This window comes from Paenibacillus sp. EKM211P, assembly GCF_011066175.1.
Taxonomy (GTDB): Bacteria; Bacillota; Bacilli; order Paenibacillales; family Paenibacillaceae; genus Paenibacillus; species Paenibacillus polymyxa.
Genome location: NZ_JAAMNS010000004.1, coordinates 346,030 through 403,700, shown reverse-complemented (window position 1 = coordinate 403,700; position 57,671 = coordinate 346,030). Strand labels below are relative to the sequence as shown.

The following is a 57,671-nucleotide window of genomic DNA, read 5'->3' as shown; positions in this document are numbered from 1 at the left end:
TGGCAGTGTCATAATATCTGAAGGATAGAAATTGCAGCTTTTCGTAACAGGCATTGCGAAGTCGATACGCCAAGTAGTTACCTAGCCGTCCACCAAAAAAACCATGTAAAAATTGCATAAACCCTTTGATGATCACGACTCCCAGTACAGTCAGAGCCAGAACTGGAACTTTCTCAAACTCACCGGGAATGATAGCGTTATCAATGAGCCGTTGGAGCAGGTTCGGATACACCAGTCCCAAGGCCGTCGCTATCGCAAGGCATAGAATGGAAAGAAATAGATAATGTCTCCTCTCTCGAAAAAAAACTTGCAGTTGCCTGAGCACTTCCATGTCAAGTCCCTCCATTAGTTGCACGACGTTGTTATATGGCTTAGTGAAGTTTACCATCCGTGTTCCAAGGCGGCAAAGAGGATAACGGGCCGTTTTCAGGCAGGTTCCCAATTGGTAGGTGATTAGACAAATTAAATCGCTTTCTTATCATTGAATATGGCTATTTCCTCAGTTTTCCTTTCTTTTTTGAAGTATGCTTAAAACACCGGATTGTCCCACAACCCGGTGTCCTGACCTTAAAGCAATCGTGAACATATTTATATGGACTCTAAATTCGCAAGCTGATCAGCAAGCTCTTCCCAAACTTGTGGCTTCTCACCGCCCTTAAGTGCGTGCTCCATGCCACGAATTGTCTCCAGCATTTGCTCTCGTAGCTGTGCTTTCTGCCACGTTTGTTCCTCTTGCATCATAGCAACGTAAAAAGAAGACAATCGTTCTCGCTGCTGATCCACAGCTTCCCCGATTAGCTGGCGTAATATGGGCTCCAGTCTAATTTGTAAATTCGCACGCCCCGTCCCTTCAAAAAATAGCTTTGGATTTTTAAAGCTATTCCAATAATCCTTCCACTGAATGGACTCCTGCAAGGAAATATCCATCAGTTCGGGAACAGCCCATTCTCTGAATTCAGGAACTGTACAATCTAATCCATTCAACTGATGGTTCATGTGATCTACGCACTGTTGGATAGCCTTACGCACTAAAGCTTGCCCGGTTTTTTCCAGTCTGAGTGTGGTTGCTAGCAATTCCTGAGACAGCTCCAGTTCGATCAATCGCAGCAGTTCACGACCACAAGATGCAAAAGCCGAACGAAGATCACCTACTCCTTCACGCAGAACAGATGGATGAAACGCTTCTGCCATAAATTCACCCGTTCGGTAGGCTAACCTTTGACGTACATGATACAGCAGTTCATCGGTTTCGTCCGACAACACAGATCCACCATTGCTACCAGTCGAACCAAGGAGCACCTCCTCCAGCTCCCTACGGATTCGATTTAATTGCTCTATTCGGATCTCTCGCTCTTCAGCGCTGTACCGAGCATCAGCAGCATGTTGTTCTATTCGGTTCCGCAGCCGTCCCAGCTCCTGCATAGCAGCTGCAATGGACAAACCTGCCAGCTCTTCGGCTGCAAATGCCGAAAAATCATCTTCAAACGCATCAAACCGTGAAACTGAACGCAGCGAAAGCTCTCCCCGCTCGGCTGCTTCCAACGCCAGCATGCTGGAAAGCGGATAAATACGCGGCTTGCGGATTCCGTTCGCTTGAAGTTGTTCCTGTACATGCTGAGTCACAGAATGTAATTCTTCTTCAGAAGAAGCCAAATCAGATGCGTTGACAATAAAAAATGTCTGATCCAGCGCCAATGTCTCTTTGACTCGGCCCAATTGATTTAAGAACTGTCGGTCCCCTTGTGTAAACGCATGATTATAATATGTCACAAATACAAGGGCGTCTGCATGCTTCATATAATTGAAGGTCACGCCCGTGTGCCGCGCATTCACAGAGTCGGCACCTGGCGTATCTACTAGCACGATGCCCTGACGAGTCAAAGCGCAATCATAGTAAAGGTCGATATGCTCTACGAAGCATGATTTACGCTCGGATGCGACAAAATCCCGATACTGTTCTAAATTCACCTGAAGCTGTTGCCCTAGCAAGCTTTCAGCTTCTTTCCATCCAGCCGCAGCAGCCTTCAAAAAGCTGTAATGAGGCCTTCCCGCAGGATGAATGCCTTCCGGTGATAACGCATTTACGGCTTCTTGCCAGCCCACGGACGCTGGCTCTCCCAATCCTAATAACCGAAAAGAGTATTTAAGATCTTCCCGTAATGCGTCCACTGATTTCATGTGGACGTCAGCCGTGGCATGGCGCTCATGACTTGTAGGCGCCATAATGCGGTTAATCGCTGCTGTCGTCGGATGCGGCGATACGGGCAACACCGCTTCGCCCAACAAAGCGTTGGCAAAGCTGGACTTCCCGGCGCTGAACGCTCCGAATAGCGCCAATGTAAAGCGCCCGTCCTCCAGTGCGGCGGCACGCGCATGCAAATCCCGAACAGCCGCCTGCATGGCAGGGTACGGGCTTATTAATGCAGCGGCGGCCTTCAATCGTGTCGCTGCTGCATCCAGTCGCGTACGGCGGCCCCCGGCGGCAGACCGCGCTGTCGTCGTGCTTGCTTGTGACTGCACCGATCCGTTGCGCGAGCCAGCAATGTCTGGACGCACGGCACCAGTTGATGCCGTATCTGTCGGGGCAGCAGCGGCGGTCTCAGCCGCAGGAGCAGGCGTGCCCACCCGGGGCAACCCGCCAGGCGCGGAAGCCTGCGGCAGCAAGCTACGCAGCAGGTTGGCGTGCGAAGCTGAGGCTTGCACGCGAGTGCTGTAGCGGCTCGCCGCGTCCGCCTGCGCCAGCAACGCTGTGCGCGCATCCGCGAGAGCCTCACGGTGGGAGTTGACCCGAACCGCAAGCTGGGCCAGCAGGCGGTCTACCAGCGCCAACGCCTTACGGCGGCAATCAGCGGTCACAGCAGCGCGTAGGTCCTTGCAATAGTTCAACGTGTACTCAGGAGACAAAGCATTTTCCTTTACTGTCTGCTCTACCAGTTGCCGATCCATTACAGGGCGGATGTCATCCAGCTCCTGCTCCATCGCGGCGGTCCACAAACCTTGACCTTCTCCCCATGACCTCAGTAACTCACGCACATGTGGCAACAGCTGTCCCTCCACCTGATCAGCCAGCATCTCTGCCAGCCGATCCAAACGGCGCTCCTTTTCTCGCTCTGTCTTGCCTCCGGCAAACCATAACCCTGTTTTAAAGCCCGGCTTACGGCTCTCTAAATATTCGCCAGCCGCTTCACGTAGCTCCGCAGGCGTGAGGTGAGCGTGTTCTAATAGATGATCCAGCTCTTGACGCAGCCGTTTATGCTCCTGTTCTGGAAGCATCCTCCAGTGTTCATCTTCTTGCTGCAAGGTTTTCTGCTCTATGTCCAGGCGCAAAATGGCTTCTTCTCCACCTGCTTCTTTGAGCAGTACGTTCAGTTCCTCTTCTTCAGCAGCCTGCACTGTCTCCACATGCTGATCTACCAAATGGTGCATAGAGGACACTAAACTATAAGCCAAAAGCTCTGTTTTGCGCTCCAGCAATTTCGGAATTAAGCACGTCAACTGTTCCCACTGGTTCCAGGGGTGATTTTGCTCCTTCAAGGAAGTAAACAGGATGTCCGTGTAATGTACCTGCCAAGCATGAAAGCTGCTTTCCACCTCATTACGATAACGTGAAAATGATAGCTCCCGCTCTCGGTGCTTATCGATTTGATTGATGATCAAATATAACGGCTTGCCCCAATCCGACAAACTTTTGGCAAAGGACAAATTGTTTTCAGATTGGACATGATTGTAGTCCATCACATAAAAAACAATATCAGCCCAATGTAAAGCTGAATGCGTCGCCATCGCGTGTCCGTGGTCTGTGGAATCTACGCCGGGGGTATCCAGCAGCACTCCTCCGCCAGATAATATCGGGATATCCTCCCATACTTCAACGGATTCATAGGCCCCACCATTTTTACAATACTCAGCAAGCTCAGATAGGGAAGCTTCCACGATTTCCGGCTCCGGGTTTTCTGCCGATCGGGCTGGATGAATAAGCGCTCTCGAACGTCCATGACGGATGGACACTACATTAGCACTCGTAGGTACCGGTCCAGATGGCAGCACGGTTTTACCGCACAGGCTGTTAATCAAGCTCGATTTACCTGCTGAAAAGTGTCCGCAAAAGGCAATGGTCAGCTCTTGTGCATGCGCTTTTTCCAGCAAATCCCCTACTGCCTTCGCTCCCGCTTCATCCCCCGCTTTACGAAAGGTATTCTGTATCTGTTCTATCGTATTCAACCACTTTTCTGCGTCTCCTGTAATCGTTTGCATCATAAGCTACGGTTTCACTCCTTGTCTTATCTGCACCAAATAGCTATATTGTAGCATTCCTAAGCCACTGTGAGAATCATCACATTAAAAAAACTAAAAAAGCGCTCCCTGCCTGTACCTGGCTTTCGGGAACGCTGTTCTTGTAAATGGAAACCATAAGTTTATTAATAATATCCAAAACAGATCATTACAGTAATGCTTCAATATATTCTTCCATATCCAGAGGGTCAGTCGTTGCTTCAAATCGTTTGATCACTTTCCCGTTCCGATCAATCAGGAATTTCGTGAAATTCCATTTGATCGAATCTCCTGGTAAGTACTCAGGATGACGCTCATGAATTAAAGGAATAAGTATTTTGGCAACCGAATGCGTTTCATCAAAGCCCTCAAAGGGCAACGACGAAGCAAGATATGTAAACAACGGGTGAGCCTGCTCATCACGTACATTCACCTTTTGAAACATAGGGAACGCGACACCATAATTCAGAGTACAAAATGTTTGCACACTTTCATTGGAATCCGGCTCTTGATCGGCAAATTGATTGCATGGAAAACCGAGAATCACCAAGCCTCTATCCTTAAATTGATCATATAGACGCTGCAAATCCTGATATTGAAATGTAAATCCGCACTGGCTGGCCGTATTTACAATCAACACTACTTTATCTTTATAATCACTAAGGACAATCTCCTTGCCGTTCATCGCAATGGCTGAATAATCATAAATGCTCATTTAAGAAACTCCTCTGAAAATGTAATTGAAGATTTCATATTTAAACATGTGAAATCGTCCATATCCAGCGTTTTATGACGTTCTTCAAGGTTTGTGTTAATATGCGCCTACAGGCTGGTTAGACCAGCCGAGCCGCCTACACCGGAACATGCAACGCATGTCGTCCGCAAATTGCACTTAATTAGCTGCAGTCTCAAGCACTGGCAGCAAAATTTCAAATACTTGACCATGCTGTAAAATCGTAATCCCACGGGATTTATCCTTCATTACAACCACTTCTGGCTTTTGTGACATACGCTCCAAGTAATGCTCGGGTACATCACCAGAATGACTAACTGTGATTCCCTCTAGCTCGCGCTCTTCGTTTTCAGCAAACTCTGTTGTTACAATTTGCTCAAAAATATCGGAGAACGCCTCAAAATTGTCTGTATATACCGAAATGCACTTCATTACTCTTCATCCTTTTCTACACATAAATGGTTAAACCCTCTATTACCTTTATAGGTCATTCGGGTCTTTAAGCTCTACGTTTCTTATCTTTTCTGATAAGAGACGTTTTCATACGTTTCTTGCCTTCCCTGCACACATCAAGCAATGGACATACCTGACATTGAGGGTTTTGAGCTTTGCAATGGTAGCGTCCGAAAAAAATGAGTCGGTGATGGGTCACAGACCATTCATCCCTAGGCACCCTTTTCATCAGCTTTTTTTCCACCTCAAGCACTGAATCATCCCACCCTGCAAAGCCGAGCCGTTTGGAAACGCGCTCTACATGCGTATCTACCGCAATAGCTGGTACATCAAAGGCAGTAGATACTACGACATTAGCCGTCTTGCGGCCAACACCAGGTAGCTTGACCAGCTGATCATGCTCCGAAGGTATCTCTCCCCCGTACTGGTCTATTAAAATCCGGCAGAGGTTATGAATATGCTTGGCCTTGTTTCGGTACAAGCCGATTCTACGAATATCCTGCTCCAGTTCCTCAAGAGGAACTGCCAAATAATCCTCAGGTGACTTGTATTTTTGAAACAGGTCTGCCGTTACTTTATTGACCATCTGATCGGAGCATTGAGCAGACAATAACACGGCAATCGTTAATTCAAAAGCATTGTCATGGTTCAGCTCACAATGGGCATCCGGAAACATCGTACCGATGGTGTCCAATATATGACGTGCGGTTGCTGCATTCACGGAAATCCTACCTCCTAGCAAAAAAAACGTCTTGATACGGGATAGCCCGCATCAAGACGGTCACTCTAAATAATCATCCGGAAAGAAACGAATACTATTTGTGCATGACTGCCTGCATAGGCGAGAAATACACTCCTATATTATCATTATCTGTCACAGATTGCACGTGAAAAGTGTGTAAATTCCCAAGAAATTTTCATACAGTCTGATCGATTAGCGGCTCATAGGATGCTCCAAATCTACATGTCCCATTAAGGACTCTAGAGATTGACCATCTACGAGCAAATCCAGCGTTTTGACTTCCTTGAATTGGAACATCGTTTGCTTCAAGGCATCGATAGCCAATTCCTCACCGCCAGCTCCCAATCGAGCCTCATCCGGCAGGGAAATATCAAAGGTCAATGCACCGTTATCCAATTTGATCTTATGCACGGTAATTTTCTCGGACCACAATGGAACCAGAGCAGAATCACCGCTCTTTTGTAGAGCTTCAAACGCTTTTTGGAATTTTTCCAGCTCGCTTGGATAGGTAATTTCCTTTTTCTGTTCTTTTAAGCCGTTCTCTTGTGTATCCGTGTAGTACACCGTGATCTGCTGTGTTTGACGATCTCCTGACTTTTCCGTGTCTGTCTTGGTCTTTGTAGGCTCCGTCGACGGAGATGCAGGTGTTTGACTCGCTCCATTATTTTCAGCAGACTGAGCTGATGGATCAGGGGTCGTCTGTTCGGGTGTACTATTTTGTGCAGCTGAAGTTTGTGTTTCCTGAGATGGAGTCGCAGGAGCCGATGTTTGCTTAGAGGCACACCCTGCACCTGCAATGGCAAACAGTGCCAGCAGACCTGCAATTACGATTTTTTTGTTCATATGTCTGTCCCCCTCCTTACTTGACGTTGGCAAGCGATTTGTTGAAGATTTATTTTACGTCGAGATACTCTGTGATTCCATCTGCAATCCCTTGAGCCACCCGGTTTTGAAAATCTTCATCAAACAGTGTTGCTTCCTCTTTTGCATTACTCAGATATCCTACTTCAAGCAAAACAGCTGGCATCGTCGTTTCCCGAATTACATGGAAATTCCCATAACGAATGCCTCGGTCTGTCAGACCCGTCGCAGGAGCAAAGTACTTATGCATAACGTTGGCGAACGCTTTGCTTGCACTACGCTGGTAATACGTCTCTGTGCCGTTGGAAGCTGAGCTACCGCTACTGTTAGCATGAATGGACACAAACACGTTGGCTTTAAGATTTTCAGCCACTTTTACGCGCTGTTTAAGCTCCAAAAATGTATCATCGCTACGTGTTAACACAACCTCAAGTTTGGGGTTTTGTTTTAATATGCTTTCTACTTTCAGGGCCATCGCCAGGTTGAAGGTCTTTTCATAATTTTTTCTCGAAATACCAACTGCCCCGGAATCTTTTGCTCCATGTCCAGCATCAATAACAACGACCTTTTTACCATTGCTGTTAACCGGGGATGTCTGTGTGTCATCAGGCTGTGACCCATCCGGTAACGTTGCATCTGGCGTTGTATTCACTGAATCCTTGGAGGCCAGATCGACGATAACACGATTCGATCCATCATTATATGCGGTATAATTCATGGCATGTTTCAAATCAATAACAACGCGCACCGTTGATGGTTCCTTTTGGAATAAAGCATATCGGATACCGGACACATCCGCTTCATTCTCAATGTCCAACGAACCATTTAAGTTGCTATCCAGCTTCTGCTGATCTCCGAAATTGTCTGCAAACGCAGTTGCTGGCAAATCCACCACTACCCGATCGGGGCCTGTCATCGTAAACGCTTTCGGCTTGACGGCACTCGCTGTTGTGATCGTTAAGCGGTTTTGGCTGAAACTGACTCCCTGCACCTGTGTCACACCTGAACTCGCATTATTGGTTGGCGCAGTTACACTTCCTGTACCTGTACTGTTATTTCCGGACTTGGGAGGTGTAAATTCCCCGTTTCCAGACCCACTACTGCGGGTATATAATTTTACGGACTTGGAGCTGCTGTCCCATTTTACGTCCAGTCCCATTTGCTCGCCGATAAAACGAAGCGGTACAAGGGCATAATTGGAACGCAGCAGAGGCGAAGCATCCAGACTAATGTCGCTTCCATTGACAGTCGCCGTCTTACTTCCGATTATCATTCGGATCGAGGTACTGTCCTTCTCAATCGTTATGGTTCGCGCCTGCTGCTTCCATGTCACGTCATATCCCAAATTTTCAGAAATTACGCGCAGCGGAACCATCGTACTTCCGCCAATTACTTGTGCCTTAGCACCACTAGGGACACTTAACTGTTGATCGTCGAGATAGATTTGTGTTCCACTCGAAGCCGCATGTCCATAACCCGGAACCGCCCACATGAAGACAAATAATAACAACAAAAAACCAAATTTCTTCATTCGTCACCCTTCCATTCATAATTTTTTTGCCACATGCTCCGGTGCGGCGACCTGATATACGCGCTTATGTAATATCAGACAACCTTATAGACGTTATCTCACACCAAAAGTTGCGAATATATTCCATCATAACAGAAATATACGTGCCAAAGAACTATTTTTGTCGAATTTTGACTAAAAATATGGACCATTCGCTTCCCGTCAAAAGTCACAGTCCGAAAAATGAAAAAAGCTACTTTTCACCCTTATGAATTTCCATCAAAAGGTAAAAATAGCTTATATCACAAGCCTTCTTTAGTTGAGTGTTTCAGTTATTCCTGTGCCTGTTCCAAGGTACTCCTTCAGGCCATCGACAATACCTTCGGCAATCTTCTGCTGTGTTTCTTCTGTGAACATGGCAGCTTCATTAGACGGATTACTAAGGTAGCCACATTCCAACAGTACAGCAGGCATTTGTGATTTTCTTGTCACCACATGGTTTGCCACCTTAATGCCGTTATCCTTAAACTCAGTTGCTGCTACAAGATGCTTATGCATGATCGTGGCCAGGCTTAAACTTTCCTGACGTGCATAATAGGTTTCAGACCCATTAGCTTTTCCGTTATTGGAGGTCGGCATACTGTTACCATGAATGGAAACAAACACGCTGGCCTGTTGATTATTAGCGAGCTGTGGGCGCTCATCCAGTGTAGGATACGTATCTCCATTGCGAGTCAATACAATTTGAATGTCAGGATCATTTTGGGCAAGTTGCTGGACCTTTAACGCTACCGCCAATGTAAATTCCTTCTCATGTCGTCCAGTCACACTGCCTGCTCCAGGGTCCTTACCACCATGTCCTGGATCAATTACGACGATTCGCCGTCCTTCGACATACGTTGGTGCTACTATCTCTGGATTCACACTACGTTCACGCAACTGAAGGGTGATATCGCCTACGCCATTAGTCGAAAGATCGTAATCACGTGTCTGATTCAAAGCAATGACAATACGTGCTCCTCCTTTTGTTCCATCTGCAGGAGCAAATCTGATTTCCTGTACATCCTCACTGTCACTAATTGTCAACGCCCGCGTGCCATCCTTGCGAACCGGGAACGACTGGAGAAGACCTGCCGACAGTGAACCCTCCGGTAAATCTACAACTATACGGTCAGGTCCCGTCATTTTGGATACTTTAGGAGTTAGATCTTTGTTCAGAGAAATCTTTAGCGTTTCACTCTCAAAAGAAATGTTTTGTACAAGCACCGCATTTGCAGTGGTCTGTTCTACATTTTGCTCCTTGGATGTTGATGGTACGACTTCCGTATGCTTGTCTGCTTCAACTGGATTTATTGTCGTCGCTGTTGTTGTAGACGTTTTATTTGTGCTTTTTGGACTCTGTGTTGACGTTTGCGACGGTTGTTGGGATTTAGACTGTTTATCTGCTTGTTGAGTTGCAGTCTTCTGACTGAGATTTACGGATTTATTTTCATTATTCCAATCCACCTTTAACCCCATTTGCTCCCCAACAAAACGCAATGGAACCATGGTCGAGCTGCCTCGCAGCACAGGTGGTGCATCCAAACTAACTGTTTTTCCGTTCACATCAGCCGATGTACGGCCTACATACATAGACATATCGGTACTGTTTTTTTGTATTGAAATTTTATAGGCTTGAGGTTCCCACTTAAACTGATATCCAAGCTGCTCCCCAACCACCCTGAGCGGTACCATGACTTTACCATTGACCATTTCAGGCTTGGCATCTGCAGGCGCTTCCACCCTTTTGCCATCCAAAAACAATTCTGCTCCAGCCGCATTCACATGAGGGGAGGACGGCCACAACCAAATCAAAATAGCCGCTAGTATCACCCAACCATATTTCTTCATCCTCATTCCCCTAACTTATATATGTATTTTTTGTGCTACTTACAGACATAGTCCTTCAACCATTTTACATTTACAATACCATGATGAGTCGAACCGTCAACCCCTTATTTACCAATTTATTTTCTAAACATGATAAAAGCCCGCAGGCAAAAGAGTTGCCAGTACGGGCTGTCTGTCTATCAAATAAATCAACTATATTTCTTCATAATGAAGCTGGATTGGAGATGAACATTATGCGCCTTGTTTCGCAGCACGTTTTTGCTCATAAGCCAGAATTTCAGACTCATGCTGGAGGGTCAAGCCAATATCATCCAAGCCTTGCAGCAGGAATTGACGGCGATGTTCATCCAGATCAAATTCAATACGCAGACCGTAATCGTCAGTGATCGTTTTTTCATTCAGATCTACGTTTAATTGGTAATTATCATGCTTCGCCGTGCGCTGGAACAATTCCTCTACTTGCTCTTCAGACAGCTTGATCGGCAAAATACCGTTTTTAAAACAGTTATTATAGAAGATATCCGCAAAAGACGGTGCGATTACACAACGAAACCCATAGTCCATGATTGCCCACGGCGCATGCTCACGGGAGGAGCCGCAACCAAAGTTGGCGCGAGAGATCAGAACAGATGCCCCTGCATAACGAGGCTTGTTCGGTTCAAATTCAGGATTAATATTGCCCGCTTCATCAAACCGCCACTCGTAGAACAAAAACTGCCCAAAGCCTGTGCGCTCGATTCGTTTCAAAAATTGCTTAGGAATAATAGCATCCGTATCCACGTTCACCCGATCCACAGGCGCTACAATTCCTTTTAAAGTTGTGAAAGCTTCCATCGTTAATTCCTCCTCCGTATCCTAGCGGACAACTTCTTCCTGCTTGAATTTCCAATCCCGTACATCGACAAAATGTCCATGAATCGCCGCAGCGGCTGCCATTGCTGGAGATACAAGGTGAGTACGTCCTCCGCGTCCCTGACGACCTTCAAAGTTGCGATTAGAAGTTGACGCACAACGCTGTCCCGGTTGAAGCACATCTGGATTCATCGCAAGACACATGCTGCAACCCGCTTCGCGCCATTCAAATCCTGCTTCTTGAAAAATGACGTCCAGTCCTTCTTCTTCAGCCTGAATCTTCACACGACCCGAACCTGGTACGACGATTGCCGTGACTTTGTCAGAAACCTTGTAGCCTTTGGCTACCTCGGCCGCAGCGCGCAAATCTTCAATCCGACCGTTGGTACAGGAGCCGATAAACACGTAGTCAATCGCAATATCCGTGATCGGTGTGCCTGGCTTCAAATCCATATATTCAAGCGCTTTTTCAGCTGCTTTACGTTCGTTTTCTGTCGGCAATTCTGCCGGAATCGGTACGGTTGAGGAAATATCTGTCCCCATACCCGGACTGGTGCCCCAGGTTACTTGTGGTATCAAAGCATCTACGTCAAACTCCAGTACGACATCAAACTCGGCGCCTTCATCGGTGACAAGTGCTTTCCATTCAGCAACTGCTTGCTCAAAAGCAGCTCCTTGCGGCACATGCTCGCGTCCACGCAAGTAGTTGAAGGTCGTTTCGTCCGGTGCAATCATACCTGCTCTAGCTCCGCCTTCAATGGACATGTTACACACTGTCATGCGCTCTTCCATGCTCAACTCGCGGATGGACTCACCTGTGTACTCAATAACATAGCCTGTAGCGAAATCTGTACCGTATTTGGCGATGACACCCAAAATCATGTCCTTTGCCGTCACACCAGGTTTGCGACGCCCTACGAAACGAACTTCCATCGTTTTTGCTTTTGCTTGCTGGAGACATTGCGTTGCTAATACGTGCTCTACCTCACTGGTTCCGATACCAAAAGCGAGCGCTCCGAACGCCCCGTGTGTGGAGGTATGGCTATCACCACAAACAATCGTTTTTCCCGGATGAGTCAGACCCAGTTCAGGCCCCATAACGTGAACGACACCTTGATCCACCGTATCCAGATCATATAGTGTGACACCGAAATCGCGGCAATTTTGAGTTAATGTATCAATCTGCTGCTTGGAAATCGGGTCCGTAATGTTGTAACGATCTTTTGTCGGTACATTATGATCCATTGTGGCAAACGTCAGCTCTGGACGACGCACCTTGCGCCCGCTAAGACGTAGTCCCTCAAACGCCTGCGGCGAAGTTACCTCATGTACGAGGTGAAGATCAATGTACAAAATACTCGGCTTGCCCGCTTCCTGATAGATGACATGGTTATCCCAAATTTTCTCGAACATGGTCTTTTTACTCATCAATATTCACCCCTGTGTTTTTCGAACCTAGTGGAGAGAAGCTGTACGGCTCTCTCTTGGATGTCAACAATATACCACGACGTGTCTGATTGGTCTAAGATATGATATCTATAGAAGTGATAGTCTTGACCTATAAGCGTGCTAGAGAAAATATTGAGGCAAGACTAAAACACCAAAGGCCGAAGGTTATTTTTCCTTTCGACCTTTGGTATGACTCTATTTTTATATCATTATAGTTTTCTGTTAAACCTTGAGATTCAGTGTTTCTCCATATCGTACAGCGTCAACCTCCGCTGACAGTTTACTTCAAATAGGTTCCCGTTTCTCCAATTCCACCCCTGCCATTCAATACATATACCCTTGCATTTCCTTTACCGGAGCAAGTCAAGGTGATTTTGCCATCCGTAACGGTTTTGGAATCACCGGTCACTGCATCCACATAGGTTCCGTTCGGAATCCCGGAAAATGTTGCATTTCCTGAAATGGTGACCAACGCAAAACTGTCAATGCCTTTGGCGCTGTCGGTATATCTTCTCTTAAACGCAAGATTGCCCGTTACATTCTCTGTAGAATACTGGCCTTTTTGCAAGGCAGGAACAGCTCTTCTAATTAAATTTAGCTGTCTGATATGTTTCGCCAGAGGATGGTTGAGTGATTCCGCAAGCGTGCCAGTAGCGTTTGTGTATTTGCCATAATCTTGTACCATAACACTGCCTTCTATGTGATCCCCGTAATAAGCCCGTCCCGTTTTGCTTAACGGTGCGTTTGGACCCGGATCAATGACTGCCCCTTTTTGAAATTCGATTTCGGAGCCATAGAAGATGGCGGGTATTCCGCGGAAGGTGAACATCAGGTCAAGATTCTCGGCCCAAGTATCTTGTGTGCCCGCAAATCTTTGATTTTCCGGAGCCTGATCAGGTGCATAGTCATGCGAGTCGACATAGGTTACATTCCACGTAGCATCATTATAGTATTGGTCGCCACTTCTCATATTAAAAGCTTCATGCGCGGTCTTGAATGCCCAATGCATCGGGAAATCAATCACATCCATGCCCGATTTCCTCGAATAGTCAGGTGTATGATAGGTATTGCCGATTAAGAAAGCATTGTTCGAGGTTGGCTGTCCTGCTGTAGTAGAGTTATCCGCCCACTCTTGTTCAACCGACATTTTATTAGAGGCATAGTCATTTTTCCCATCGCCCGGATACGATTTTGAAGCCTTCCAAGTATAGAATGGTGTTGAGATCGCTGGAATTCCGCTGTTCCAAACATCTCTGTACCGGGTGGCTACTTCTCCAAAAACATAGAAATCCGAGCCTCCTCTTGTCTTCCAGGCAGGAATATAGTATTTATTGAAAATATACCGGCTCACATGCTTCACTGTATCGACACGGAAAGCGTCCACACCCATGTCTATATAGTGATTGTAAGTATCAATTAAATATTTGTTAACTGCAGGGTTTTCTGTATTCAAATCCACGCAATCTCCCGCTATCTGACCAGTCTGAACAGTATAGGATTCCCAGGAAAGACTTTTCTCTGTATGGTAAATGTTATTGTTCGTTTCCGTATTCTTCATTAGAGCGAGCCTTGCCTGATACTGCTGATCGGGTGTCATGGAATCATAGTTTGGCGGCAGCTTATCCGTAGTTTTCACCAAGTTGTTACCGGTATCCGGTTTAGCCGGATCTTTCTTAAACATGGGGTACAGATTCTCTTCACCAAAATTGCCGGTATGATTGACGACGATGTCCTGAATAACCTTCAGCCCTTTGGCATGGGCTGCATTGATCAAATCCTGATAAGAAGCTCCCGCCGATTCATACCTTGGGTCTACTTTGGCAAAATTTATAGCATGGTAACCATGATAATCATAACCGCTGGCATTCTGCACAACAGGTGTAATCCAGATGGCACTAAATCCGAGGGCTTTGATATAATCGAGTTTCTGAATCAGCCCCTTAAAATCTCCTCTCCAAGCAGGGTCTGAATCTGGATTACGCGCCTTGGCATCATCCCATGCGTGCACATTGTTGCTTGGATCACCGTCATAGAACCGGGAAGTAATCACGAAGTAAATAGTGTCTTCCCGAAAATCACCTTTGTCTCCAATATTATAAACAAAGCTCTGTTTGGTTTGATTTCCAGCACCGTCTATAACAAGAAATTTTAATGTCGTGGTCTTGGAGATAAGGATGGATGGTCCGGTCAATCCGGCCAATGCGTTACCGAGGATGTAGACTTTTGAGCTTGTGGTCGGTTCCGTACCATCCTCCGTGTAGTATGCCTTGGTCGTTGCCGCCTTGTTATCTTTCAGGTTGAAGGATACAGTCACAGAGGAACCGGAATGCCCGGCAGGCAAATTCGCTGTGATTGTCGGAGCTTGCAGATCGGCATTCAGGTCAATTACATAATCGAAAGAGGATGCATTTCCGGTTTGACCGATTGAATTGACGGCGATGGCCTTGATAGTCAAAGAGGAAGCAACCTGAATTGGAGTGGTATACAAGGTCGAGGAGGTCGTAGGTGTCGAACCGTCTACCGTATAATAAATCTTGTCGCTACTGTTAGTGCTGGAAAGCGTTACCGTTTGAGCCGAATCGTATGTTTTCGGCACGGGAGAGATGGAAACCGCCGGAATTTTTGGAGTTTCCGGGTTGGCATCATACCATACGTTATCCGTGTAATACCAACCCTCTTTCACACTGCGAGACAAGTCGGCCGTCTGTTTGCCACTACTGTCATTAAAAATGAGACTTGAGCCTGTCGCCTCGGCAATAGTATAGCTATACCAGTCGTTTCCGTCCGACTTCATCAGAATTCCTGGCCACGCCCCACTAATCGAAACGGTTGACGGATTCAAATTCCAGTAATGGATTCGAATTGTTGAATTCCAGTTTGAAGGCTTCTTAAAGTGAACCGTTAATCCGTTTTGAGTTGCTGTAGGTGTTGCTAAAGGTGCATATGTTGCACTAACGGTAGAAGTAGCAGCCGATGCGGTTGGCAATGGAAGAGCATTCACTGTGGAATTCATATAGGTTGCTGTATAATCTGTATTACTGGCCGAAGCACCACTAGGTAAACCGAAGAAGTTCAAGCAAAGCGACAATATAATCAACCAAGAAATAAAACTCCCTGTTTTTTTTCTTAGCAAGTTAACACCCTCCTGATAAAATTTAGTGGGTAAATCGTGCAACCGGTTGCATAAAAACAAAAAAAAAAGAAAGACACTTATTTGGATAAAATGAATCTATTGATCGCCTCCTCCGTGTTATGTAGGGAAAATAATCATTGTACGCGCTTACAAAACTAGCACTTAGAAAAGCCCATTTAAATATGGCTCAATAATACCCAATGATTTTTCCTTTTTTGATTATATCATCCATACTTTTCCTCGGTCAATGTATTTGCTAGTGTGTAGATTTCCTCGCTCGCTAAATTCCCAGCACACCTATCTCCAATCTAAACTATGTAAAATTTTGGTTAGGTGTAATGAATTTCACATCTTTCCGGGTCAACCTGTTCTACCATAGAAGAGTGATACGCCGTGCTGGGCAGACCATTTTGGTTGGGACGTCTACTTCCTTTTCTAAATTAGCTACAGAGGCTGTCTGGCATGTGCGGCAAGTACGCCTTTATTTTGATTCGAAGCGGAGTGTCCAGATGTTGAATACCGAATTGGAATACCGTGAGCGCATCAGGAAGCTGGCCGTATGTATTGTCAAGCATTACCGAGGAAAAGGACCGGACAACGTTAAGGTTTCTCTCAACTCACCACTCCGAGTTACAGTAGAGATCCAGGGTACTTTGTCTAATCTGTCCGAAATTCTCGTTCATGAAGGCGCTGTGGAAAAGGTCAGTGATTACTGGAACGTCCTTCGTCCTTATCTGGAAAAGGAGTTTATGAGGGAAGCCGAAAAAACACTTGGCAGTCCCTTCACCTACACTTGGGAGGTCTGCCCCTCCGTCCATGGAGACGGACATATTATCATTACTCTTGAACTACAACACATACCCCGGTTGGATTAGCGGGAAGGAGATTATCTCCTCGCTCGCGGATAAGCCAGTACAGGATGCAGCGTGAAGCGGCATTTTTGTATTGGCTTTTTTTCATGTTACGAGTTTCATCTATTTCATATAAAAAGAGGTGCTGCACACATGGCAGACAAGGTATTAACAGTATGTCCTTACTGCGGAAGCGGTTGTCAGCTTCATTTGCTAGTGGACAAAGGACAGGTAATTGGCGCAGAGCCGGCTAATGGTCGTACAAATGAAGGAACATTGTGTTTGAAAGGACATTATGGGTGGGATTTTCTGAATGATCCACAGATTCTGACTGCACGCTTGCGCAAGCCCATGATTCGCAAAAATGGAGTCATGGAGGAAGTGGAGTGGAATGAAGCCATTCAGTATACTGCCGAACGACTGTCAGCAATTAAGGAAAAGTATGGTCCTGACTCTATCATGGGGACGGGCTCCGCACGCGGTCCGGGAAATGAAGCCAATTATGTTATGCAAAAATTCATGCGGGCAGTCATTGGCACCAACAATATTGATCATTGCGCTCGTGTATGCCACGGCCCTTCTGTAGCAGGTTTGACTTACTCGCTCGGGGACGGGGCTATGTCCAACTCTATTCCTGAAATTGAACACTCTGATCTCATATTCGTATTTGGATACAACGCGCCCGAAACGCATCCAATCGTCGCAAGACGCATCGTAGCAGCCAAGCAACGAGGTGCCAAAATTATTGTATGTGATCCACGCATGACTGAAACGGGCCGCATTTCAGATATGTGGCTACCTCTAAAAGGCGGCTCGAACATGGCTTTGGTGAACGCTTTTGGTCATGTGCTAGTGCATGAAGGGCTTTATGACAAAAGATATGTGGAAGCAAACACAGAAGGCTTTGCCGAATACGTAGATAGCATTAAAAAATATACGCCCGAATATGCAGAAGGCATCACAGGTGTCAAGGCGGCTGACATTCGGGCGGCTATGAGGGAATATGCCAAGGCTCCTACCGCTACAATTCTGTACGGAATGGGCGTATGTCAATTTTCACAGGCTGTTGATGTGGTAAAAGGGCTTGCTTCCCTTGCCCTACTGACCGGAAATCTGGGCAAGCCAAATGTAGGTATTGGACCTGTACGTGGACAAAACAATGTTCAGGGCTCCTGCGACATGGGTGCATTACCTAATGTGTATCCTGGTTACCAGGATGTCATTGACACCGCAGTTCGCAAAAAGTTTGAAAAAGCATGGGGTGTTGAGCTACCGCGTAAAAAAGGATATTCACTTACAGAAGTACCGCATCTCATTCTGAAAGAGAACAAGCTGAAGGCTTATTATATTTTCGGCGAAGACCCTGTACAAAGCGATCCGAACGCTGCCGAGCTGCGTGAAGCGCTAGAACAATTGGAATTTGTCGTGGTGCAGGATATTTTCATGAACAAAACGGCGCTGCACGCGGATGTCATCCTCCCTTCTACCTCTTGGGGCGAGCATGACGGGGTGTATTCTTCGGCAGATCGGGGCTTTCAGCGTATCCGTAAGGCCGTCGAGCCGCAAGGTGATGTAAAGCCTGACTGGGCCATCATTAGTGAGGTTGCTACCGCCATGGGCTACCCTATGTCCTATGCGAACACAGAGGAAATTTGGGATGAAATGCGAAGCCTCAGTCCTTTATTCGCTGGTGCCAGCTACCAAAAAATGGAGGAACAAGGCGGCGTGCAATGGCCCTGCCCTACAGAGGATCATCCAGGTACACCGTATTTGTACAAAGGCAATCAATTTTCCACACCTAGTGGTAAAGGACGATTATTCGCCTGCGAATGGCGTCCGCCGCAAGAACAGCCGGATGCAAAATTCCCGCTTGTCTTATCCACAGTCCGTGAGGTAGGCCATTATTCGGTGCGTACGATGACTGGGAATTGCCGTGCATTACGCCAGTTGTCTGATGAGCCTGGATTTATTCAGATTAGCCCAGAAGACGGAGCAGATCTGAATATTCTGGATGGCGAAATTGTTGCCATCTCCTCCCGTCGGGGACGCATCATGGCGCGGGCACAAATTAGCGACCGTGTGCAACAAGGTGCGACCTACATGACCTATCACTGGTGGGTCGGAGCATGTAACGAGTTAACCGCCGATTTTCTCGATCCGGTATCCAAAACCCCAGAATTGAAATACTGCGCCATCCGGTTGGAACGGATTGCCGACCAAGCGCAGGCTGAACGGGATGTACATGAATCGTACCAAAAGATTCGCAGACAGATGAACGTCCAGGAAGCCGTTCTAGCTGACAAGGTGACAAGATGAGCGGCGTACGAAACACGTTAAACCGTTCGACGAGCAGAATGGGTTCAGCCAATAGAACAAGTGCTGTTGCCTCCTCTTTCGTCGTTGCGGATGGCGGGCAATGTATTGGCTGCAAAGCCTGTGAACTGGCGTGTTTTGCCGTTCACGGTCAGGCGAGCGGCGTAGGCGCTTCGGTCGGAACCGTCAGCGTGCCTGTGGTGCCCAAGGTGTATGTAGTGCGAGCTGGGGATACGTACGTGCCGGTGCAATGCCGGCATTGTGAGAATGCCCCCTGTGCACATGCCTGTCCGGTGCAGGCCATTCGTCAGGAAGACGGCGTAGTTATGATTGATGAGGAACGATGCATCGGCTGCACCTCCTGTGTTTTGGCCTGCCCCTTCGGGGCAATCGAGGTGTCTCCGGTCTATCGAGCCGGGCACGTTATCACGCAGTCCGGCCTGACTCACCGTGCAAATCGAACCGCGCTTCCCCGCACTGCGGCAAGCAAATGCGATCTGTGCGCGGAAACAGAGAACGGACAGCCTGCTTGTGTAGAAGCCTGTCCAAATCATGTGCTACGGCTGGCCAATGGTATATCCGACTCGCCTCCAGAGCCTCGGCGGGAAGTCTTTTTCCCACGCCTGTAAGGTCAAAATCAGCCGCAGAAAGGTAGAAAAACATGTCAACAACAGACAAGATCTCTTCGCCTCCTTGTATGAGGACGTCTGATTCTACAGACCCCGTCATTCATATTGACCCAACGCTCTGCACTGGATGCAGACGCTGTGCGGGTGTTTGTCCGGTAGATGCCATAGAGGGACTGCCTGGAGAACCTCAAACCGTGAACGCAGACCGCTGTGTTATTTGCGGTCAATGTGTGCAAATATGCAGCGTGTACGCCTCAGATTGGGCAGATTCATCTCCACAGGCAGCCGCCATCAGACGACAGGAACGTATACGTGAACGCGATATGCCTGCCGACATCGGCGAACCGCTATTTGCTGCCTATTATAGCTATAACCTGAATAAGGTAGCTGACATGATGAAGAAGCCAGGACAGCTTCGAATCGTGCAGTGCGCCCCAGCCATTCGCGTGTCACTCGCGGAGGAATTTGGTATGCCGTTTGGTACCCTGACGCCCGGCAAAATGGCCGCTGCCCTTCGTCGCCTCGGTTTTGATCGAGTATATGATACGAATTTCGGAGCTGACGTAACCATCATGGAAGAAGGCACTGAGCTGATTCGCCGCGTAACCGAGGGTGGACCGTTACCGATGTTCACATCCTGCTGTCCAGCTTGGGTCCGTTTTGCCGAGATTGAATACCCCGATCTGCTAGACCATCTATCCAGTTGCAAATCGCCAATGCAAATGGTGGGAGCGCTGATCAAGACCTATGGTGCACAGCTGGATGAGGTGGAACCTGCGAATATTTACAGCGTCGCGATCATGCCATGTACCTGCAAACAATTTGAATGCGATCGTCCCGAAATGGAATCCGACGGTTATCGTGATGTGGATGAGGTGCTGACCACGCGTGAGCTGGCATACTGGATCAAGCAGCGCGGCATTGATTTTATGAACCTGCCTGATGAAGAATTTGATGCACCGCTAGGACAATATTCAGGCGCAGGCACTATTTTTGGGGTAACTGGAGGAGTTATGGAAGCTGCCATCCGCACAGGCTATGAGCTGCTGACGAATGAGAAGCTGCCCAAGCTCCAGCTGGATTTTGTCCGTGGCGAGGAAGGCATTCGAGTAGCAGAGGTACAGGTGGGCGAGCTGCAGCTCAAGGTGGCAGTCGTCGCTGGGCTCCAACATGCCTACCAACTCCTGGATCGTGTGCAGGCGGGTGAATGTGATTATCATTTTATTGAGGTCATGGGCTGTCCAGCCGGCTGTATCAGCGGAGGAGGGCAACCCAAGCTCATGTTGGAAAAACAAAAAATCGAGGCTTATCGTGCACGTAAATCGTCCATCTATGGACACGATGCTGCATCTCAGGTGCGCAAATCGCATGAGAACCCTTTTATCATCAAGCTGTACGATGAATTTCTGGGTGAGCCGCTAGGTCATGTATCGCACCATCTGCTGCACACGACCTTCCAAAAGCGTGGACCCGGCAAGCAGAGCCGTAGCAATGATATGCCCGTCAAAGGGCATAACGATTATTCCATTCATTAGTGCGCTCAACACATAAGTATGATCATTAGAAATTATATTTTGCTGTTAGTTAGAGAGGAGTCGAGTTGTATGAATCGCTTTGTTTTAGCTGATCCCGATCAGTGTATCGGCTGTCGCACCTGTGAAATCGCCTGTGTTATCGCACATTCGCCGGAGAACCCCTTTATCTCGCCAGATGACGAGTTTCATTTTCACCCTCGCCTTCAGGTGATCAAATCATTCGGAGTCACTGCACCTGTTCAGTGTCGTCACTGTGAGGATGCTCCATGTGCTAATGCCTGTCCGAACGGCTCCATTACGAACGCAGACGGCTGCATTCTTATTAATAGCGAAAGCTGCATTGGCTGTAAAACCTGTATGATCGCCTGCCCTTACGGTGCGATTACCATGGTGCCTCAATACAGAGACGGGCAGCCGGTCGTGCAAGACGGACTGTACACCAATGTGTCGGGTCGTTTGCAACCTAAAGAACGCATGATTGCCAGCAAATGTGATTTGTGCGAAGGTGTGGACGGCGGACCGGCCTGTATTGGAAAATGTCCAACTCAAGCCCTCAAGCTGGTCGAGCCAGATCTGGTTCATGCCCGGGTTGAGGAAAAACGAGCTGCAAGTGCACGTCAGCTGCTGCATATGACACGCATTCCGGCGACGGGTCTATAACATGACTCCGTCTTCTCCTCTGGTCAAAGTTATGCGGACCGAACGGGATGCACTAGGAGACATGAAAATTCCTATGGATGCCTTGTACGGTATTCATACCGCACGTGCGATGAACAATTTTGCAGTCAGCGGCAGGCCCGTGAACAGAAATCTGATTCACGCTCTTGTGTTGGTAAAAAAAACCGCCGCTCAAGTGAATGGTGAGCAGACCCGGTTGTCTGCCCACCGGGTCTCTGCCATTGTAAATGCCTGCGATGAATTACTCGCAGGACGGCATCAAGATATGTTTACCGTGGATGCCATGCAAGGCGGCGCAGGCACCAGTACCCATATGAACGTAAATGAGGTCATTGCTAATTTGGCCATTGTACAGCTAGGGGGGCAGCCAGGACAATACGAGCTTGTACATCCGCTGGATGATGTGAACTGCTGCCAATCTACGAATGATGTATATCCCACGGCGCTACGAATTGCAGCGATACGCCTGCTGCGCCCTTTGTGTGACACGATGTCTTCGTTGCAAAATGCTTTACAGCAAAAAGAAATAGAATATGCCGACCTGCTCAAGCTAGGTCGCACACAGCTAATGGATGCCCTGCCTATGATGGCCGGGCAAGGCTTTGGCGCCTACGCAAAAGCTATAGGGCGTGACCGTTGGCGCCTCTATAAAGCCGAAGAGCGGCTACGAGAAATCCCTATTGGAGGCACGGCGATTGGCACAGGTATGAATGCGCCTCGGGCTTACAGCTACCGGATGATCGAAAAGCTGGCGGACGAGACTGGATTAGGGCTATGCCGTAGCGACCACCCCATGGATCCGATTCAAAATATGGATGTCTTCGTCGAGGTGTCAGGTCTACTTAAATCCGCCGCGGTAAATCTGCTCAAAATATCTAGCGATTTTCGTCTGCTAGCCTCTGGTCCTTTCGGTGGTATCGGTGAATACCTGCTACCTCCGGTCCAAGCTGGTTCCTCTATTATGCCTGGCAAGGTCAATCCGGTGATGGCAGAAATGGCCGGATTGACAGCGATGCGTGTGATGGCCGAAGATGCGGCTATCACGATGGCTGCTGCCTCTGGACAGCTGGAGCTGAACGCGTTCCTGCCGTTGATTGCCGAATCGCTGCTGGAATCGCTGCATATTCTCACCAATGCCGTTCAACTGTTCGAGGAACGGTGTGTGCGCGGTCTGATCGTACAGGAGGAACGCTGCTCTGCTAATCTGCACAGCTCAGCTGTGATGGCCTCCGCGCTGGTCGCTGAGCTTGGCTATGATGAAGCTGCTTCCATTGCATCAGCAGCCATTGCACAGGGTCGCACACCAGAGGATATTGCAGAGGATCGCGGTCAGCTGACCCGTGCGCGGATTGACCAATTGTGCCATCCCTATACCGTAACCAAGCCCGGAATTCCGGGGCAGGAAGAAGGAACTCACCATGGGAATGAATGATACTCCAAGAAGTAACCGACCACATATCGTTCTGCTTGGTCGCCGAAATGCAGGCAAATCCAGCATTCTGAACGCCTTGACCGGCCAGCCCGCCGCTGTGGTATCACCTATAGGAGGAACGACTACGGACCCTGTTTTCAAGCCGATGGAGCTACTTCCTGCGGGTCCCATTGTTCTGGTGGATACCGCCGGACTGGACGATGAGGGTGAGATCGGGGAGTTGCGCCGCAACAAAACGCTAGAAATACTTAATAGTACAGACTTGGCTCTGCTGGTCATCGACGCCACTGTTGGAGTCGGACCATTCGAGTACGAGCTGCTCGAGAAGCTACGCACCAAAAAGATTCCTGTCATTGGTGTACTAAATAAAATAGATACCCTTGCTGAATCAGATCCAATGGCTGCAACGCTGGAGACCGAATTGAATCTCGCACTGATTCCTTTCAGTGCATCTGTGCTCCGAGGGGACGCAGAACTGAAAAAGGCCATCACAAATACACTCCCCCAAAACGAAGATCGCTTTCGTATCGTAGGTGACCTGTTGTCACCCGGCGATCTGGTCGTGCTGGTGGTTCCCATTGATAAAGCTGCGCCAAAGGGCCGATTGATTCTGCCGCAGCAGCAAACGATCCGTGATACGCTAGAGAGCGATGCCATCGCTGTCGTGACCAAAGAGCATGAGCTACGTTTGACGCTGGAGCGACTGGGACGCAAGCCCAGCCTGGTCATTACCGATTCACAGGTCTTTATGAAAGTCGCGGCCGACACGCCCAAGGATATACCACTTACCTCTTTCTCCATTCTGTTTGCCCGTCACAAAGGCGATCTGGACGAACTGGTGCGAGGTGCAAGAGCCATTGAACGTCTCAAGGACGGAGACCGTGTACTCATTGCCGAAGCCTGTACTCATCAATGCCAATCTGACGATATTGGTCGAGTGAAAATTCCACGTTGGCTCCGTCAAACGATAGGTAAACGCCTCATTATTGAGCATGCATCCGGCTCCAGCTTTCCTGATGATTTGAGTGAATATGCATTGGTTATTCATTGCGGTGCCTGTATGCTCAATCGGCGTACAATGCTTCACCGAATGTCTGAAACGAAAGCGGCCGGCGTGCCGATTGTGAACTATGGTGTGTTTATCGCTTATGTCCAGGGGGTCTTCCCCCGGGCTATTGAATGCTTTCCATCTGCTATGCTGGCCTGGGAGCAAGCCGCTGAAGCAGGAAGTTATTCTTAAAATCTCGTCATTAATATTCTCTTCTCTAGACATACAAAAGCAGCCGCGCTGATTCCAACGCGACTGCTTTTTATTTTCAAATGCTATTATTATCAATTGCTAAAAATACAAATCGCGCTCGCCTGCTTCTAATCGTTCAAGTCTGTCAAGCGTCAAACGGCGCGTTGATTCACGTGGTATACGCTCCAGATTTTCACGCAGAGCAGCAGCTCCCAATTCACGTGCTTCCTCATCCCCATAATCCAGTAGATATTCTTGGAAGGTCAGCAGCGAATTTGGCTGGCACACATTGTGAATTTGTCCGGATTTGGCAAGTTCCATGAAGCGATCTCCGGTTCGTCCCTCACGGTAGCAAGCTGTACAGTAGCTTGGCATATATCCGCCACGGCACAAACTTTTAATAATTTCCGATGGAGAGCGATGGTCTCCCACCTCAAATTGAGGCTTATCTTCCGTCTCCTGTTTTGCATAGGCGCCTACGCCTGTAGCTGATCCAGCACTAATCTGTGACACGCCTAAACCAATGACACGGTCTCTATATTCCGGCTCCTCGCGCGTAGACAGGATCATCCCAGCATAAGGGACAGCCAGTCGAAGAACGGATACAATTTTCATAAAATCATCGTCGTTGACCAGGTACGGATATCGCTCCAGATCTACATTTTCAGCCGGACGCAATCGTGGAACCGAGACCGTGTGAGGCCCACAACCAAAGGTTTCTTCCAAGTGCTCTGCATGTTTCAGCATGGCTACTGTTTCATACCGGAAATCATACAAGCCATACAACACACCGATCCCCACATCATCTATACCCGCACGCATAGCCCGGTCCATTGCGGTGGTGTGCCAATCATAATCCCGTTTGGGTCCCTGCAGATGAAATTTGCGATAGCTCTCCCGATGATACGTTTCCTGAAATAAAATATACGTACCAATACCCACCTCTGCCAGCTTCCGATAGTCCTCCTCGGTTGTAGATGCAATATTCACATTAATCCGCCGAATGCTGCCGTTATCTACCTTGACCTCATAGATCTGGCGCAGACAATCGACGATATAATCAATGGGACAATGGACTGGGTCTTCCCCCGCTTCTAATACAAGTCGCTTGTGTCCCAGTTCTTGAAGCACTCTAACCTCCTCCACCAATTCCTCCGGGGTCAGGCGGCTACGCGCAAAGCTATCATTGGTATGCTTATACCCACAATATTCGCAGTTATTAACGCAGTGGTTGCTTACATATAAAGGAGCGAACAGCACAATCCGGTTGCCATAAATCTGCTCTTTGACGGCCCGCGAAGATTTGAACATCTCTTCCAATAATTCAGGATCATCTACATGCAAAAGAGCCGCCGCTTCACTTGCATTCAGCCCGCGGCAGGCTCTACCCTTTTCTAAAATTTCCAAAATGCGTTGTCGATTTGTTGCCTCTTGTTTCCCCTGCTCCACTGCGGCCATTATCTCTGCTTCATTAATAAAATCTGCCGACACTTTCTCCCGTACTCCACTCACGTATACCCATCTCCTTATTTATGGTTACTGCAATGTTTCCGTCACGTTCTCACACGGTCCCCTGTCTCATAAGCTGTCGTTGCACTCTCAAACTATCGCCGCGCCCCATATCGACTTCAAATCCCGCTCCACGGATTCGCAGCTCCAAGCAATGTCTACATTGGGCAGACTCATCGCCCAAACATATTTTATTCTCATAAATCGCATACTTAGGCCTCACCGCCAGTGGCGACAAATTAGGCATCACCACATTCGCTCCCGCCTGAAGCGCCTTCTCCCTTCCCTGGGGATGAATCGTCCCCATGGCCGTGGATGCCGGAATAAGCGCATCTGGAACGACCAACCGGGATAATGAAATGATATCAAGTGCCTTTTCCATGCTCCCCTGGCTGGCCTCACGAAGCGGCGTATTGCTATGTGGTAAAAAGGGGCCAATCCCGATCATATCTGGCGACAGGCTATGCAAATAGACCAAATCATCTGCTAATTCACTGTTCGTTTGTCCCGGCAATCCCACCATACATCCAGCCCCGATCTGAAAGCCGATCCGTTGCAAAGCCAGCAGCCGGCTACGCCTGCTTTCGATCGTCATCGTCGGATGCAGCTTGGCGTACAAACTGGGTGAAGCTGTCTCATGCCGGAGCAAAAAACGGTCCGCGCCCGCCTCGTATAGTTGCTCATAAGTTTCGTCATCCCGTTCACCGATGGACAATGTAACCGCCACATCTGCAAAACGGCTTTTAATTTCCCGAATTAGTTTCGTCAGCCGGGCAGCCGTAAACCAGTAATCTTCCCCACTTTGCAAAACAAAGGTCCGATAACCCAGTTCATACCCCTCCGCGCAGCAGGCCAGAATTTCTTCCGGCTGCAAACGGTAACGGTCTGCCTGTTTATTCGAAGCACGCAGCCCACAGTACATGCAATTCTGACGACATATACTTGAGAATTCAATTAATCCTCGTAAAAAAACACCTTTGCCATAACGCTCCAATTTGGTGCGAGCTGCCAGTTGGCGCAGTTGTGCTCGTAGCGTCGGCTCACTATCCAGACGTGTCAGCAGCTCCGTCATTTCCGTATGCGTCCATTCCTTGCCATCAGCCAGACGCAGTAATAATTCGTCCGTGACTCATCCCTTCTTCCCTCGTCCATCCGGACTATACATCATCAGTGGCTTATATCGTACATGTATTATTCTAGCAACATCAGAGAGAATATAACGTGACTAGTTTCACAAAAAATCCCATTTTCTGAAAACCAATTTCATTCTCACCTTAAAAACTACATATTCATCTCTACACACAAAAAAAGCTGTTCCTCCGTTATAGAAGAAACAGCTTCTCTCGATAGGTCTATTTATCACTGAATCAAATCAATCGCCTGCTGGGGTACAAAATAATCAACGCCGTTAAATACGACTACACCGTTGAGCGTAGAATTTTTACCATTCAGTGTAGCAATATTTTTGTATACTGGAAGCTCCAGCTTGTTACTGCCTTTGGTCACCGTAATGACTTTCGTGTCCGCAGTAAACTTGGCTCCTTTAGCTTCAAAAGCGGCTTTTGCAGGAACAAACAGTTGCTTGCTGACTGTATCCAAATCCAGTCCAAGTACACGTGTCATATACTTATTTACATCTGTATTGTCGATGACACCGGATGGACGGTCACCGTTCGGCGCGTACGTGTACAACACGACATCACCCCCTGTGTGTCCACCTGTAGTCCAGCCAATATTGGCGCGTTTGCTAATAATTGGTCCGACGGCATAGTTCATGCTGCCTTCTTTGGCATCTTTAATTGTTTTTACTTCTTCGTCTGACAAATCGGTGATGCCAAAATACGTGGAAAGCACCTCTTTAATATTGCTGCGATCTGCATTCAGCTTGGATTCCAAGCCTTCACCCGTCAGCTTCGCTTTTTTCAATGGGTCTATAAAAGAAGCTAAAGGCGTTTTGTCATAATTGCTAGTTGTATCACTGCTACCAATCGTCAATCCACCGTTTCCGTGGTCTGTCACTGCTACGACGACAGTATTTTGGTTTTGCTTGGCGTAATCAAGAGCAACCTTCACTGCATCGTCAAATGAAAGCACGTCACTAATAATTCCCGTTGGATCATTAGCATGTGCAGCCCAATCCACTTTACTGCCCTCTACCATTAAGAAAAAGCCTTTATCATTTTTGGATAACACATCAATGGCTTTCGTTGTCATTTCTGCCAAGCTAGGTTCCTTCGATGCATCGCGATCCAGGTCATATGCAAGAGCTTCAGGAGAAAAGCTGCCCCAGAGCTTGCTGGAGATCGAATTTTTCAGCCCTTCAGGTGTTGTGACAAAATCATAGCCCTGGTCTTTAATTTGAGCAATTAAATCTTGGCCGTCCTTACGCCCTGCTGGCTCCAAAAACTTGCCGCCTCCACCTAACACAACGTCAACTCCATTGTAGGCTTGTTGCATGCTGAGTGCATCATAATTTTTGCGGTCAGGATAATGTGCGGTAAAATCAGCTGGTGTCGCATGCATAATCTCCGAAGTAGCAATAATTCCGGTTGATTTCCCTGCTAGCTTGGAAGCCTCCAGAATGGAAGCTACAGGCTTTTTGGCGTCACCTGCTGCGATCGGTTGCTGTCCGGGCATCGTTGCTTCATCTGGAAGAACGCCTACATACCCAGTATGTGACTTATGTCCTGTGGCAAAAGCTGTACCCGCCGGAGCAGAATCGGCAATCGGTGCATCCGCAGAATGTGTACGCACCATCCCGCTTGCCATGCTGTCTAACGTTAAGGATGATCCCTTGTACCATCTAGCCAATGCAGTAGCGTCATTAGCCATGCCGTCTGGAATCAGAATAATTACATTTTTAATTGTCGTGTCCTTCTCGACTGCCATCGCTGTCCCGCCGCTTACGGTTAGCATCATCGTCGCTAGGAGTGCAGCTACCGATTTTTTCGTATGTATCCCCCAACATTTTAGCATTCATTTTCCTCCCAGACCTTTTTTTGTACAACCAGAACTAAGATTAATTATGTTTTATCAGGAGAATGTTAAGGGAATTAATTATCTATATTAAAAGACTCTATTTGTGAAAAAACGCTTCATCTTATATAAAACTTGTGACACATGAGATTCGTTAGGATTGGGCATTTAATTTTATTATTGTATAATCAGTCTATGATGTAATAGGAAAAGCTTATAAGATAAGGAGTATGAAATTCGATGGAATTCAGACAGCTTCAGTACACCCTGCAAATTGCAGCGGAAAAAAACTTCTCACGCGCAGCAGAAAAACTGCATATCGCTCAGCCTTCGTTGAGCCAGCAATTGTCCAAACTGGAAAAAGAGCTTGGTGTACTGTTATTTCAACGCAACACCAGCACGGTGGAACTAACACATGCCGGAGCAAGCTTTGTGGAAAAGGCAAAAAAAATAGTCGACGCGGTGGAACAGCTCCGACAGGAAATGGACGATATCTCTCAGTTGAGAAAAGGGAAGGTCGTCGTTGGCAGTATGCCTATCACGGGCTCCCATTTGCTGCCACATGTGCTGCCTGTATTCAAGAGGGCTCATCCAGACATTGAAATCGTGTTAGTCGAAGATTCATCCATGAATCTGGAGAAAAAAACGGCAAGTGGCGATACCGATCTCAGCCTGCTCTCTCTTCCTCTAGTAGAACCTACACTTTCTTATGTACCCATCGGTGAAGAGTGGATTGATCTCGCTGTTCCTCCAGGTCATCCCCTAGCCCTGCGTAAAAACGGTAATCAGCCGCAACCAGTGCACATGGAAGAACTTAAAGACGAGCCTTTTGTCGTCCTGAAAAAAGGGCAAGGCTTTCGCAAGCTGACGATGGATCTGTGTCATCAGGCAGGCTTTGAACCTAATGTGGTGTTTGAAAGCACCAATATGGAGACACTCCAATCGCTCGTAGCGACAGGTATGGGAGTGACGCTCGTTCCCCGTTTTATCGCCCGCGCCGCCAGCAGCGAGTTTGTTCCAGCATTGCTGCCACTAGCCGAACCTACCCCCAGCCGTACCCTGGCGATTGCTTACCGGAACGGACGTTATTTGTCTAAAGCTGCCGAAGCTTTTATTGATACCTTCCGAGAAACGGTCAAGCAACTTTCTCAAAAGTAGCATCGAACGTGAAAAGGACCGTCTTCCTCCCCAGCCCAAGCTAGAGAGGAAGACGGTCCTGGGGCTTCGCCCCTATACTTTCAATACGGCATTTAGATCACGGGTTCGATTACACTGTTGCGATTGCTTCCCTCTGTCTTCAACGAACCACATTTCATGTTCATTTGAAATCCATGTCAGCCTCGCCTGATTACTCTACACTTGCTCGGAAACTCCACTTTATCCATCCCGCATCACTTCTTTCCTTAAGGTCTCTAGTCTTGGTATCCAAGAATGTCCTACCTCAGTTCCAATGTGCTGTGTGATCCCAAAGTGCCTGTCCTCGCCTTGTTGTGATCAGGGTCTCCCTACATGGGGTGGACTTTTATCCTGATCATAGCCCATTTCAAAGTTGTTTCCGACAACCTGTCTATTTAAGCCTCTCGGCCGTGACAGGCCATCCCTATTCGCCAGTTCGGATCTACTTTGGTTATCCATCGTTATCAACCTCCTGGTGTCGGGATACTATTATAATACACCTATGGGCTGTATCTGAAACAGATTCAACGATTTTTTTATCAGGATGAACCAAATGCTTGCTGCACGTCGGCTTCACTCACTTGTGTTTTAATAACCAGTTTCGAAGGATCTTGAGGCGAATATATCACCTCTATAATACTTCCCTGCTGCAGTTTGGATAGTTGGGAAGAAAAAACTTCCTTTTGCGTGGTTACATTAAATGTCTCGCCGTTGCTTTTCGTTATTGTCAGTGTAAACTGAAGCTTGATTTTATTGGGCCCCGCTTCACCCATGGGTGTGACATCCATTATCTTTGCATAGGCCTGTTCACCGGTTTTGGCAATTTCCATCAGCTCAGGCGATACGCCCTGCTTGACCATTTGCTCATTCATTAACGCTTGCAAATCCATTTGCGACACCTGACCTTTCAGGTCAAGACCTACCTTCATTTTGTCTTTCTCAGATACGATCAACGGAATAATCGAGCCTGGCTGAAATTGAGCCATGGAGGTCAAAGGAATAATCGTCGTCAAAGCAGTATCATATTTGTCTTCACCCTGTTTGGTTACGGTCAACCCGAGCTTTACCTGCGGCTGATTGTTTACATATGTCCCTGTTTGTTGAACACTTGTAATGATTCCAACCCCCGGAACACCCTTCTTGACTTTACCGCCACCAAAAAACAAACCTAAAATACCCGGTAGAAATATAAGCGCAAAGCCTGTATAAATTAACGGCCGATACCACGGGGCTCCCATAATTAAAAATGGATCATCCCATAAATATTCAGCCAGAAAAGGCGAAAATCCTACCCCAAACACCAGAAGTACCCCGATCAAACTCAAAAATCCTTTCATTCTCCAAAACCCCTTTTTCAATCATTTATTTAAAAAAATGTGCTCGCAAGAATGGTGAAACGCCCGCCAATCATTTACGCTGTCACCAGCCCCATATAAATCAGCTCTGATGGATTTGCCGGATTGCTACCCAGACCCACCACATCTCCAGGTCGCGGAATTTGCAGCTTAGATACGAGCGTTTCCAGCGTTTTTTGGTATCGATTGCCGCTAACTTCCGTCACATCTAGTACAAGCACCACAATCGGATCAAAATTCACGAGCTTCCCGGTATCTGTTACCGAAATCACAACCGCAGTTGCTGCCATCGCCAAGCCTCCGTTAGCCGCCGTTTGAGCTTGTCTTGCCGAGTTTAAGCTCTGGTTGATCTGTTCCCGATGCTCTTTGGGGACCAGACCTTTCATAAATAATCCGGACAAGCCCTTATTCATCAGTTGATCTGCATGTTCTATCGCATCCTGCTGTTTTTTCTTCTTACCGAAAAAGTTCATCATGTGGTTGCACCTCATATTTTGTATTGTTGTACCTTATGAATTCAGTATAGAAGACGGTATCCAACACCACAATACGTTTTGACGCATACAAAAAAACCGAAAAAACAGCAGCTTTAAACTGTTTTTTGTCGGTTTAGTTTTGAGCTTTGGGGCGGTTTGCACAAAATTTTGCGCACTTCAGAGCATTCTTTTGCACGATCATCTGAATGTTTTGTGAAAAACGAGTGCATTCAGCCTATTTTTTACGCAAAAGATAGACCAGCTTACGATAATACGCTGATGATTCTTTATAGCGACGACTGTCCTCGGATACTACAGCCAGCGTTTCATATAGTTGCTCAAGCCGCGCTGGATGCTGGAGAGTTTCAAAATAAGGCAAACATTGCAGAGCATGCGTCCAAAAAGTATCCTGTTTTCCCTGGGCAAGCGCAAGCTGGCTTTCATAAAAATCAAGCCCCATTTGCTGATCCGTTGTCAGATTAGTTTTACGTAGCTGATCCAGATGCTGTGAGAGCAGTCCCCAGTTTTTTCGGGCAAATGCAATCTCACAACGGTATATCAGCGTAACGGGCAGCATCATTTGTTGCATTTCCTCTCTCTCCCGACTCACCAATGCTTCAAAACGCACTACTTCTTCCAAGGCCTTATCCAGCTCGCCAATCGATGTCAGCATAATAATCCGATTGTTCAGGATCGTCGTAAGCATATCTGCCGCATTTTCCAAATAGACCAAATTCGCCTCCGCCATAGACAACGTTAACAGTGCTTCCTGTACAGAACCCATAGCAAAGCAATATCCGCTATAAGTCACGTACAGGCCCGTCAGACGGTGAAAGAGCCGATCATCATATACCCTGCGCATTGTTTGCTCAAACACCTGTTTGGCCTGATCAAATTGCTTGACCTGAATGCAGGCCTCCATCATAATGTTTTGCGCATTCAGCCAGTTTTCGGTTCCCTCATCCACCAGGCGGATGAGCTGCGTAACGTTATTTAGTACATCATAATAATGATTTTTAGAGCGGAAATATTGAATTTTATAAAATAAAATTGCTTTTTTTAGTGGTGCGGGCAACTCCACCTCATCCGAGCGACCAAACCTCTCCAAATAAAAATTCAAATAGGTTTGATGCAAATATTCATAGGCTGTTGGGTCATTTAGCTGCTGGTAATAAACAGCCTTCATCAAATAAGTCGTCATTTCCACCACGAGCGAATCGTTGCGATCCTCCAACTGATCCACATAGCTTTCCGTAGCGGGATTAGCCAGCTTGGACAGCTCTGTGAAAATCGTATCCGCTGTAGCCAGCGTCTCCTCATCCTCTGCCGATGCACGTAATAGGTAGGAAGATTGTACACCTAGACGTTCAGCAATTTGCTCAGCTAAATCCTCAGCCAGCGGGTAACGGTCAGCCAATATATTCGCAAAATGTGCAGGTGTAACTAATCCATCTACTAACTCTTTACGGGATAGGTTTTTCTTTTTACACAAAAATTCAATGCGTTCCTTAAGCATGGATTATCCTTTCTATACTGACTATCGGTCATACAGCAGGGGACGCCGATCTTCAAACACTGGAATACGCCCACGCACGTCCTGAACCAAGGCAGACTCAATTGAGCCTGTGAGAATCTCCTCCTGCTCTCCGCCCTCGGCAATCATTTCTCCCCATGGATCTATGATAAGCGAATGCCCGAAGAAATCGGTATCTCCACTACGACCTACCCGGTTACAAGCAATGACATACATCTGATTTTCAATAGCCCGTGCGGTCAGCAGGGTACGCCAGTGGTGAAGCCGGGGATGAGGCCATTCTGCAGGTACGATCAGCAAATTTGCGCCAGACAGGGCCAGACTGCGAGCCAGCTCAGGAAAACGGATATCGTAACAAATTGACGCCCCAGCCTGTATTCCGCCATCCAGTGCGAATACAACTTTCTCCTCGCCAGGCTGTAAATATTTCTCTTCATCCATAAGTCGGAACAGATGAATTTTAGAATACGACGCTACCTCTTTGCCTGTACGGTCAAAAACGAGCATCGTATTGTATACATGACCGTCGCTTTTTTTCTCTGCGATCGACCCTGCTACTACATTCACTTGATAAGTGGCGGCAAATGCCGCTATCCATGCCCGAGTCTCCGTCCCCTCTTCGTCCGCCAGCTCATGAATGCGATCCAAGGCATAACCTGTATTCCACATTTCCGGTAGAACAATCAGATCTGGCTTTTGTTCGGCCTTTACCGCTTGTTCCATTAAAGAACGGATATGATTGTGGTTTTCGGGAGGATTTCCTATCTCTATATGAGCTTGTATAAGTGCCACACCGAATGGCTGAGCTTCCTGATACGTCAAAGTTCTTCATCCTCTCTATGAGCCGGAACTTCCCGTGTCCCATTGTCCGGTATTTTCTCCCATCATAGCCCGATTAGTCTGGATTACGCAACCATACAAGCTCAATTCCCCCTATACAACTCGGTAAAATCGTGATAGATTGTTTCTTAAACTATTCCAAAAGGTCGTGTACATTGATGACTCATTTTTCTATTCCCTCGGCTGACGTCATGAAACAGTTACCCACTCAATTTTTTGCCACACTTGTACAAAATGTAAACCGTGAAATTGCAGCAGGGCATGATGTCATTAATCTCGGACAGGGAAACCCGGACACTCCTACTCCATCTCATATTGTAAAAGCTTTACAGGAATCAGCGGATAACCCGCTGTATCATAAATATTCTCCTTTCCGCGGCTACAGCTTTCTCAAAGAAGCCATCGTCCAGCGCTATCAGGAGGATTACGGTGTAACGCTTGACCCGGAAAGCGAGGTCGCCATCCTGTTTGGCGGAAAAACAGGCTTGGTTCAGCTACCGCAAGTTTTGCTCAATCCCGGCGATGTGTGTCTCGTCCCTGATCCCGGCTACCCGAATTACTGGTCTGGCGTAGCCTTGGCTAAAGCGGAAATGTCATTTCTCCCCTTAAAGGAAGAGAACCATTTTCTGCCTGATTATGAAGCCATTTCCGAAGAAGATCGCCGCCGCGCCAAATTAATGTTCCTTAATTATCCGAATAATCCCACTGCGGCAACTGCCCCACTCTCCTTTTACGAGGATACGGTTGAATTTGCGCTACGTAACGGTATTGTGGTTGCCAGTGATTTTGCCTATGGCGCTATTGGATTCGATGGCAAGCGGCCTGTAAGCTTCCTACAGGCCGAGGGGGCTAAGGATGTGGGGATTGAGTTCTATACCTTGTCCAAAACATACAACATGGCCGGCTGGCGTGTTGGTTTCGCGTTCGGTAATGCCAAGATCATCTCGCTGATTAATTTGCTACAGGACCATATTTATGTAAGCCTGTTTGGAGGTATTCAGGCAGCAGCGGCGACAGCTCTGACGTCCTCACAGGAATGCGTAACCGAGCTGGTTGCTCGCTATGAATCACGCCGCAATGCTTTTTATGATGCCCTTGGTCAAATAGGCTGGAAGGGGACGCGTCCAAGCGGCTCCTTCTTCAGCTGGTTGCCTGTGCCGCAGGGCTATACTTCGGCTTCTTTTGCTGATCTGCTACTGCGTGAAGTCAAGGTAGCTGTCGCTCCAGGGATTGGGTTCGGTAGCGGCGGCGAAGGATATGTGCGAGCAGGGCTTCTGAGCTCAGAAGCTCGACTGGCCGAGGCGGCTGATCGAATTGGCAAGCTAAACCTGTTTGGTTAAGCCGTATTTTCCAGCTACAACTTCTTTGCCAAACCTAGTCTTTTCGTGGTATTCTGTATCCAATATCATTTAGCGCGTTGAAGGGACTATTAAGAGAGGCTCGGTCCTGTTCAGAGAGTAAATTCCGATAGGCTGCAAGAATTTACCTGGACTCTCTCCCAACTCCTATCCCCGAGCGCCCTGCGCAATCAGGCGGTCCCTGCCGTTAACAGGTTTTAAGTGGGATGATCATGAATCATCAATGAAGGTGGTACCGCGGAAGCACAAACTTTCGTCCTTTGCATACAAAGGATGGAAGTTTTTTTGCATTAAAAAGAGTAAAATTAAGGAAGTGGACGTCTTGTCAACACGTATCGTCATTAAAATCGGTAGTAGCTCCCTGACTGGAGTGGAAGGTGGCCTGAATCGGGAAGCCATCGCTTATTTTGCTAGGGAAATCAGCTTGCTTCGTGCAAAAGGCCATGAAGTGTTGCTGGTTACATCAGGTGCTGTAGCTGCCGGATTTCGGGAGATTGGGTATCCCTTTCGGCCCAAACTGCTGCATGAAAAGCAAGCAGCAGCTGCCGTCGGCCAAGCTCTTCTCATGCAAGCCTATGAGCAGGCTTTTAAAAATTTTGACCTCGTAATCGCGCAGGTTCTGCTGACCCGTAGTGACTTTCTGAGCCGCAAACGGATGAACAATGCCGGAATGACTGTAGAAGAATTGCTGCGCCAGCAGGTTATCCCGATTTTTAACGAAAATGACACCGTATCGATTGACGAATTGAAATTCGGCGATAATGATATGCTGTCTGCACTAGTTGCCAATCTGGTCAAAGCCCAGCATTTGATTATCATTACGGATACCGATGGCGTATATACGGCTGACCCGCGCAAGCATCCAAACGCTGTACGTTTTGAACGTATCGAGGAAATTACAGAGGAGATTTATGCATTAGCCGGAGGTTCTGGATCAGCAGTAGGAACTGGCGGCATGCGATCCAAAATCGAGGCTGCCAAAGTGGCTACACGCGGCGGTGTGCCTGTATATGTGGGACGGGTAAGCGAAAATGGTGATCTAGACGCAGCCGTCGAAGGACACGGACCAGGCACTTATTTTGATACTCACCTCTCCTCACTGCCGATGAAAAAACAATGGCTTGGATTTATGTCCACCCCTTTGGGCTCGGTGCATGTAGACCAAGGGGCCGAAGAAGCGTTAGTACACGGAGGACATAGTCTGCTTCCGGTTGGCGTACGACGTGTCGAAGGCAGCTTTCATGCTGGAGATGTCGTTGAGGTACTGGGACCGGAAAATAAGGTATTAGGACGCGGCATCGTCAATTATGATGATGAACAGCTTAAAATGGTACAAGGTTTACCTAGCGGTGAGGTTGTGGGCAAAATTGGTCCCATCCATCGGCTTGAGGTGATCCACAGGGATGAATGGATTACATTATGTATGTAGGGAGGCCATAATATGAGTGATTTAACGACAAACACAGCAATAACAGAGGATAACCAGTTCAGCGAAGTACGAACCAAAGCAAGTCTCGCGAAAAAAAGTGCCGGGGTTATGAACCGACTGACTACAGCACAAAAAAACGAAGCATTGCTTGCTATGGCTGAAGCTCTAGTAAACCATGCAGAAGAGCTGATTGCAGCGAATCATAATGACCTGAAACGTGGACGGGAACTGGGAACGTCCGAATCACTGCTCGACCGCCTCAAGCTGACCGAGGAGCGAATTGGAGCTATTGCTGAAGGATTGCGGCAAATTGCGGTGCTACCTGATCCGGTCGGCGACACGCTTGAGCAAATTGAACGTCCGAATGGTCTGCGGATTGAGAAAATACGTGTACCGCTGGGTGTCATCGGCATCATATATGAAGCGCGTCCAAATGTGACCGTGGATGCAGCGGGCCTGTGCTTGAAAACAGGCAATCCGGTTGTGCTGCGCGGGGGTTCGGCTGCTCTCTCCTCCAACCGCAAGATCATTGAAGTGCTACAGCAGGCGCTAGACGCAACAGCCGTGCCACGCGAGGCGCTTCAACTCATTGAAGATTCAGACCGTGCCTCCGTCAACGAAATGCTCACCTTGAACGGCTTGCTGGATGTGATTATTCCACGCGGCGGGCGTTCACTCATTCAAAATGTTGTGCAAAATGCTACCGTGCCTGTCATCGAAACCGGGGCTGGCGTATGCCATACGTTCTTGGACGCTACAGCGAATGTAGAAATGGCCGAAGCGATTACACTCAATGCGAAGGTACAAAGACCGTCCGTGTGCAACTCGATGGAAACACTGCTCGTACACTCGGATTATGCTCAAGCACATTTAACAGGATTGGCTGAACGTTTTCGTGATGCTGGGGTTGAGCTGCGCGGATGTGCACGGACACGAGAACTAGCTCCTTGGGCTGTCTCTGCGACGGAAGAGGATTATGGCACTGAGTACAATGATTACATTTTGAATGTAAAAGTCGTAAACAATTTGGACGAAGTACTGGAGCATATTGCCCGGTATGGCACGATGCATTCAGAGTGTATTGTTACTGAGAATAAAGCTCATGCTGAGCGTTTTCTGCAAGAAGTGGACGCGGCAGCCGTGTACCACAATGCATCCACCCGCTTCACGGATGGCTTCGAGTTTGGATTTGGTGCCGAGATCGGAATCAGCACACAAAAATTACATGCCCGCGGCCCTATGGGATTGCCTGCCTTGACTTCAACCAAATACCGCGTGTACGGTACTGGACAAATCAGGGAATAATATCATAAATCAATCCGTATCTTTGGAGGTATGAATCCATGTGTGAATCACAAACAAAGGTGTTAATTAACGAGCAAATTACGTTTTTCGGTGCAGGTTCAATGGCTGAGGCTATTATTCGTGGGATGACGAATCGTTCTGTCGTTAAACGTGGCGGTATTACCGTCATCAACCGCAGTAATCAGGCTCGTCTTGAAGAACTCCAACAGCAATACGGAGTATTGTTCCAAACTGAGGATGCAGCCAAAACGGAACTGCTGCGTCATTCTCCAGTGATCGTGCTTGCCATGAAGCCTAAAGATGCTGCCGGGGCACTTGGACAGCTCGGTCCCCTTCTGTCAGATGAACAGCTGATCATTTCGGTCATCGCCGGGTTGTCTATTCGTACCATGCAAACGTTGCTTGGTCGCAAACAGCCAATCGCACGGACGATGCCCAACACATCCAGTTCGATTGGACTGGGAGCCACAGGCATCAGTTTTTCCAAGGAGATCAGCGAAACTCAACGTAAAAACGTGCTTACGATGTTCGAATCCGTAGGTACAGTAACGGTTATAGAGGAAGAGAAAATGGATGTACTGACCGGCATTTCCGGAAGCGGTCCTGCCTATGTCTACTACTTAATGGAGGCCATGATTGCTGGGGGAATCCGCGGTGGCTTGACTCCTGAACAAGCGCATGAACTAACAGTGCAAACTGCGCTTGGCGCAGCACGCATGGTCCAGCAAACCGGAGAGGAGCCTTCTGCCCTTCGTCAAAAAATCATGTCTCCTAATGGCTCCACGGTAGCTGCATTGGAAACACTGGACAAAGGTGACTTCTACGAAACGGTGATTGCGGCGGTGCAGCGCTGCGCTGAACGATCCCGCGAGATGGGAGCTGTACTTAAGGAGGGAATTGAGTGAGCTATTGCCTGGCGACCTACCGAATATACGATGACAAAGCTGATTTTAAGCAAAAGGCCCAATCTATTGCCATCGGCATGACGGTGGGCAGCTGGACTGAGCTCCCGCAGGCCAAGCGGGATGCGATGCAAAAGCATCTCGGCTCTGTTCAATCTGTGGATATTCACGATGGAGGTCCCGGTGAGCGGTACGCCGACTTAACGATCGCTTACCCGGATGTCAATTTCAGCCGTGATATTCCCGCATTGTTGGTTACGGTCTTCGGCAAAATTTCGATGGACGGCCGAATTAAGCTGACGAAGCTGGGTTTCTCGGAAGCATTCCTCTCTGCTTTTTCAGGTCCGAAATTCGGTATCAGCGGCTTGCGTGAGCAGCTTGGCGTGTATGACCGGCCTCTGCTCATGAGCATTTTCAAATCCGTAATTGGGCTCAATTTGGACGAACTGCGTGAACAGTTTACCCGTCAGGCTCTCGGCGGCGTTGATCTGATCAAAGATGACGAGATCTTGTTTGAAAATGGGATGACGCCGATTGAAAAACGTGTCGAAGCCTGTATCCGGGCTGCCGAAGCGGCTGAACGTGAAACTGGTAAAAAGCTGCTGTATGCCGCTAATTTAACCGGTCCAACCTCGCAGCTCAAGACGCAAGCCCTCAAGGCTATTGACGCAGGCGCGAACGCGTTACTGTTTAACGTGCTGGCCTATGGTTATGATGTGCTGCATGAGCTTAGCAGCGATCCCGCCGTTTCGGTACCGATTGCAGCCCATCCTTCATTAGCAGGTGCTGCATACCCATCGCCTCATTATGGTATATCGGCGTCCGTCCTGCTTGGTCAGCTTATGCGGCTAGCTGGTGCTGATCTCGTTCTCTTCCCTTCCCCCTACGGCTCAGTGACAATGCCGCGTGAGGAGAACATGGCGATTCGCGACGAGCTGATCACCCCTGCTCTACCGCTGAAGACCAGCATGCCTGTCCCTTCCGCAGGGATACACCCAGGTCTGGTGCCACTCATTGTACGCGACTTTGGTACTGATGTGGTGGTTAACGCCGGGGGCGGTATTCACGGACATCCACTGGGTACGGAAGCTGGTGGGCGCGCTTTTGTGCAGGCGATTGAGGCGGTGCAGCAGAATGTCCCGCTGGCCCAATACGCCCGCACTCATCCTGAGTTGCAATCTGCGCTCGACACGTGGGGAGGCGAACGATGAGCACAGCCAAGAAGCCTGTCATTTTTTGTGATTTTGACGGGACCATTACGAACAGTGATAATATTGTCGCTATTATGAAGCATTTTAAGCCTGTGGGCTATGAGCCCATCATGCATCAAATCGTGAACAGGCATATGTCCATTCGTGAAGGCGTAGGTGCGATGTTCGCCTTGATGCCTTCGAAGCTTAAGGAAGACGTTATCTCATATGTACTTGGACAAGCGGGTATACGTCAGGGCTTTGCACGCTTTTTGGACTTTGCACGAGAGCAGCAGATTGAATTTTTCGTTACTAGCGGCGGCATTGATTTTTTTATTGATCCATTGCTAGAACCGTTCGGCATCCCCCAGGATCACATTTTTTGCAACGGAGCGGATTTTTCCGGGGCTCACATCCAGATCACGTGGCCGCATCGGTGTGAGGAGCCGTGTAAGAATGACTGTGGCATGTGCAAAACGACCGTCATTCGTCAATACCCTCCCGAGCAATACGAACGGATTTTGATTGGCGACAGCCTGACAGATTTTGAAGGAGCTAAAATTGCCGACCTTGTGTACTCCCGCTCACATCTGACATTAAAGTGTCAAGAGCTTGGCGTACCGCATGTACCCTTTGAGACATTTGACGATATTATCGAGGATTTAAAGCAAAAACAGGAGCAGGGGGTACTGTAATGAGTTTTAACTTGGCAGACATTTCGTTTGAGGAAAAACGCCGTTCACTGGAAGAACTCGCTGATGTCAAGGAGCTATTCGCCTCTCGCAACTGGTTCCCAGGTACAAGCGGTAATCTGTCGATCCGAATTGGTAATTTTCACCCAGAACAATTTTATTTTGCAGTCACCGCTAGCGGCAAGGATAAGACCAAACGTACTCCTGAGGATTTTCTGTTCGTAGACCAATACGGAAAAGCGGCAGAAGCCACAAACCTCAAGCCAAGTGCAGAGACGCTCATCCATTGCGAAATTTACCGCCTGACAGGCTGTGGAGCAGTTTTTCATGTGCATACCGTATTTAACAACCTGATTTCCGAATATTACGGCGAACAGGGCTTTGTACCTGTGCAAGGCATCGAGCTCATTAAGGCTTTTAACATTTGGGAGGAAAATGCCGCCATTCAGATTCCCGTACTGCCAAATTATGCTGACATCGCCTCAATTGCCAAGCTAGTACCAGACGTGCTGAATGATCAGGTTCCAGGCATTTTATTGCGTAATCATGGCATTTATGCATGGGGTCGTGATGTGTTTGAAGCTAAAAAGCATCTGGAGGCGTTTGAATTTCTGTTTGAAACGACCTATCGCTCCTTGCTACTGAAAACTTCAAAATGAATAAATTATATATATTAAAGATGCGTATCATTGAATGGTAAAAGTGGTCATTGAATGAATATTGAGAACGGTACCTAGCGAAAGCACGGAACGTTCTTTTTTATTTAAAAAAAGCAACCTATCCTACTGGCGACATAAAAACCTAATCTGTTCTTCTCAAATGGAGTTTTTTAATCCGATGAAGGTATCAACTGCAAATTAAAAGGCAACTGGGGTGATAAGTTGAGTAAAGAATTAAAAGATATAATATTAAGTTTAGAAAAGCAGTTAATGCATGCTCGAAGAGAGGATTTTGAAAAACTATTAGCTCATGACTATATTGAGTATGGTTCGTCGGGTAGAAAGTACGACAAGTCAATGCAATTAACCTTTTTAAAGAGTAGGTCTCCATTGAACCATATACCATTTATAATTACTGACTTTAACATAAGGTTGTTATCTTCAGAAATTATACATGCAACATACTGTACTGAGTCGAATGATACCGGAATTAAATCATTAAGAAGTTCAATTTGGAAATTAAATGAAGGGCGATGGCAAATTTCAATATAGTAAAAAAACAACGTCCCCTATTGGGGACGCTCCAGCGTGAATTGCTCACCTAGCTTTGCATAGTTGTTTCCAGCCAACCGACTCACCGGACGCAACTCCTTGGCAATCACATATGTATTTTGGTACGCTTCCTCTGATAAATGATACTGCACTACGCGCCCAATTAATAGGTCACAGGCAGGTGTGTCCTCCTTGCCTCCCAGCGGTATCACCTTCTCCAAAATACATTCCATACGTATTTTCGCTTCAGTCACACCGGGAACTGCAATTTTTGTACTCTTTATTGGGGTGAGACCTGCCAGTGTAACCTCACTCTCCTCCGGCGACAGACGGGAAGCCGTCACATTCACTGCCCCCACATTGTCTTCGTCTGTAATATGTACGACAAAAGCATTGTGCTCCATCGCATTACGCGCTGTATCTTTAGAAACTCCATCGACACGCTGTACGGATACAGACAGCAGTGGCGGCTCGGCAGCAACGATGGAAAAATAACTGAACGGAGCACCATTCAGCACCCCTTCGCTGCTCAAAGTCGTTACAAACGCTACCGGCCTTGGGATAATACTCCCGGTCAACAGCTTATAATTTTCACGCTCTGTAAGTGTGTCAGGATTTAAAGAAATCATTTTCCCCTCTTTTCCGACTACATTCGCTTCGAATGCATATCATCAAGTTACGCCTGGTAAGCAACTACATCTTATAACCAGTCACATGGTGCAACTCAGGCTTCCCTAACAAGTATCGCGTGAATGATACAAAATGTAAAGCTGAAGCTAGAAGCCCTCTCTATTTTTCAATCACATTCCCCTGACTGTCACGCACAGTAACCGCTATTCCGTCAGGCACAGCAATGGTAACGTCAAGCTGATGATGTGTCTGCATAAAACGTGTGGGAACCTGGCTGAGAAGTACATATAGTGTGTCTCCAATTTGCTTTGTCTGATACAGCTCCGTTCCTTTGAAATCATCCTCATTGCCTGTATAGATATAATTCCCGAACACATGCACCTCCGGTGAGGTGGTTGCGTCAATTTTGACCGCATAGGGATCTTCTCCCTGTACAATCACCTTGGTCACTCCGGCAGGAAGTTTTTCATGCCAGTCTGGGAGAGTCCTTGTTTCCTGAACAGAACTCATCATTTCTCTGACTTGCGGAGTGATGCCCAATGAGCTGACTAAGGCAAATCCGATACAACAAAAAACCAATATCGCCGTAATAAACATACTGAACAGATCATAGCGAATGCGCTCACGTGTCCCTTTCCAAGCGGTATACATTAAAATCTCCAGTCCCAGCAAAACAAACACGACAGGCCACCACGTCAACGCTTGATCCAGTATGCCCGCTCCCCAAAACTTAGAGGCAAACGTTACGCCGCCCAGCAGTACCAGAAAAAGTCCCATGGACAGCCTTCCAACTTTCCACACACCTGTTGGAGCGTTTGAGCTCTTGGAGGTGCCATTCTTATGAGATGAAGTACCCAATAAACCTATTGCCCCAGTCACGTCGCTCTGAGAGTGATGGGCTCCCTTAAAGGAAGCCTCACTCTTTGAAAATTCAGTATCCATTCTATCGTTTCTCCTTTGCTCGCTTCAATTTGGAATTACCGATCATCATCCAAACACCGCCGCCAATTAATAAGAGGGAGACAATAATGGTTCTTAAATACATATCAACTAAATTGTAAATTTGTCCATCCGGGAACAGACGGTCCAGTGTCGGAACAAGTACGTTAATCAGGATGTAGTATGCACCCAGCAGAAGCAGTCCCAAGCCTACCCAGCGATGATATTGAGCAAACATACCGATCACAGGCTTGTCGATCAGCTGCTCCTGCCCATAACGGCTTACCTGCTGCAATGCATCAAAAAAGCTGTAAAACCAGACCACCGGGATTAGAAACAAAAAGAGTGAAAGATGCAGCACGTCCAGTATATAGATAAATCCTAAAAACAGTAGCATGAGCTGTAGTCCACGTTTTTGCAACCCAATATACATATGTCCGGCACCGGGAAATACCGATAAAATGGTAGCCAGCATTTTACTACGACGTCCCTCAACTCTTCCATGCTCCAGTTCCTCAAACAAAGTCCGGTCCTGAAGAATGTCTCCAGCTTGTTTACGATGTACATGCTGCACCGCATCAAACATGCAATACAGCCAAATAATCGGCAACACGCCTGCAAACGCCAAAAATCCGGATTCGTTCGTTATGCTAGTAATAAAGATGAGGATCGCGCCAAAGCCAAAGAAGGATAACAGAAAAGACAAGCCACGCTGCATCAGCCCCAAATGAAGGTGCCCCAAACCCGGAATGAATGACAGCAAAATCGTAAAAAATCGTTCATTATCCGATCCTTTTTGAAAAGCAGGTGATCCTGCCATACCATAGTATCCTTGTTGATAATACCCGGGACCAGATCCCATACCTCCCCCCGTGGTATTCGTGCCTGTGTCTGTTGCTCCCTCCGGCACCTCTCCTGTTAAACCAGCCTCTCCATAAGGTTCACTTTGCGAGTAAAAGCCATATGGATTGGGTCCTGCATGAGGGGGGTATGGAGTAGCGACTGCACGAGGATCATAACGTAATAAGCTAATCACGATATGCAGCATGCAGAGTCCCCATAAAAGGGCAGCAATAAACATACCCACCAAAAAAAACGCTCCGTCACTTGCTACCACTGACAAAAATATTCCCCCTGCCAGACATCCGAAAAACAAAATGGTATAGACAAACGCATTGGCTTTTCTGGTCCAGTAATAGTGTCCTACACCCGGAATGATGTTCAATAGAAATGCCAATAGCTTGCTTCGTTCCGTATAAGGCATCGCTACACTTCCTTTCTATTTATGGAATCTTGGTAAAATTCCCAACTGAAGGTTGATTTTAAACTTGTTCATCTTACCCTTAACTTATTTAGGGCTTTAATTTATCGAGCCAGGTTGTCGTAGCTTGCATGACTTCTTCACTGTAAGAGACGCGTTCTTTTGAAGGAACCGGCTTATTGCTTGTTTGCGGCATCATTTTGTCAAAGGCTCCACTGGATAGCAAGATCAACGTCAGACTTGCGGCAATAACATAGTGGAACACAGGTTTTTCAAACCAACGACGTTTTTTGAACATAATTTGACTCGGTTCAGCTTCTATATTAGGAAGAACGGCCATTACCTGATCTGTGAAGCGCTCCGTATCCATCCAGGCAGAGTGTTCTTCCAATGTCGGCTCTAATTGCTCCAGTGCGACAAGATATAGCATCAGCGCTTGTTCATCTTCCAACAAGAGCTTTTCCAGTCGGGTAGATTCCTCTATCGAACAAGTTCCTGTAATGTATGCATGCCAGTCATTCGTTTGCCCTTCCATCCACGGTCTATCCTGTTGGTCAGTCAATGCCATTCCTCCTCCTTCCAGTGATTCCGAATCCATAGTCGTGCCCGATAGAGTCTGGACTCTACCGTTTTTAAAGCTACCTGCGTCTCTTCTGCTATTTGATCGTAGGTTTTGCCCTGCATATAGTAAGCTTGAATAATATCTCGATGCTGCTGGGGCAACTGGGCGATTTTCTGTGATAGTTCTACCGTTTGCTCTTCACGGATGAGACGGGCCAGTACATCTTCATCCGGGGAAGGGAGCTGCACAAGGGATTGTGCCACGTCTATGAGCTCTGCGGGCCGCCTGTCTTGTTTGCGCTTGATATCCAGCGCTTTATGAAGCGCAATTCGGCTCAGCCACGTTTTAAACCCTTCGTTCCGGTACTGGGGGAGAGACTTGTACACCTGAACGAACGCCTCCTGCGCGGCATCCTCTGCTTCCTTGCTGTCATGCAGTACCGAATAGGCCACATGAAATACATGCTTGCTGTACAGCTCTACGATCTCACGGAACGCCTGCCGATCACCGGACCGGATTCGTTCAATGATTCTCTCTATATCAATGACGCTCTCCCCCTTCCCAATACTATAGACGCCAGGAATTTTTCTTCCCCTGCATATTTCTAAAAAAAATTTAAAAAGGACACACCCTCCTAATCGGAAGGGTGTGTCCTCTATCATTAAAGTCTACTTGCTCACTTTAAATTTCTGCCCTACATTACATGTTGCACAAGCGATACTCCGCGTTGTCCATGTATCGCCATTTCAATGTGACAGCCATAGCGCATCAATTTACTACCTAAAAGGCTCAGTTTGCTACTTTAATTGCGACCGCCACCACGGAATCGCTGGGCATATTCTTTCGCATCCTGTGCATTACGAACCCGGTTTCGGCTCCACTCTAGCAGAATGCGATCTATATACCGGAAATGTACCTTCCCAGCAAATACCGCTTCCTTCAGGGCCAGCAAAATAAGCTCCTCCGGATACCGATCCTGATCCACCCAACTGCTGATCGTCTCATATTCCATCGGTGATAATGGTCGGCCGAATTCTTTCTCAAAAATTGTGAATAAATTTCGTTCTTCTGTAAGTGGAGATTCCGATACTCCATTCAGTAAATCCGGCTTCCCGGCAAACAAAATGTCATCTTCATCGTGCTGCTCCGAACGCTCGGCGATCATACATTCAGCCAGCTTGCGATACAGACCCGCCAAGTTATAACGTTCAAATTGGACGGATGAACTGCGGTCTTCCACGGAATCTATTCGCAAAAAACCTTCTTTCATGAGCTTACTGAAATAAAGCGCGATTTCGTTTGCAGTGCACCCAATTCGAGCCTGCAATTGCTCCCATGTCGGAAATTCATTACGTTCCGCTTGTTTAAATGCAAGTAACTGCATCAGTAGCAGCATTTCACCATCCGTCAGCCGAAGCGTCCGATAATGCTTGAGCAGAGCGTAGGGAATTTGAACCATTCCGGTTTCCATAGCATAGGCTACTCCCTCCGCCCAATCTGCCGCTGATGTCTTATCAAATGATCCTGTCATTGATTATGGATACAAACGATACAGCATACGTGGGAACGGAATCGTTTCACGTACATGATCGAGTCCACAAATCCATGCTACTGTACGCTCCAGTCCCAATCCAAAGCCAGAATGCGGAACGGTACCATAGGTGCGCAGATCCATATACCATTGGTAGGCTTCACGTGCCAGGTTATGCTCGTTAAAACGTTCTTCCATCAATGCTGGATCGTCAATTCGTTGGGAACCCCCGATAATTTCGCCATAACCTTCAGGAGCGATCATATCGGCACACAGAACAACCTCTGGGCGGGATGGGTCAGGTTTCATATAGAATGCTTTAATGTGAGTCGGCCAATGCGTAATGAACACAGGCTTGTTATATCTTTCGGCAATAGCTGTTTCATGAGGAGCACCGAAGTCTTCTCCCCACGGGATGTCGAATCCTTCACCTTGAAGGAAGGCAATCGCCTCATCGTACGTAATCCGTGGAAACTCACCTTGAATTTGCTCCAGCTTCGAAACATCGCGTCCGATAGCTTCAAGCTCCTTCGCACAATTTTTCAGAACAGACTGCACGATATGGCTTACAAACTGCTCCTGAACGCGCAAGGATTCTTCGTGATCCACAAAAGCCATCTCAGGCTCGATCATCCAGAACTCAATCAGGTGACGACGTGTTTTGGACTTTTCCGCACGGAAGGTTGGACCAAAGGAATATACTTTACCCAGCGCCATTGCCGCAGCTTCCATGTACAGCTGTCCGCTTTGTGTCAAATAAGCATCCTCGTCAAAATATTTGATGTGGAACAACTCAGTTGTACCTTCCGCAGAAGAAGGAGTCAAAATAGGCGGGTCTACCTTCGTAAAACCGTTGCCGTTGAAAAATTCCTGTACAGCACGGATAATTTCCGCCCGGATAATCAGTACTGCACGTTGCTTAGCGGAACGTAGCCACAAATGGCGATGATCCATCAGGAAATCTACACCGTGCTCTTTTGGGGTAATCGGGTAGTTTTCGGTCAAATGAATGATTTCAATACCTGTAACCGTCAATTCGTAGCCCGATTGACTGCGCGGTTCCTCTCGCACGATTCCAGTTACATAAAGGGAGCTTTCTTGTGTCAGGGATTTGGCATCATTCCAAATATCCTCAGACACTTCGCTTTTTACGATAACCCCTTGAATATACCCGCTACCATCACGTAGTTGCAGGAACTGAATTTTACCGCTAGACCGCTTATTGTTTACCCAAGCGCCAATTGTAACCGTTTCCCCTACATGGCGACCCACTTGGGCAATCGTACTTTTATTTGTCATGACCGTCTCTCTCCTTGAACCGAAAATCAAACAGCCCTCCCCCTTGGGTTAGGCTGTTTGCTCTCGCTGTTTGGTGCATGTGGTACTTAAACCATAGTTCCACATGTATAAAGTTTACACTTACGGACCGAACTACTGAACCAGACGGAACGTGTCACGGGCAATTACCAGTTCTTCGTTTGTTGGAATGATCAGTACTTCTACCTTCGAATTTGCAGTTGTAATCCGGCGAATCTCGCCAGAACGAATAGCGTTCAATGATTCATCCAGCTCGATACCGAGGAATGTCAGTTGTTCCAACACTCTCTTACGCAGTACGATGGAGTTCTCGCCTACGCCTGCCGTAAATACAATTACGTCTACCCCGTTCATTGCGGCAGCATACGAACCAATATACTTGCGCAGACGGTATTCATACATTTCAAATGCCAATGTAGAATTAGCTTCGCCTTTTTCCATACCTTCAGTGATTTCACGCATATCACTGCTGATACCAGAAATAGCTAGAAGTCCACTATGCTTGTTCAGCATGGAATTGACTTCATTGACAGTCAATTCTTCTTTGTTCATGACATAAGGCACGATTGCTGGGTCCAAATCACCACTACGAGTACCCATCATAAGTCCTTCCAGTGGAGTCATACCCATGGAAGTATCTACAGACAAACCGCCTTGAACTGCTGTTACACTACCACCATTACCGATATGGCAAGTGATGATCTTCAAGTCTTCCAAAGGACGGCCGACAAATTTGGCAGCTTCCTTACTTACAAAGTCATGGGAAGTGCCGTGTGCACCGTAACGACGAACCTTATACTTATTGTACAACACTCTCGGTATGGCGTACATATAAGCTTTTTCTGGCATGGTTTGATGGAACGAAGTATCAAATACCACAACTTGCGGTACTTCTGGCATATTCAATTCAGCCGCTTTAATCCCCATCATGGATGCTGGGTTATGCAGTGGAGCCAGGTCGAACAAGCGACGGATTTCACTCTTCGCTTCAGGAGTTACGAGCGCTGACTGTTTGAAAATTTCGCCTCCATGAACCACACGATGGCCCACAGCCTGAATTTCGCTAATGCTGGAGATAACACCATGCTCTGCATCTGTGAGTGCATTCAGTACTTTACGGATGGCAGTAGTATGCTCCAAAATTTCGCTAACTTCAGTGTATTCTTCCTTATTGGTTGGTTTATGCGTCAGAATCGAAGAGTCCATACCGATGCGCTCTACCAATCCTTTTGCCAAAACGGACTCGTCCGTCATATCATACAATTGGTATTTCAGGGAAGAACTCCCTGCGTTGATTACGAGGATTTTCATATCCGGTCACCATCCTTGTCATACTTAAAGAAGCCTTCGCCCGATTTCACGCCCAGATTACCTGCACGTACCATTTTCTTCAGGACGATGGACGGACGGTATTTCAGTTCGCCAAATTCACGGAACATCCGCTCCAGAGCCGCCAAAACGGAATCCAGACCAAAGCGGTCAGCCATTTCCAAAGGACCGTTTTGGAAGTTGTAGCCGATACGCATAGCATCGTCGATATCTTCGGCAGAAGCTACGCCCTCTTGAAGTACATGAGCTGCTTCGTTAATCAGCAGACAGATAATCCGGCTAGTTACAAAGCCAGGAGATTCATAAATCATGACTCCTTTTTTCTCCACGATTTCTTCCACGAACATTTTCGTGTTTTCAAAGGTATCATCTGAAGTTTTCAAACCACGAATAATTTCTACAAGATCAATACGGGATACTGGATAAATAAAGTGCATACCAATAACACGCTCTGGATACTTGGTCGAGCTGGCAAGCTCGGTCAGGCTCAGCGTGGATGTATTACTTGCAAGGATGATATTGCTTGGACATACATGATCCAGCTCTTGGAAAACAACTTTCTTCTCATCCAGATTCTCTGTAATGGTTTCAATGACCATATCACAGCTAGCGAGCTCCGCCAGATGGGATACTTTTTCAATGCGAGATAAAATCAGTTTTTTCTCTGCTTGGGTAATTGCCCACTTTTCCAGTTGCTTATCTAGACTTGTTTCAATCATATTATAAGCGTAGTCTAGTTTCTCTGGTGTCTGCTCTACTAGCAGCACATCGATTCCTTTGGACGCAAGCATTTCAGAAATACCTTGTCCCATGGTGCCGCCGCCAATGACGCCGATTTTTTTAAATTGCATGGTTCTTAACTCCACCCTTTCCTGGTCACTCTCATATATTGTATCCTTCTTTGTCGAAAAATACATGTTTATGTCCCAATAGATAATAATATCTTAGCACGGACTAAAAGTAAAAAAAAATAACCAGCATAAAAAATTATGCTGGTAATAAAGCATTTTCACTAAATTGACATCTAAATTGATCTCCGGACAGCGTTTCTTCCTTCATCAAGATGTCAAGAGAATTGTCGAACACAGGACGATGCTTTTCCAACAACTCCAAAGTGCGGTTATGCAGGTCATTCATAATCTCGCCATTTTCCCGCATGAGTTCCTCTTTTGTAACCATTTCCATATTAATAATCCCAAGAGAAGTCAAACCGGAAGTCATCATCGTATGAACGATGTTCAGTGCCTGCTCAAAATCATTACTTGAACCAGTACTTCGACCGCCGTAGTACATTTCTTCTGCTGTAGCCCCTGCGAGCGAGATCATAATTTGCTCCTCCAGGTACTGCTTGGTATATAAATAATGCTCTTGCTGTGGGTTGTGACGCACGTAACCGAGCGCTTTCCCACGCGGGCTGAGCGCCACTTGACTTACACTACCAGGACGGACGATTTCAGCCATAATAGCATGTCCCAGCTCGTGAATCGCTACACGTTTTTTCTCTTCGAATGTCGATTCTCGGTCTGTTTTCTCACCCATCATCACCTTGTCAATTGCCATGGACAGATGACTTTGCGCAATCATTTGCTGATCCTGTCTCATTGCATAAATGGCTGCTTCGTTCATGACGCTCTCCAACTGTGCACCGGAAAAACCGTAAGACTCCTCTGCGATTTTGTCCAAATTAGCATCTTCCTGGATCGGTTTGTTTTTGGCATGAATTTTAAGGATATGAAGACGACCCTTCTTATCAGGCAAGTCTACTTGAATATGACGGTCAAAACGTCCTGGACGCGTTAAGGCGCTGTCCAACATTTCTTTACGGTTTGTTGCCGCAATGAGCAATATCCGCGGCGTATCTGCCGAATAAATGCCATCCATTTCTGTCAGCAACTGATTCAAAGTCTGATCATATTCTCGTTGCTGTCCACCCTCACGCTTACCGCCAATAACATCAATCTCATCAATAAAAATGATTGCATTTTCTTTCTTTTCCTTGGCTGCACGAGTGCGAGCCTCCCTAAACAACTCACGGACACGACCTGCACCAACACCTACATACATTTCAACAAATTCACTGCCTGAAGCTGCAACAAACACTGAATTGGTATAGTGTGCAGCTGCTTTCGCCATCAGCGTTTTCCCTGTTCCCGGAGGGCCTGTAAGCAAAACGCCTTTCAATGGACGAATGCCAAACTTGGAAATTTCATCATGACGATTCAAAAAATCCAAGGCTTCACGCAATTCCTGTTTAGCGCTTTCTTGTCCACCAATTTCCTCAAAAGTCAGCTTGTCCGGACCATTTTTTTTACGTTTGCGCTCTTGCCCGGCACCTACGGCCAAGCCGCCACGAGCATGCATGAGCATTAACAAGCCACTGAGCATCACGCCTGCAACAAGAAGAGGGATAATATTCACCCCAATAAAAACGAGAAATATAATGGCCACCGGCACAATACCGATTAATATTTCCTTGATCCATCTAGGCATTAGGCCATACCCCCATTTGCTGAGATTGACGTGGCAAAACGATAAACTTCGTCGCATTGCCTTCGCTGAGTCGGATATAGACATTGTTCGAATCCATATCGGTATCAGCCTTGATACCTGTCTTTTTCTTTTTCATCTGCTCAACTGTAGATGAAATTTGAGTATACTTTTTATTTTCCATCGCTTCGGCTACAGGAAACATAGCCTCAGACCACCATTGATTCAGTGCTGAATTGGAACGATCTGCAATATCCAGCTTAATGGTGCGGCTGCCAATGATGGATTGCCCTTTTTGCTTAACCACATCGACTAATCCGGCCACATCCGCCTGCGGTTTGAGATCTAGTTTCAATACCACCTGATCCTGTTTAATATCTATTTGAGCGCTTGTCACGCCTGGATATTGAGATACCAGTTTTTCCAGAGGACTTTGCATTGTAACCTGACGGTAAATGAACCATCCTCCAAACATTAACAAGGCTGCCAAAACGGCCGCCACAACAATAGGAACTGCACGCAATTTCAAACAACATCCTCCTCTCAAAATGTAAAACCCAGAAGAAACGGGACGAATGTCAACAAACAACCAAATTGCATGATCTTATAATGATCAGCAACTCATTTATCTATCATTTTTGTCTATCACTTATAAAATATAGTATACCATAACGTAAATCTAATATCGAAGGCAATGTGTGGAGGAGTTGTGATAAGGCAAAAAGATGCTTCTGGCTTTTAGTCCAGCTTTGCGGAGCATTAAGTAAAAAGACGCAAATACGAATTAAATCGTATTTGCGTCTTTTTCTAATACTTTCAATCATTCCAAGCTATATAGACTGAGTATAAAAGTTATTTGGAGTGGCCCCATAGCTGTCAGCCAGCGGAGTGGAACACTTGAATCTGCAGAAGCGAAGCGATCGTAAGATCAAATGGACTACGCAGCGCTCCTAACGCTCTTGGGTACTCCCAAGCCACCGATCCACACTCTCAACATCGCGCTAGTAATTAGGCAAAGTATACTTTATCCCCGTCGATGCTCCATCTGAGAAACGGTAAAAGGTATAGTTGTGATGGCTTTCATCATCGTAAAACAGTTGCCATACATATTCGCCATTGAACACACTCGGTTGGAGCCTTACAATTTTTGCATTTGGAAGTTGCTGCTGAATTATCGCTGTCATTTTTTGCTCGTCGACTCCGTTTTTCATCAGCTCGGTATGAACACCGCTTGGATCTGCCGCAGGTATGTTAGGTTTCCCCTCCATTTTTTGAAAAGGAACCCACACCATTATATTTTCATTCTGTGCGTTTTTTCCTTGAACTACCCAATATATCTGATCCCACACAGACTTCCATGTCTGAGTCGTGCTAACCAGACCACCTGATTGCTTGGCCTTCATGATAGCGGCATTTTTCTCAGCCACCTGGTCTTGAGTAACATACGAATAATACCAGAAAATGCTGACCAGGATCAGTATTACGGCCAAAATGGCGACCGCTATCCATTTCTTCTTATTTTTCAAACCTGTGCTTCCTCTCTAAGGGGATGTGACACCTAAATTAGTGCGACAGCAGCCCTTCAAAGGCGGCTTGTGCCTCATGTTTGATACGTTCCTCGTCCATCGTCAGGCATTCGCCATTTTTCACAACCTGACGGCCGTCTACCCACACATGAGCCACGTCTTTGGCACTTGCAGAGTATACGGCATGAGAAATAAGATCTGTACGCGGCAAGAAATGGGCCTGATCCAGATCTAGCGCGATAAAGTCAGCCTTATTGCCTGCTGCCAGCGCTCCTACCTCTTTTAAACCAATCGACTTTGCACCATACTCTGTTGCCAGACGTAGTGCTTCATTTGCAGGAACTGCCGTTGGGTCGCCAGATACTCCCTTGTGAATGAGTGCCGCCAGACGCATTTCCTCGAACATATCCAGGTTATTATTGCTGGCAGGACCATCTGTTCCGAGTGAAACAGTAACTCCTGCACGCAGCAATTCAGGCACTCTAGCTACACCACTTGCCAGCTTCAAGTTGCTGCCTGGATTATGCGATACCGCCACACCTCGTTCCGCTAACAAAGCTATTTCTTCGTCGTTCAAGTGAACGCCGTGGGCAACAAGTGAAGGACGGGAGAAAAAGCCAAGCTTATCTAAGTGTGCAACTGGACGCAAGCCGTAGTCGCGTACGTTTTGTTCAACTTCGGCGATCGTCTCGGACATGTGCGTATGCAATGGTAAATCGAGATCATGTGCTGCTTGAACAAATTTCTCAATAAACGCAGGCGGGCATGTGTATGGGGCATGAGGAGACATCATTGTTGTGATACGTCCGTCTGCTTTTCCATGCCAGTTACGCGCAAAAGTCACGGCCTCAGCTAGCTTGATCCGCTGTTCTTCTTCTGAACAGAGTCCAATGGCTCCACGCATCAAACTTGCACGAATGCCCGACTCTTCAGCTACACGAGCCACCTCATCCATATGATCGTACATATCCAGGAAAGTCGTGGTTCCACCTTTCAGCATTTCCAGCACTGACAAAGAAGTTCCCCAGTACACATCCGTAGATGTAAACTTGGCTTCCATAGGCCACATTTTTTCCTGAAGCCACACTTGAAGTGCCAAATCATCTCCATACCCTCGCAGCAGAGACATCGCCGCATGACCATGAGTATTGATCAGACCAGGTAAAAACAATAACCCCTTGCCGTCGATTGCTTCTGTCTCTTCCTCACCCGCAGGCAAAGTCTCGCCAATGTAAGTAATACGGCTATCCTCCACAATCATAAAACCATGGATTACCCCAGCCTCGGGTCCATTCACGGCAAACGAGCCGTTTTTAATCATCCATTTATTCACTGTCATATTGTGCTTCTTCCTTTCCGTCCTCCAGATAATAAGCGAGGCTAAGCAAATCAGTTGTAAAGTCTGTGGCATGTATCCGAATGTTAGCCGGTGCCTTGAGAATGATAGGTGCAAAGTTCAAAATCGCTCCAATTCCACTCTCAATCAGCCTATCAGCTACGTGCTGTGCCTCAAAATCAGGTACAGTAATAATCCCGATTCGTATATTTTTTTCTTTCACAGTCGCTTCCAGTTCATCCATCGGCTGTACGACCAAAGTATTGATTCTGGTCCCAACCTTATCCGGGAACGCATCAAAAACCGCCACAATCTTCATATTGTCTTTTAAATAAGCATTATAGTTCGATAGGGCTTGACCCAGATTACCCGCTCCGACCAATACTACATTAATTTGCTGGTCGATTTTCAGGATATGGCGTATTTTCTCAATTAGATAAGAAACATCGTAACCGATGCCCTTCCGACCAAAATCGCCAAAATAGGCAAGATCTTTACGAATTTGGGCCGGATTCAAATCTAACCTCTGTCCCAGCTCTTGAGAAGAGACCGTAGCCACCTCCCGTTTGTGCAGTGCATTCAGATAACGTAAATATACGGGTAATCTCCGTACGACAGCCTCTGAAATTTTATCTGATTTCATACTTGCTCCCCCTAATTGTAACGGACTTTAGGTGTCCGTCCGTTGTGCCTCTGTCTCCGGGGCAGATTGGAGCCATTCGGCGATGCGGGGCACCATTTGCTCCGATGGCATATGCTCCATTTTTGGTCCCGGTAACGAGTACAAAAAGTGCTTTCCGTAATAGGATTCGATCACACGCGTATCGTAAACGATGACGACTCCGTGGTCGCTCGCTGTACGTACCAATCGCCCAAATCCCTGTTTGAAGCGAATAACCGCTTGTGGTACAGACAGCTTCATAAATGGATTCTTCTTCTGCTGCTGGAGCAACTCACTTTTGGCCTCCAGTAACGGGTGATTGGGCGGTTGAAACGGCAAGCGAACGATAGCCAGACAAGTCAAAGCTTTCCCTGGAATATCGACGCCTTCCCAGAAGCTACTAGTTCCCAGCAATACAGAAGCTTTCGCTTCCTGAAAACGGCGGGTTAGCTTGCTGCGACTCCCACTGTCCACACCTTGTCCTAACACGGTAATATCGCTGGATGCTAACGCCTCTTTGAGCGGCTCATACACTTGCCGGAGCATCCGATAGGAAGTAAACAGAACGAGCATTCTCCCCCGCGTTGCCTGGGCAGTCGCTCCTAGAGAGCTAACGAGCATCTCTACAAAATGTGCATCTCCTACACTGCCCTTCACACTCGGAAAATCTCGCGGAATGACCAGCAACACCTGATCCCTATAATTAAAGGGTGATGGGAGCTGTGACGTCATTAATCGTCCTTGATCTGCGGCCTCCTGCAAACCGAGTTGATCGGTCATGTACTGAAACGATTTATCTACCGATAAAGTAGCAGATGTCAGAATAATACTTCTTTTTTTGTCAAAAAACATTTCTTTCAACTGGCGGCTCACATCGACGGGCACCGCATAAAATTGCAATGATTTACTCCGGAATTGTCCACTCGCTTCAAGCCAATATACGGTTGTTTCATCATCGAGTCGTATAAAGAAGCGCAAATTTTCCCTAATCCCCGCCAAATCCTTAAGCAGACCCGTGATATCTGTAATGAGACTATCCGCCGCATAATCGTCATGTTCTTCCTTGACATCCAGCATCAGCTTGTCGCCCTTGCGCAAAATTTCGCTCAATGTTACATAAAGCTGATTTTCCAATGCCGCCGCCTGATCCCACTTTGCAGGCTTGGCTGACGGTTTGAGACGCGAAGAAAATTGCCCCGTTTCACCTGGTGTGGCATCAGTTCGCTCCGGCAACATGCCAAACAGCTTATCGCTTAGTAGGTCCCAAGTTTCCTTAACCTCTAACACAAGTGGGTACAACTGATCAATGACCGAGGCCCATTCCGTCGACTTCTCATGCCCCGACTTTGCCAACTGCTGACGTAACGAAGGCAATTGCCCATTCTTGCTGTCCTTGAACAATCGAGTCAGCGTATGCACGAGTGTGAAATATTTCATATGCATGCCCAGGTGCTTACCAGCTACTTCCTCTAGATGATGTGCCTCATCAATCACCAAGTGTTCATAGCTAGGCAGCAGCTGATGACTTGCTTTGACGTCGGTGAACAGCTTGGAGTGATTCGTTAT

At 47.2% G+C, this 57,671-nt stretch carries 50 protein-coding genes (2 of these 50 only partly in view); 16 read left to right on the top strand and 34 right to left on the bottom strand.

What is annotated here, in order from left to right; genetic code table 11:
• The 11 genes from G9G57_RS10165 to G9G57_RS10115 form a co-directional block, all read right to left on the bottom strand.
• On the bottom strand, positions 1-331 hold the beginning of the coding sequence (locus G9G57_RS10165; RefSeq protein ID WP_164964896.1) for an ABC transporter ATP-binding protein. It extends 1,445 nt beyond the left edge of the window; only the first 331 of its 1,776 coding nucleotides appear in the window; its start codon is at positions 329-331; its stop codon lies off the left edge, out of view.
• A 257-nt stretch (positions 332-588) separates the two neighbouring features.
• The gene (locus tag G9G57_RS10160; RefSeq protein WP_044785173.1) at positions 589-4,257 is read right to left on the bottom strand and encodes a dynamin family protein; all 3,669 of its coding nucleotides are present in this window, start codon (positions 4,255-4,257) and stop codon (positions 589-591) included.
• A 184-nt stretch (positions 4,258-4,441) separates the two neighbouring features.
• Positions 4,442-4,987, bottom strand: a complete 546-nt coding sequence (locus G9G57_RS10155) for a glutathione peroxidase (protein ID WP_019687820.1) — start codon at positions 4,985-4,987, stop codon at positions 4,442-4,444.
• Positions 4,988-5,164: 177 nt separating this feature from the next.
• On the bottom strand, positions 5,165-5,437 hold the full coding sequence (locus tag G9G57_RS10150) for a hypothetical protein (RefSeq protein WP_013310628.1): 273 nt from the start codon (positions 5,435-5,437) through the stop codon (positions 5,165-5,167).
• Positions 5,438-5,504: 67 nt separating this feature from the next.
• Positions 5,505-6,179: an endonuclease III gene (nth, locus tag G9G57_RS10145; protein WP_025365090.1), complete on the bottom strand. Its 675-nt coding sequence runs from the start codon at positions 6,177-6,179 to the stop codon at positions 5,505-5,507.
• Between the two features lie 213 nt (positions 6,180-6,392).
• Entirely contained in the window at positions 6,393-7,043 is a 651-nt protein-coding gene (locus G9G57_RS10140) for a GerMN domain-containing protein (protein ID WP_025365091.1), read from the bottom strand.
• A 49-nt stretch (positions 7,044-7,092) separates the two neighbouring features.
• Positions 7,093-8,592, bottom strand: a complete 1,500-nt coding sequence (locus G9G57_RS10135; RefSeq protein WP_017427585.1) for an N-acetylmuramoyl-L-alanine amidase family protein — start codon at positions 8,590-8,592, stop codon at positions 7,093-7,095.
• 294 nt (positions 8,593-8,886) lie between these two features.
• A complete protein-coding gene (locus G9G57_RS10130) occupies positions 8,887-10,461 on the bottom strand; it encodes an N-acetylmuramoyl-L-alanine amidase (protein ID WP_164964895.1) in 1,575 nt (524 codons plus the stop codon).
• A 231-nt stretch (positions 10,462-10,692) separates the two neighbouring features.
• Positions 10,693-11,295 (bottom strand): 3-isopropylmalate dehydratase small subunit, encoded by a 603-nt coding sequence (gene leuD, locus G9G57_RS10125; protein WP_016822140.1) that lies wholly within the window; start codon positions 11,293-11,295, stop codon positions 10,693-10,695.
• A 21-nt stretch (positions 11,296-11,316) separates the two neighbouring features.
• On the bottom strand, positions 11,317-12,741 hold the full coding sequence (leuC, locus tag G9G57_RS10120) for a 3-isopropylmalate dehydratase large subunit (protein WP_017427582.1): 1,425 nt from the start codon (positions 12,739-12,741) through the stop codon (positions 11,317-11,319).
• A 301-nt stretch (positions 12,742-13,042) separates the two neighbouring features.
• Positions 13,043-15,895 carry an alpha-amylase family glycosyl hydrolase gene (locus G9G57_RS10115; protein ID WP_164964894.1) on the bottom strand — a complete coding sequence of 951 codons (2,853 nt, stop codon included), beginning with the start codon at positions 15,893-15,895 and terminating at the stop codon, positions 13,043-13,045.
• 338 nt (positions 15,896-16,233) lie between these two features.
• Here G9G57_RS10115 and G9G57_RS10110 point away from each other — a divergent pair, with 338 nt between their 5' ends.
• The 7 genes from G9G57_RS10110 (at position 16,234) to hydF (ending at position 24,573) form a co-directional block, all read left to right on the top strand.
• Positions 16,234-16,770 carry a hypothetical protein gene (locus G9G57_RS10110; RefSeq protein ID WP_225164765.1) on the top strand — a complete coding sequence of 179 codons (537 nt, stop codon included), beginning with the start codon at positions 16,234-16,236 and terminating at the stop codon, positions 16,768-16,770.
• Between the two features lie 129 nt (positions 16,771-16,899).
• Entirely contained in the window at positions 16,900-19,062 is a 2,163-nt protein-coding gene (fdhF, locus tag G9G57_RS10105; RefSeq protein WP_016822143.1) for a formate dehydrogenase subunit alpha, read from the top strand.
• Entirely contained in the window at positions 19,059-19,688 is a 630-nt protein-coding gene (locus tag G9G57_RS26210; RefSeq protein ID WP_164964893.1) for a 4Fe-4S dicluster domain-containing protein, read from the top strand. The genes fdhF and G9G57_RS26210 overlap by 4 nt, the downstream gene beginning before the upstream one ends.
• 32 nt (positions 19,689-19,720) lie before the next feature.
• The gene (locus G9G57_RS10095) at positions 19,721-21,223 is read left to right on the top strand and encodes a [FeFe] hydrogenase, group A (RefSeq protein WP_231124939.1); all 1,503 of its coding nucleotides are present in this window, start codon (positions 19,721-19,723) and stop codon (positions 21,221-21,223) included.
• 69 nt (positions 21,224-21,292) lie between these two features.
• Positions 21,293-21,883: a 4Fe-4S dicluster domain-containing protein gene (locus tag G9G57_RS10090; RefSeq protein WP_016822146.1), complete on the top strand. Its 591-nt coding sequence runs from the start codon at positions 21,293-21,295 to the stop codon at positions 21,881-21,883.
• 1 nt (position 21,884) lies between these two features.
• On the top strand, positions 21,885-23,333 hold the full coding sequence (locus G9G57_RS10085; protein ID WP_164964892.1) for an aspartate ammonia-lyase: 1,449 nt from the start codon (positions 21,885-21,887) through the stop codon (positions 23,331-23,333).
• Entirely contained in the window at positions 23,320-24,573 is a 1,254-nt protein-coding gene (hydF, locus tag G9G57_RS10080; protein WP_164964891.1) for a [FeFe] hydrogenase H-cluster maturation GTPase HydF, read from the top strand. Before G9G57_RS10085 ends, hydF begins: the two co-directional genes overlap by 14 nt.
• A gap of 99 nt (positions 24,574-24,672) precedes the next feature.
• Here hydF and hydG read toward each other — a convergent pair whose 3' ends face one another.
• From hydG to G9G57_RS10065, 3 genes are all read right to left on the bottom strand, one after another.
• Entirely contained in the window at positions 24,673-26,085 is a 1,413-nt protein-coding gene (hydG, locus tag G9G57_RS10075; RefSeq protein WP_016822149.1) for a [FeFe] hydrogenase H-cluster radical SAM maturase HydG, read from the bottom strand.
• 49 nt (positions 26,086-26,134) lie between these two features.
• The gene (gene hydE, locus G9G57_RS10070) at positions 26,135-27,187 is read right to left on the bottom strand and encodes a [FeFe] hydrogenase H-cluster radical SAM maturase HydE (RefSeq protein WP_258196268.1); all 1,053 of its coding nucleotides are present in this window, start codon (positions 27,185-27,187) and stop codon (positions 26,135-26,137) included.
• Positions 27,188-27,441: 254 nt separating this feature from the next.
• Positions 27,442-29,058, bottom strand: a complete 1,617-nt coding sequence (locus G9G57_RS10065; RefSeq protein ID WP_107733450.1) for an alkaline phosphatase — start codon at positions 29,056-29,058, stop codon at positions 27,442-27,444.
• Positions 29,059-29,298: 240 nt separating this feature from the next.
• Between G9G57_RS10065 and G9G57_RS10060 the strand changes: the two genes are divergently transcribed.
• The gene (locus G9G57_RS10060; protein WP_017427573.1) at positions 29,299-30,216 is read left to right on the top strand and encodes a LysR family transcriptional regulator; all 918 of its coding nucleotides are present in this window, start codon (positions 29,299-29,301) and stop codon (positions 30,214-30,216) included.
• 336 nt (positions 30,217-30,552) lie between these two features.
• Here the strand turns inward: G9G57_RS10060 and G9G57_RS10055 are convergent, their stop codons facing one another.
• The 5 genes from G9G57_RS10055 to G9G57_RS10035 all read right to left on the bottom strand — a co-directional run bounded on the left by G9G57_RS10055 (position 30,553) and on the right by G9G57_RS10035 (position 34,421).
• Positions 30,553-30,693, bottom strand: a complete 141-nt coding sequence (locus G9G57_RS10055) for a hypothetical protein (protein WP_016822153.1) — start codon at positions 30,691-30,693, stop codon at positions 30,553-30,555.
• Between the two features lie 80 nt (positions 30,694-30,773).
• Positions 30,774-31,571: a hypothetical protein gene (locus G9G57_RS10050; RefSeq protein ID WP_107733449.1), complete on the bottom strand. Its 798-nt coding sequence runs from the start codon at positions 31,569-31,571 to the stop codon at positions 30,774-30,776.
• Positions 31,572-31,645: 74 nt separating this feature from the next.
• On the bottom strand, positions 31,646-32,065 hold the full coding sequence (locus G9G57_RS10045; protein ID WP_016822155.1) for a hypothetical protein: 420 nt from the start codon (positions 32,063-32,065) through the stop codon (positions 31,646-31,648).
• Between the two features lie 235 nt (positions 32,066-32,300).
• A complete protein-coding gene (locus G9G57_RS10040; protein WP_107733448.1) occupies positions 32,301-33,581 on the bottom strand; it encodes a helix-turn-helix domain-containing protein in 1,281 nt (426 codons plus the stop codon).
• A 21-nt stretch (positions 33,582-33,602) separates the two neighbouring features.
• Positions 33,603-34,421, bottom strand: a complete 819-nt coding sequence (locus tag G9G57_RS10035; protein WP_016822157.1) for a carbon-nitrogen family hydrolase — start codon at positions 34,419-34,421, stop codon at positions 33,603-33,605.
• A gap of 176 nt (positions 34,422-34,597) precedes the next feature.
• On the opposite strand from G9G57_RS10035, the gene G9G57_RS10030 reads away from it, so the two are divergent.
• The 8 genes from G9G57_RS10030 (at position 34,598) to G9G57_RS09995 (ending at position 42,526) form a co-directional block, all read left to right on the top strand.
• The gene (locus G9G57_RS10030; protein ID WP_164964890.1) at positions 34,598-35,779 is read left to right on the top strand and encodes a pyridoxal phosphate-dependent aminotransferase; all 1,182 of its coding nucleotides are present in this window, start codon (positions 34,598-34,600) and stop codon (positions 35,777-35,779) included.
• A gap of 241 nt (positions 35,780-36,020) precedes the next feature.
• Positions 36,021-37,226, top strand: coding sequence for a glutamate 5-kinase (proB, locus tag G9G57_RS10025; protein WP_016822160.1), 1,206 nt, complete (start codon positions 36,021-36,023; stop codon positions 37,224-37,226).
• A 12-nt stretch (positions 37,227-37,238) separates the two neighbouring features.
• On the top strand, positions 37,239-38,531 hold the full coding sequence (locus G9G57_RS10020; protein WP_107733446.1) for a glutamate-5-semialdehyde dehydrogenase: 1,293 nt from the start codon (positions 37,239-37,241) through the stop codon (positions 38,529-38,531).
• 38 nt (positions 38,532-38,569) lie between these two features.
• Positions 38,570-39,436, top strand: a complete 867-nt coding sequence (gene proC, locus G9G57_RS10015) for a pyrroline-5-carboxylate reductase (protein WP_107733445.1) — start codon at positions 38,570-38,572, stop codon at positions 39,434-39,436.
• Positions 39,433-40,644 carry a 2,3-diketo-5-methylthiopentyl-1-phosphate enolase gene (locus tag G9G57_RS10010; RefSeq protein ID WP_107733444.1) on the top strand — a complete coding sequence of 404 codons (1,212 nt, stop codon included), beginning with the start codon at positions 39,433-39,435 and terminating at the stop codon, positions 40,642-40,644. The genes proC and G9G57_RS10010 overlap by 4 nt, the downstream gene beginning before the upstream one ends.
• Positions 40,641-41,318 (top strand): 2-hydroxy-3-keto-5-methylthiopentenyl-1-phosphate phosphatase, encoded by a 678-nt coding sequence (locus G9G57_RS10005; RefSeq protein ID WP_107733443.1) that lies wholly within the window; start codon positions 40,641-40,643, stop codon positions 41,316-41,318. Before G9G57_RS10010 ends, G9G57_RS10005 begins: the two co-directional genes overlap by 4 nt.
• Positions 41,318-41,974 carry a methylthioribulose 1-phosphate dehydratase gene (locus tag G9G57_RS10000; RefSeq protein WP_016822165.1) on the top strand — a complete coding sequence of 219 codons (657 nt, stop codon included), beginning with the start codon at positions 41,318-41,320 and terminating at the stop codon, positions 41,972-41,974. Before G9G57_RS10005 ends, G9G57_RS10000 begins: the two co-directional genes overlap by 1 nt.
• A 222-nt stretch (positions 41,975-42,196) precedes the next feature.
• A complete protein-coding gene (locus G9G57_RS09995; RefSeq protein ID WP_107733442.1) occupies positions 42,197-42,526 on the top strand; it encodes a nuclear transport factor 2 family protein in 330 nt (109 codons plus the stop codon).
• A 17-nt stretch (positions 42,527-42,543) separates the two neighbouring features.
• Here G9G57_RS09995 and G9G57_RS09990 read toward each other — a convergent pair whose 3' ends face one another.
• The 15 genes from G9G57_RS09990 to dinG all read right to left on the bottom strand — a co-directional run.
• Positions 42,544-43,155 carry a flavin reductase family protein gene (locus G9G57_RS09990; protein WP_025365106.1) on the bottom strand — a complete coding sequence of 204 codons (612 nt, stop codon included), beginning with the start codon at positions 43,153-43,155 and terminating at the stop codon, positions 42,544-42,546.
• Positions 43,156-43,315: 160 nt separating this feature from the next.
• Positions 43,316-44,098 (bottom strand): hypothetical protein, encoded by a 783-nt coding sequence (locus G9G57_RS09985; protein ID WP_044785188.1) that lies wholly within the window; start codon positions 44,096-44,098, stop codon positions 43,316-43,318.
• A gap of 1 nt (position 44,099) precedes the next feature.
• On the bottom strand, positions 44,100-45,359 hold the full coding sequence (locus G9G57_RS09980) for a hypothetical protein (protein WP_044785189.1): 1,260 nt from the start codon (positions 45,357-45,359) through the stop codon (positions 44,100-44,102).
• A gap of 88 nt (positions 45,360-45,447) precedes the next feature.
• Positions 45,448-45,918 carry a hypothetical protein gene (locus G9G57_RS09975; RefSeq protein WP_044785400.1) on the bottom strand — a complete coding sequence of 157 codons (471 nt, stop codon included), beginning with the start codon at positions 45,916-45,918 and terminating at the stop codon, positions 45,448-45,450.
• The gene (locus G9G57_RS09970) at positions 45,915-46,580 is read right to left on the bottom strand and encodes an RNA polymerase sigma factor (RefSeq protein WP_044785190.1); all 666 of its coding nucleotides are present in this window, start codon (positions 46,578-46,580) and stop codon (positions 45,915-45,917) included. The genes G9G57_RS09975 and G9G57_RS09970 overlap by 4 nt, the downstream gene beginning before the upstream one ends.
• A gap of 140 nt (positions 46,581-46,720) precedes the next feature.
• Positions 46,721-47,449, bottom strand: coding sequence for a DnaD domain-containing protein (locus G9G57_RS09965; protein WP_016822172.1), 729 nt, complete (start codon positions 47,447-47,449; stop codon positions 46,721-46,723).
• Between the two features lie 3 nt (positions 47,450-47,452).
• Positions 47,453-48,748, bottom strand: a complete 1,296-nt coding sequence (asnS, locus tag G9G57_RS09960) for an asparagine--tRNA ligase (protein WP_016822173.1) — start codon at positions 48,746-48,748, stop codon at positions 47,453-47,455.
• A gap of 132 nt (positions 48,749-48,880) precedes the next feature.
• Positions 48,881-50,077, bottom strand: coding sequence for an acetate/propionate family kinase (locus G9G57_RS09955; RefSeq protein WP_013371630.1), 1,197 nt, complete (start codon positions 50,075-50,077; stop codon positions 48,881-48,883).
• Entirely contained in the window at positions 50,074-50,946 is an 873-nt protein-coding gene (locus tag G9G57_RS09950) for a 3-hydroxyacyl-CoA dehydrogenase family protein (protein ID WP_013371631.1), read from the bottom strand. The genes G9G57_RS09955 and G9G57_RS09950 overlap by 4 nt, the downstream gene beginning before the upstream one ends.
• Positions 50,947-51,082: 136 nt before the next feature.
• A complete protein-coding gene (locus tag G9G57_RS09945) occupies positions 51,083-52,585 on the bottom strand; it encodes an AAA family ATPase (protein ID WP_031461654.1) in 1,503 nt (500 codons plus the stop codon).
• The gene (locus G9G57_RS09940; RefSeq protein WP_016822175.1) at positions 52,578-53,111 is read right to left on the bottom strand and encodes a hypothetical protein; all 534 of its coding nucleotides are present in this window, start codon (positions 53,109-53,111) and stop codon (positions 52,578-52,580) included. The genes G9G57_RS09945 and G9G57_RS09940 overlap by 8 nt, the downstream gene beginning before the upstream one ends.
• A 472-nt stretch (positions 53,112-53,583) precedes the next feature.
• Positions 53,584-54,108, bottom strand: a complete 525-nt coding sequence (locus tag G9G57_RS09935; RefSeq protein WP_019687843.1) for a cell wall elongation regulator TseB-like domain-containing protein — start codon at positions 54,106-54,108, stop codon at positions 53,584-53,586.
• 37 nt (positions 54,109-54,145) lie between these two features.
• The gene (locus tag G9G57_RS09930; protein WP_164964889.1) at positions 54,146-55,447 is read right to left on the bottom strand and encodes an amidohydrolase; all 1,302 of its coding nucleotides are present in this window, start codon (positions 55,445-55,447) and stop codon (positions 54,146-54,148) included.
• A complete protein-coding gene (locus G9G57_RS09925) occupies positions 55,434-56,087 on the bottom strand; it encodes a redox-sensing transcriptional repressor Rex (protein WP_016822178.1) in 654 nt (217 codons plus the stop codon). The genes G9G57_RS09930 and G9G57_RS09925 overlap by 14 nt, the downstream gene beginning before the upstream one ends.
• A 27-nt stretch (positions 56,088-56,114) precedes the next feature.
• Positions 56,115-57,671, bottom strand: partial view of an ATP-dependent DNA helicase DinG gene (dinG, locus tag G9G57_RS09920; RefSeq protein WP_164964888.1) — the 3' portion only. 1,326 nt of this gene lie beyond the right edge of the window; the window shows 1,557 of its 2,883 coding nt (coding positions 1,327-2,883); the start codon falls outside the window, past its right edge; the stop codon is at positions 56,115-56,117.

Excerpts from the sequence above, each read along its gene's own strand:
- G9G57_RS10060 (WP_017427573.1), top strand. The coding sequence starts at position 29,299 with ATGGAATTCAGACAGCTTCAGTACACCCTGCAAATTGCAGCGGAAAAA.
- G9G57_RS10150 (WP_013310628.1), bottom strand. The coding sequence starts at position 5,437 with ATGAAGTGCATTTCGGTATATACAGACAATTTTGAGGCGTTCTCCGAT.
- proB (WP_016822160.1), top strand. The coding sequence starts at position 36,021 with ATGAAGGTGGTACCGCGGAAGCACAAACTTTCGTCCTTTGCATACAAA.
- G9G57_RS09955 (WP_013371630.1), bottom strand. The coding sequence starts at position 50,077 with ATGAAAATCCTCGTAATCAACGCAGGGAGTTCTTCCCTGAAATACCAA.
- G9G57_RS26210 (WP_164964893.1), top strand. The coding sequence starts at position 19,059 with ATGAGCGGCGTACGAAACACGTTAAACCGTTCGACGAGCAGAATGGGT.
- G9G57_RS09925 (WP_016822178.1), bottom strand. The coding sequence starts at position 56,087 with ATGAAATCAGATAAAATTTCAGAGGCTGTCGTACGGAGATTACCCGTA.
- G9G57_RS09970 (WP_044785190.1), bottom strand. The coding sequence starts at position 46,580 with ATGATAGAGGACACACCCTTCCGATTAGGAGGGTGTGTCCTTTTTAAA.
- G9G57_RS10155 (WP_019687820.1), bottom strand. The coding sequence starts at position 4,987 with ATGAGCATTTATGATTATTCAGCCATTGCGATGAACGGCAAGGAGATT.
- G9G57_RS10050 (WP_107733449.1), bottom strand. The coding sequence starts at position 31,571 with ATGAAAGGATTTTTGAGTTTGATCGGGGTACTTCTGGTGTTTGGGGTA.
- G9G57_RS09945 (WP_031461654.1), bottom strand. The coding sequence starts at position 52,585 with ATGCCTAGATGGATCAAGGAAATATTAATCGGTATTGTGCCGGTGGCC.
- leuC (WP_017427582.1), bottom strand. The coding sequence starts at position 12,741 with ATGAGTAAAAAGACCATGTTCGAGAAAATTTGGGATAACCATGTCATC.
- G9G57_RS09930 (WP_164964889.1), bottom strand. The coding sequence starts at position 55,447 with ATGACAGTGAATAAATGGATGATTAAAAACGGCTCGTTTGCCGTGAAT.
- G9G57_RS10000 (WP_016822165.1), top strand. The coding sequence starts at position 41,318 with ATGAGTTTTAACTTGGCAGACATTTCGTTTGAGGAAAAACGCCGTTCA.
- G9G57_RS09985 (WP_044785188.1), bottom strand. The coding sequence starts at position 44,098 with ATGGATACTGAATTTTCAAAGAGTGAGGCTTCCTTTAAGGGAGCCCAT.
- G9G57_RS09965 (WP_016822172.1), bottom strand. The coding sequence starts at position 47,449 with ATGACAGGATCATTTGATAAGACATCAGCGGCAGATTGGGCGGAGGGA.
- G9G57_RS10090 (WP_016822146.1), top strand. The coding sequence starts at position 21,293 with ATGAATCGCTTTGTTTTAGCTGATCCCGATCAGTGTATCGGCTGTCGC.
- G9G57_RS10065 (WP_107733450.1), bottom strand. The coding sequence starts at position 29,058 with ATGCTAAAATGTTGGGGGATACATACGAAAAAATCGGTAGCTGCACTC.
- fdhF (WP_016822143.1), top strand. The coding sequence starts at position 16,900 with ATGGCAGACAAGGTATTAACAGTATGTCCTTACTGCGGAAGCGGTTGT.
- G9G57_RS10055 (WP_016822153.1), bottom strand. The coding sequence starts at position 30,693 with ATGGATAACCAAAGTAGATCCGAACTGGCGAATAGGGATGGCCTGTCA.
- G9G57_RS09980 (WP_044785189.1), bottom strand. The coding sequence starts at position 45,359 with ATGCCTTATACGGAACGAAGCAAGCTATTGGCATTTCTATTGAACATC.
- G9G57_RS09990 (WP_025365106.1), bottom strand. The coding sequence starts at position 43,155 with ATGATTTCTTTAAATCCTGACACACTTACAGAGCGTGAAAATTATAAG.
- proC (WP_107733445.1), top strand. The coding sequence starts at position 38,570 with ATGTGTGAATCACAAACAAAGGTGTTAATTAACGAGCAAATTACGTTT.
- G9G57_RS10005 (WP_107733443.1), top strand. The coding sequence starts at position 40,641 with ATGAGCACAGCCAAGAAGCCTGTCATTTTTTGTGATTTTGACGGGACC.
- G9G57_RS10130 (WP_164964895.1), bottom strand. The coding sequence starts at position 10,461 with ATGAAGAAATATGGTTGGGTGATACTAGCGGCTATTTTGATTTGGTTG.
- G9G57_RS10135 (WP_017427585.1), bottom strand. The coding sequence starts at position 8,592 with ATGAAGAAATTTGGTTTTTTGTTGTTATTATTTGTCTTCATGTGGGCG.
- asnS (WP_016822173.1), bottom strand. The coding sequence starts at position 48,748 with ATGACAAATAAAAGTACGATTGCCCAAGTGGGTCGCCATGTAGGGGAA.
- G9G57_RS10110 (WP_225164765.1), top strand. The coding sequence starts at position 16,234 with ATGAATTTCACATCTTTCCGGGTCAACCTGTTCTACCATAGAAGAGTG.
- G9G57_RS10160 (WP_044785173.1), bottom strand. The coding sequence starts at position 4,257 with ATGATGCAAACGATTACAGGAGACGCAGAAAAGTGGTTGAATACGATA.
- G9G57_RS10085 (WP_164964892.1), top strand. The coding sequence starts at position 21,885 with ATGACTCCGTCTTCTCCTCTGGTCAAAGTTATGCGGACCGAACGGGAT.
- G9G57_RS09950 (WP_013371631.1), bottom strand. The coding sequence starts at position 50,946 with ATGCAATTTAAAAAAATCGGCGTCATTGGCGGCGGCACCATGGGACAA.
- hydF (WP_164964891.1), top strand. The coding sequence starts at position 23,320 with ATGGGAATGAATGATACTCCAAGAAGTAACCGACCACATATCGTTCTG.
- G9G57_RS10030 (WP_164964890.1), top strand. The coding sequence starts at position 34,598 with ATGACTCATTTTTCTATTCCCTCGGCTGACGTCATGAAACAGTTACCC.
- G9G57_RS10140 (WP_025365091.1), bottom strand. The coding sequence starts at position 7,043 with ATGAACAAAAAAATCGTAATTGCAGGTCTGCTGGCACTGTTTGCCATT.
- G9G57_RS10095 (WP_231124939.1), top strand. The coding sequence starts at position 19,721 with ATGTCAACAACAGACAAGATCTCTTCGCCTCCTTGTATGAGGACGTCT.
- leuD (WP_016822140.1), bottom strand. The coding sequence starts at position 11,295 with ATGGAAGCTTTCACAACTTTAAAAGGAATTGTAGCGCCTGTGGATCGG.
- G9G57_RS10045 (WP_016822155.1), bottom strand. The coding sequence starts at position 32,065 with ATGATGAACTTTTTCGGTAAGAAGAAAAAACAGCAGGATGCGATAGAA.
- G9G57_RS10040 (WP_107733448.1), bottom strand. The coding sequence starts at position 33,581 with ATGCTTAAGGAACGCATTGAATTTTTGTGTAAAAAGAAAAACCTATCC.
- G9G57_RS10020 (WP_107733446.1), top strand. The coding sequence starts at position 37,239 with ATGAGTGATTTAACGACAAACACAGCAATAACAGAGGATAACCAGTTC.